Source organism: candidate division WOR-3 bacterium (genome assembly GCA_039802005.1).
In the GTDB taxonomy this organism is placed as follows: Bacteria; Hydrothermota; Tepidihabitantia; order SM23-42; family JAOAFX01; genus JAOAFX01.
Genome location: JBDRVV010000016.1, coordinates 1 through 48318 on the forward strand (window position 1 = coordinate 1; position 48318 = coordinate 48318).

At 37.6% G+C, this 48318-nt stretch carries 29 protein-coding genes and 1 tRNA gene; 15 read left to right on the plus strand and 15 right to left on the minus strand.

Annotated features, from left to right (window positions below):
* A partial coding sequence (locus tag ABIL69_06450; protein ID MEO0123626.1) for a radical SAM protein occupies positions 1-1127 on the plus strand: 1127 nt, incomplete at its 5' end.
* A 120-nt stretch (positions 1128-1247) separates the two neighbouring features.
* The gene (locus tag ABIL69_06455) at positions 1248-2273 is read left to right on the plus strand and encodes a ketoacyl-ACP synthase III (protein MEO0123627.1); all 1026 of its coding nucleotides are present in this window, start codon (positions 1248-1250) and stop codon (positions 2271-2273) included.
* A gap of 2 nt (positions 2274-2275) precedes the next feature.
* Here the strand turns inward: ABIL69_06455 and ABIL69_06460 are convergent, their stop codons facing one another.
* Entirely contained in the window at positions 2276-3628 is a 1353-nt protein-coding gene (locus tag ABIL69_06460) for a radical SAM protein (GenBank protein ID MEO0123628.1), read from the minus strand.
* A 118-nt stretch (positions 3629-3746) separates the two neighbouring features.
* On the opposite strand from ABIL69_06460, the gene ABIL69_06465 reads away from it, so the two are divergent.
* The 5 genes from ABIL69_06465 to ABIL69_06485 all read left to right on the plus strand — a co-directional run bounded on the left by ABIL69_06465 (position 3747) and on the right by ABIL69_06485 (position 10744).
* Positions 3747-3819, plus strand: a tRNA-Met gene (locus tag ABIL69_06465).
* Positions 3820-3827: 8 nt separating this feature from the next.
* Positions 3828-6974 (plus strand): ABC transporter substrate-binding protein, encoded by a 3147-nt coding sequence (locus tag ABIL69_06470; protein MEO0123629.1) that lies wholly within the window; start codon positions 3828-3830, stop codon positions 6972-6974.
* A gap of 10 nt (positions 6975-6984) precedes the next feature.
* Positions 6985-9165, plus strand: a complete 2181-nt coding sequence (locus ABIL69_06475) for a hypothetical protein (GenBank protein MEO0123630.1) — start codon at positions 6985-6987, stop codon at positions 9163-9165.
* Positions 9166-9186: 21 nt separating this feature from the next.
* On the plus strand, positions 9187-10017 hold the full coding sequence (locus ABIL69_06480) for a YitT family protein (protein MEO0123631.1): 831 nt from the start codon (positions 9187-9189) through the stop codon (positions 10015-10017).
* Positions 9995-10744: an energy transducer TonB gene (locus ABIL69_06485; GenBank protein MEO0123632.1), complete on the plus strand. Its 750-nt coding sequence runs from the start codon at positions 9995-9997 to the stop codon at positions 10742-10744. The genes ABIL69_06480 and ABIL69_06485 overlap by 23 nt, the downstream gene beginning before the upstream one ends.
* Positions 10745-10776: 32 nt before the next feature.
* On the opposite strand, the gene ileS is transcribed toward ABIL69_06485, so the two are convergent.
* The 6 genes from ileS to cysK form a co-directional block, all read right to left on the minus strand.
* Positions 10777-13995: an isoleucine--tRNA ligase gene (gene ileS / locus ABIL69_06490; GenBank protein ID MEO0123633.1), complete on the minus strand. Its 3219-nt coding sequence runs from the start codon at positions 13993-13995 to the stop codon at positions 10777-10779.
* A 55-nt stretch (positions 13996-14050) separates the two neighbouring features.
* Positions 14051-15553, minus strand: coding sequence for a tetratricopeptide repeat protein (locus ABIL69_06495; GenBank protein MEO0123634.1), 1503 nt, complete (start codon positions 15551-15553; stop codon positions 14051-14053).
* A gap of 93 nt (positions 15554-15646) precedes the next feature.
* Positions 15647-15937: an RNA-binding protein gene (locus ABIL69_06500; protein MEO0123635.1), complete on the minus strand. Its 291-nt coding sequence runs from the start codon at positions 15935-15937 to the stop codon at positions 15647-15649.
* A gap of 86 nt (positions 15938-16023) precedes the next feature.
* Positions 16024-16587 (minus strand): riboflavin synthase, encoded by a 564-nt coding sequence (locus ABIL69_06505; protein MEO0123636.1) that lies wholly within the window; start codon positions 16585-16587, stop codon positions 16024-16026.
* Positions 16568-17626, minus strand: coding sequence for a bifunctional diaminohydroxyphosphoribosylaminopyrimidine deaminase/5-amino-6-(5-phosphoribosylamino)uracil reductase RibD (gene ribD / locus ABIL69_06510; protein ID MEO0123637.1), 1059 nt, complete (start codon positions 17624-17626; stop codon positions 16568-16570). The genes ABIL69_06505 and ribD overlap by 20 nt, the downstream gene beginning before the upstream one ends.
* A 64-nt stretch (positions 17627-17690) precedes the next feature.
* Positions 17691-18614 (minus strand): cysteine synthase A, encoded by a 924-nt coding sequence (gene cysK, locus ABIL69_06515; protein MEO0123638.1) that lies wholly within the window; start codon positions 18612-18614, stop codon positions 17691-17693.
* 186 nt (positions 18615-18800) lie between these two features.
* On the opposite strand from cysK, the gene ABIL69_06520 reads away from it, so the two are divergent.
* A complete protein-coding gene (locus ABIL69_06520; GenBank protein ID MEO0123639.1) occupies positions 18801-20444 on the plus strand; it encodes a prolipoprotein diacylglyceryl transferase family protein in 1644 nt (547 codons plus the stop codon).
* A 57-nt stretch (positions 20445-20501) separates the two neighbouring features.
* Here ABIL69_06520 and ABIL69_06525 read toward each other — a convergent pair whose 3' ends face one another.
* The 8 genes from ABIL69_06525 to ABIL69_06560 all read right to left on the minus strand — a co-directional run bounded on the left by ABIL69_06525 (position 20502) and on the right by ABIL69_06560 (position 37957).
* The gene (locus ABIL69_06525; GenBank protein ID MEO0123640.1) at positions 20502-21368 is read right to left on the minus strand and encodes a T9SS type A sorting domain-containing protein; all 867 of its coding nucleotides are present in this window, start codon (positions 21366-21368) and stop codon (positions 20502-20504) included.
* Between the two features lie 156 nt (positions 21369-21524).
* Positions 21525-22751 carry a hypothetical protein gene (locus ABIL69_06530; protein ID MEO0123641.1) on the minus strand — a complete coding sequence of 409 codons (1227 nt, stop codon included), beginning with the start codon at positions 22749-22751 and terminating at the stop codon, positions 21525-21527.
* Between the two features lie 221 nt (positions 22752-22972).
* Positions 22973-25168: a T9SS type A sorting domain-containing protein gene (locus ABIL69_06535; protein ID MEO0123642.1), complete on the minus strand. Its 2196-nt coding sequence runs from the start codon at positions 25166-25168 to the stop codon at positions 22973-22975.
* 249 nt (positions 25169-25417) lie between these two features.
* Positions 25418-25990, minus strand: coding sequence for a DNRLRE domain-containing protein (locus ABIL69_06540; protein MEO0123643.1), 573 nt, complete (start codon positions 25988-25990; stop codon positions 25418-25420).
* A gap of 140 nt (positions 25991-26130) precedes the next feature.
* Positions 26131-30111, minus strand: coding sequence for an FG-GAP-like repeat-containing protein (locus tag ABIL69_06545; protein ID MEO0123644.1), 3981 nt, complete (start codon positions 30109-30111; stop codon positions 26131-26133).
* Between the two features lie 413 nt (positions 30112-30524).
* Positions 30525-33470, minus strand: coding sequence for an Ig-like domain-containing protein (locus tag ABIL69_06550; protein ID MEO0123645.1), 2946 nt, complete (start codon positions 33468-33470; stop codon positions 30525-30527).
* Between the two features lie 445 nt (positions 33471-33915).
* Entirely contained in the window at positions 33916-36060 is a 2145-nt protein-coding gene (locus ABIL69_06555; protein MEO0123646.1) for a tetratricopeptide repeat protein, read from the minus strand.
* Positions 36038-37957 carry an oligopeptide transporter, OPT family gene (locus ABIL69_06560; protein ID MEO0123647.1) on the minus strand — a complete coding sequence of 640 codons (1920 nt, stop codon included), beginning with the start codon at positions 37955-37957 and terminating at the stop codon, positions 36038-36040. Before ABIL69_06560 ends, ABIL69_06555 begins: the two co-directional genes overlap by 23 nt.
* A gap of 126 nt (positions 37958-38083) precedes the next feature.
* On the opposite strand from ABIL69_06560, the gene ABIL69_06565 reads away from it, so the two are divergent.
* The 7 genes from ABIL69_06565 to ABIL69_06595 form a co-directional block, all read left to right on the plus strand.
* The gene (locus ABIL69_06565) at positions 38084-42913 is read left to right on the plus strand and encodes a sigma 54-interacting transcriptional regulator (protein ID MEO0123648.1); all 4830 of its coding nucleotides are present in this window, start codon (positions 38084-38086) and stop codon (positions 42911-42913) included.
* A gap of 243 nt (positions 42914-43156) precedes the next feature.
* The gene (locus tag ABIL69_06570; GenBank protein ID MEO0123649.1) at positions 43157-43345 is read left to right on the plus strand and encodes a hypothetical protein; all 189 of its coding nucleotides are present in this window, start codon (positions 43157-43159) and stop codon (positions 43343-43345) included.
* A gap of 20 nt (positions 43346-43365) precedes the next feature.
* Complete coding sequence (locus tag ABIL69_06575) at positions 43366-43581, plus strand: hypothetical protein (protein ID MEO0123650.1); 216 nt, start codon at positions 43366-43368, stop codon at positions 43579-43581.
* A gap of 56 nt (positions 43582-43637) precedes the next feature.
* The gene (locus ABIL69_06580; GenBank protein ID MEO0123651.1) at positions 43638-44978 is read left to right on the plus strand and encodes an HD domain-containing phosphohydrolase; all 1341 of its coding nucleotides are present in this window, start codon (positions 43638-43640) and stop codon (positions 44976-44978) included.
* A gap of 89 nt (positions 44979-45067) precedes the next feature.
* On the plus strand, positions 45068-46315 hold the full coding sequence (locus ABIL69_06585; GenBank protein MEO0123652.1) for a nodulation protein NfeD: 1248 nt from the start codon (positions 45068-45070) through the stop codon (positions 46313-46315).
* Positions 46312-47025, plus strand: a complete 714-nt coding sequence (locus ABIL69_06590) for a hypothetical protein (GenBank protein MEO0123653.1) — start codon at positions 46312-46314, stop codon at positions 47023-47025. The genes ABIL69_06585 and ABIL69_06590 overlap by 4 nt, the downstream gene beginning before the upstream one ends.
* Positions 47025-48318 (plus strand): helix-hairpin-helix domain-containing protein (locus ABIL69_06595; GenBank protein ID MEO0123654.1); only part of this gene is annotated, 1294 nt, incomplete at its 3' end. The genes ABIL69_06590 and ABIL69_06595, both read left to right, overlap by 1 nt.

Here is a 48318-nt window from a genome sequence, read left to right on the forward strand (position 1 = left end):
ATAAGGGTGGGATAAAATCTACTATTTCTTGTCTGCGACTATTCAAGACCGCATTAAATAACGAAAAGATAAATAAATTTAACGATAAAGCAGTCCTTTTCTTTCTCATTCCACCTATCCCGTCAGAGAGTTTTAGACGCCATTTAAGGCATTATTCAAACAAATTTATTTTGCGAAACGGAAATAGTTTCTTTGGACAGGCATTCATCGCGGTCAATCGCAAATGTCCGTTCAATTGCTGGTATTGTAGTGCAGGCAACACGCAGGATAATGAATTGAGTTTAGAAGAACTGGATGGAGTTATTTCGCTGTTTAAAGACTGGGGTGCAAGCACAATTGTCTTTACCGGTGGTGAACCACTTTTTAGGGATGATATAGATATTTTGATCTCAAAATATCATGAAGATCTGTCATTTGTTATATTGACTTCTGGTTATGGATTGAGTGTAAAAAGGGCAAAAAGACTGAAAGATAACGGTTTGTTTTCAATTTCTATCAGCCTCGATCACTTTGACCCTAAAATCAATGACCGGTCAAGGGGTAGGGAAGGGGCATTTGACATTGCCCTAGATGCCATAAAGAATGCCAAGAGTGCTGGATTGTATACAGTCGTCCAGACCGTAGCAACAAGCGAATTGTTAAGGGATGGAGAGACAGAAAGATTCATAGACTTTGTAAAAAATTTAGATGTTGATGAATTATTCCTCCTTGAACCGCTCTGCACTGGAAGATTGTTTAGTAAAGAAAAAAATATCTATGTGAACAGCGAGGAGATAGAAAGATTAAAATCATTACATATTAAATCAGCAAGAGAGAAAGATGGTTTAAAGGTTATCACATCTCCATTTATTGAAGACACAGAAAAATTTGGTTGTGGTGCTGGCACCCAGCATATCTATGTTGATACTACTGGTGAACTCTGGCCCTGCAATTTTCTTCCAGTATCATTGGGGAATGTATTAAGAGAACCTGAGACGGTGAAGGAAAGACTGAAGAAATATTTCAGTAAACCGTGTGGTTTTTGTCTTCTAAAAAAATATCATAAAAAATTATTGAGATACTATAACAATAGCCTCCCAGTTAAATTTGAATATGCTGATAAAATATTAAAAGAAATGGCTGATTAATTTTAAGAGTTTGTAGGAAGAGCAGTTGTCGTTCTACCTTTGGTAGATAATAATGCGCCGTATTGTAATGATAAAAAATTTGGATATAATTCACGAGTTAATGAATGCTAAGGAGGTTGTTTGATAAATAGAACAAAGATTTTGTCAATAAGTTATTATGTGCCGGAACAGGTTATAAAGACAATTGATATTGAAAAGAAATTGCAATTTAAAGAACGATTTGGTCTCCCTTATGGCCTTTTGACAAAGATGACAGGCTGTAAAGAACACCATGAGGCAAGGGGTAAATTAGATGCATCAGATCTGGCGGTACGTGCGGCGCAGAAGGCAATAAATCAGGCAAAGATTAACCCAGAAGAGATTGACCTGGTTTTATTCTGTGCCTGTGACCATGATATTGATGAGCCTGCTACCGTTAATATCGTGGCGGAGAAATTAGGGTTGAAAAAAGTTTCCGCATTTGATATAAAGAATGCCTGCAATTCTTTTTTAAACGGTCTGGATATTGCGGATGCAATGATAAAGAGCGATAAAGCAAGAACAGTTCTCGTTACCACCGGCGAGGTCATAACAAACTGGGTCTGTTATAACATAAGGTCAAGGGATGAACTTAAATACAAGGCTGCTGGATTGACCCTTGGTGATGGTGGTGCCGCAGCGATAGTGATGCCGAGTGAAACAGAAAACGGTATTCTAATGAGCCATTTTGAAACTTATGGAGAACACTGGCGGATTGCGACGGTTATGGCCGGTGGAACGATGTATCCAAGATGCCCTGCAGATTCGGATTTGGATGTTACCTATTTTCTTTCAGATAGTGAGAAAATTCTTGAACTTGCCTTAGAAAAAATCCCACCGTTGATGGAAAAGGTGATGGCAAAAGTAGGGTGGAAACCCGGAGATGTTGATCTGGTAATTGGGCATCAAGTGACGATTAAGATAATGCGCGATATATTGAATCGGGTGAACATTCCATTTGAGAAGACTGTAGTAACGGTTGACCGCTATGGCAATACCGGTGCCGCAAGTATCCCGATTGCTATATGTACTGCACTGGAACAGAGGAGATTAAAACCCGGAATGACGGTCTTACTCGTTGGTGGTGCAAGTGGATTTTCTGCAGGTGTTATGGCACTTATCTGGTGATGTTATCTTGGACCCAAACGATGACTCCTTATCGTTGCCTGGCGCAAAAATAAATGGAAGGCAATTGCCCAAAGTGTTGTGATTAAGTTTTTGGTTGACCGAAGTGTTTTTATAAATCTTTTAAATATCGCACCCAAGTTATAAATTTTTTTCACAACATAATTCCGTGCATTTTCAAGTTCACTAACAGTCATTCCCAATGGGTGATAAGTTACCTCAGCAAATGTATAATGTTCCCAATCTTCTGGATATCTCGTGTAGATTATCCTTCCTTGATTGTATAATTCTTCATATAATCTTGTGCCGGGCAAAGGTGTAAGATAGGTTATCTGGATTGCATTGGCATTACTTTTTATTATATAATCTGTTCTTTCTTTAATTGTTTTCATTGTGTCGGTATCCATTCCAAACATAAACGCCCCGATGACACCGATGCCATATTCATTGATTCTGCGGAAGATGATTTCCATTTTTTGATTACCTGTTTTAAGATTCAATTTTTTGTTTATATTCATCAATGCTGGTGTATCTTGTGCTTCAATCCCAATGAAAAGGAGTTTACAACCACTCTTTGCCGCAAGATAAAGCAGATCTTCATCTTCACCAAAAGAGAATGTTGTCTGACACCACCAGTCTTTTTTTATATTTTTTTCAATCATTATCCGACACAAATCCTTGAGTCTCTCTTTTGATGAAGGTGTGAAGCCTATAATGTTATCGTCAACAAAGAAAATTTTTTTCTGGGGAATTGTCTTTAGCTCATTGAGAACATCTTCAACTGGTCTGAATCTTTGATTCCTGCCATAAAATGCACTCACCGAACAGAATTTGCAATCCATTGGGCAGCCCCGGCTTGTTTCAATTGAACCGAAGATATATTCGTTTGAAAAAATGTTGCGTCTGGGCAAAGGTAAATTGTTTAAATCTGCAGGTATTCCGCTATATACTTTCTTTAAATTGCCAAATTCAAAATCTTTAATTAATGAATGCCATACATTTTCTGCCTCTCCAAGCACCAGACTATCAGCAAACTGGAGTGCCTCATCAGGATACATTGTGATATGGAAACCACCCATCACCACCGGAATATTTTTCTTGCGAAAGATTTGGGCAATCTCATAGGCACGTGGTGCAGTAGCGGTAAACGTAGTTATACCTACGAGGTCTGCTTCCTGATAATGAAAAGATACAAAATTTTCATCGATCATGGTTATTTCCCAGTTATCAGGGGTCAGGGAGGCAATAATACCTAATCCGAGAGGTTGAAATCTTGTTGTGCGGTTTGCCGTAAGACCAACACGATTTTCGTAAAATCGCTGATTTATCGGATTAATCAGGAGTAACCGTCTTTTCACTAATAAATTATAGTAATATAAAAAACAAAGTCAAGGCAGAATTCTACTTCATTATAGATGTTATTGCGGACTTGCTTGACAAATCCGCTATTTCGGTTATAATAAAGTATATTTATAAGGCGGCGTAGCTCAGTTGGCAGAGCAGGAGAATCATAATCTCTGTGTCGGGGGTTCGACTCCCTCCGCCGCTATAAAAATTATGGTATCAATAAAAGAATATCTGAATGAAGCAACTAATTTTTACAGGCGCGTAGAAGTAATCACCGAATTTTTGAATAATTCCGGTATGCAGTTGAAAGAATTGATAAACCTGTTTGAAAAAATATTTGATGCTTTAAAACGCAGTAATAATTTGATAAATTTTTTGAAAAATTATTCACAGACCTTTGAGTCACAGATGGTAAAGTTGGGAGATGAATTAACAGGAATTAAAGAGAAGGTTGTTTCATATCAAATACAACTTTCCAATATTGAACAGATTATACAACAAACACGAACATTAACCGATTCTATAGAGGAGAATGCTCATATATTTATAAAATTTGCGCGGATGATTACTTATCTCGCAGAAAATATTGAGGTGAAAGCCTATCAGGCGAGACAAGAGGGTGTAGGGCTGGCAGTAATTGCCCGTGAGACATATAAAATCGCAAAATCTTCAGAATTATTGTTTCAACATTTTGACGAATTGCTTGAAGTTATCAGAAAAAATGTTGAGCCGTTCTCAGCTGAGATTGATATGACAATCAAGGATGCAAATGCTTCATCAAAGGATTTAATAGATTTTTTATCATCTCTTAAGACAGTAAGTGAATCAATAGAATTACTTAAGAAATTTATCCGTTCCATTGAAACCGGAAGTGAGATTTTTTCGGACCTCGAATTAAAAATAAACGAGAGGGTAAACAGTATTCAGAAACAGCTGACCGATGCTTTATATACAGTCGATGAAATATCAATAAGGGGTTCTGAAATTATTAGCCTTTCTCAAATTCTTTATGAAATGTATAATATTGTTAATGCTCAACATTACCGTAATAAAAACCCTTATGTGTTAAAGCAATTCAAATATCTGATTGGTGAGAATTTAAGGATTTTGAAAAAAATAAATATTGGAATCTGTCCTTCTTTGTTGCCCTCAGAACTTTTAGAAGAAATACACTATATTATTAATCAAATCACTAAATTATATGAACTTATTGTTAATAATGTGGGTGAAGTTGAAAACTTAAATTCTATAATGGACAAGATTGCAGGTATTAAAATGGATATTAATCAAATTTTCTCTAATCGCAATATGATTGCTGATAAAATTTCTGATTTTAAAAAAATACTTCAAGAACAATTACTGATCATTGAAAATTTAACTGTAATCGGTTCAAAAATTATAACAAAACTAAAAACTCTTGCTATATTTTCCCGATTGGAAAAAAGCCATAGCACCCAATATCACGAATTGATTACGCCTATTATCGAAGAATACAATAAATTGTTAACACAGATGACTTCTTCTTTTAATGCCCTGGAATCAGGTGTTACATCGTTGAAAACTTTATTAAACAAACTTGATACCATTTATTTACAGAAAGACTTTTCCCATATGGAACTTCCTGATTTCTCACGAATAAAAATATTTTATGATGATACACTCAGGGTATTTGAAAAGTGTTCTATAGACATTAAGAATTTAAAGGACTTGATAGATAAATTAGATAGGGATAATTTTTTGTTAAAACACCACTGGAATGTATATGAAGAAGCAGCGCTCGGTGTTTTAAACTTTCAGTCTTACCTAAAAAGTCTTTTATCAGAAAAAGAACCTGTGCCCAGCTTTATAAAATCACAAAATGTTTTTGCAATAAACTTATTCAATGATCCTGTAACACTGAAACCTGATTTAAAAACAGATGCGACATCGCAGCAGGTAATTGTGAACTACTCAACTGGATTATTCCAGTTTGGTTTTGGGACGAGTATAATCCCCGGACTTTGTGATGAGTATAATGTATCCGAAGATGGCAAAGATTATATTTTTCACTTGCGCGATGATTTAAAATTTGCGAATGGGAAGAAACTCAATATTGAGGATGTTAAAGCGGGGATATTAAGAGGTTTGAATGGTCCGAATCATAATCTTCTGGAAATGATCGCCGGTGCTAGGGAATATTTGCAATCTAAAGATGAAAATCTGCTCTGGGTTAAAATTGTTGATCAACATAGAGTAAAGATAAGACTTGAATATCCATATCTTGCATTTTTATCAAGTTTTGCAACGAATATTGCGGATCCGTATATAGATTTAGAATTACCTGTAGGGATGGGACCATTCAAGGTTTCTGCCTGGGATAGAGGTAAAGAATTGATTCTTGAGGCAAATGATTTCTATTTTGAAGAAAGGCCCTCGATAGATGTGCTGAAATTCATTATCACAGTTGATGATGATATGGGATATGAACTATTCAAAAGGGGAGAATTATCAATTTATCAACCGGGGCATAGATTATTAAAGAAAGTAAAACAAGAATTTCCGGAATTGTTGATAACCATGCCAGAATTATCAGTTCAGTTTTTGTGTTTCAATTGTCAGAAGCCACCATTTAATAATAAATTTGTTAGACAGGCAATATGTTATGGAATAAATGTAGAAAAATTTGTTAATGATTTGCTCTCCGATGTAGCAATTCCAGCAAAAGGTATATTTCCTCCATCGATGCCATCTTATAATAAAAAACTTGGTGGTTATAAATATGACCCTTCAAGAAGCAGAGAATTACTAAGTCAGGCTGGGTTTCCTGGTGGATTGCCGGATAAATATCCCCTGCTGGTTAGCGACACGATAAATTCAATAAGAAGGGCGGAATTTATCAAAGCAAATCTGAATGAGATTGGAATAGGGATTGAGATAAATCCCCTACCCTGGCATGATTTCTTAGAGAATTGCTATAAAGGCAATTTTTTACTCTGCCTCCAGGGTTGGATAAGTGATACCGGAGATCCGGATAATTTTCTTTACCCTCTGTTTCATTCAAATTCCTTTGGTTATACAGGAAACACATTCTTTTTTTCAAATCCTGAAGTTGATAAGATGATTGATAATGCAAGACAGATAAGAAATATAAAACAGCGTATAAAATACTATCAGGAAATTGAAGAGAAAATAATTGACGAGGCACCGGGTGTCTTTCTATTCCATTCTTTGAAAAGTCTTGTAGTCCGAAAGGGTGTACGCGGTTTTAAACCACATCCGTTGAGCATTATAAGGGCAAAATATATTCAGCCTATTATGCTTATGGGTAACAAAGAAATTTTATCGGAAAGATTAAGTCCCCGATTTGTAAAGGTATAGAGGGGGTGTTATGGCAAAAAAAGAAGATATTGATATTCTTGCTGACCTGGAAGAAAAACTCGGTCAGCTTGAGAAGGTTGAAAAAGAACTCGCAGCAAAAAATAAAGAATTGAAATCTGCTGAAGAAAAACTTGCGGAAACATATTCTACACAAATGGAATTAACTGGCGAAGTTGAAGAATTGAAAAAAACAATTCAGGAATTAAAAAGAGAAGAAAAATCATTGAAGGAAGCAGTAAAGACAGCAGAAAAAGATGGTCAAAAATTAGGTACACTTCAGCGTGAACTCAGCGAACTTATTTCAGAAAAAGAAAAAAATGAAACAAGACTCAAAGAATTAAAGATTGAATATGAAAAATTGAATAATGAGAAGAACAAGCTTGAAGATATAATTGAGAAATTAAAAACAAAACAAAGTGAATTGACCAAGAAATGTGATGAATTGGAGTCAAGATATAATGAACAGGAAAAGAATTATAAAAACCAGGAAAAAACATATAATGATATTAAACTAAAAACCGAAGAACTAAAGAATGAATATCAGAGCGTGGAACAGACATTGAGGGCGGCACTTTCAGATTTACGGGCCACAGAAAAAGACCTGAAGGTAATGAATGAGGAAAGGAACGCGCTTAATAAAGAACTTGGTGCTTTGAAGAAATCACTGGAGAAGGACGAGGCACGACATCAAAAGATATTAAGTGAAGTCCAGTCATTAACCGAAGAAAGAGATAGATTAAATAAAACAATTGAAGAATTTAAGAGGGAAGAGAAAGAGTTGAGCGAGCAGTTGAAAGAAATAAGAAATACATTTGAAGTTGAGAGTGCGGAGCTTGAAAAATTACAGAAGGAGGTATCGGAATTACGGGACACCAGAGATAAATTATACAAAGAAAATGAAGAACTCGCAAATTTGAAAAAAGAACATGATGCACTCATTCAGAAAATTGCCGAATTAAAAAAGGAAGAAGGAGAACTTGTATCCAACATTTCTAATTACCAATTAGAATACAGCACACTTGAGGCATCATTTAACGAACTGGATAAAAAATATAAAAAAGAAGAAAAAGAAGAAAGTGAATTGCAGAAAAATATTGAAAAGATGAAAAAGGAGCAGGAAGAGTTACAGAGGATTGTTGATAAACTACGGAAGGAACACAAAGAACTTGAACCGGTTGTTGCAGAACTTAAAGAGAAAGAAAAAGAATTACGCAAAATTGAACCTGAATACAAAAAGATAAAGGAGGAACATACACGCCTTAAAGAAGAGGCACAGGAATTGGGTAAGTCTATTGAGCTTGCCAAGAAGCGGATTGAGGAACTTGAACCTCAGGTTGCTAAATACGAAGAAATGGATAAAGAATACAAAAAGAAAAAAGAGGAACTCGAAAAAGTCGAAGCACAATTGCATAAGAGTGAAGACAAGATAAAACATATTGAAGAAGAATATGAGAGGATAACATCTGAATTACCAAAACTTCGTGATGAACACGAAGAATTGCAACTGGCGATTGAGGAGAATGAGAAGATTAAACAATTATTAGAGACGAGAAAGAAAGAATTATCAATGGTTGAAGATAAGATTGGAGACCAGCGAAAAGAACTTGCAACACTTAATGAAAAACTTGAGATTTTAAAGAAAGAAGAGGCAAAGGCGGTTGAGGAGTTGAATAAAGAAACAAAAGAATTGCTCAGAGAAAGGGATAAATATAAAGATGAGATTGAGAAACTTGCGGGACATAGAAAAGAAATTGAAGAAAAGATAAATGATTTAAAGATTCTTCTTTCGGAAACTGAAGGAAAGGTTGAAAAAGCAAAGGCAGTTGAGGCAAATATGCTTGCCAAGATTGATAAAAGACGTGAAGAACTGGTAAAAATCAATGATGAGATTGAGAAAAATAAAGCAAAGATTAAGAAAGAATGTGAAGAGGAACTGAAGAAATTAGAATTGGCAAGGGATGAAATTAAAGAACTTGAAACCAAGAAAAAAGAAGCAGCAATAATTATTGCCCGGGCTGAAGAGTTCAAAAAATCAATTGTTAAATTGAAGGAAGAAAAAGACGAACTTGAGAAAACGATTGCTGAGAAAAATAAAGAGTTGGAAAAAATAAAGATATTTATTGCCCGTCTTAAGGAGGCACAAGCCCCTAAGCCTAAAGAAGGGGATAAAAAGCAGGAAATATCCTTTTAAAAAACCCGGTCAAATAAAATAATGAGTATCATTTTTTTAATCATTGGCACGATATTTTATAGTTTGAGTTATGCGATTTTTCTTATTCCTCATAACATTGTCCCCGGGGGTATTTCAGGGCTGGCAATGGTGTTGCACATTCTTTTCAAAACGCCAGTTGGAATTATGGTAATTTTGCTCAACATTCCTTTATTCATACTTGCAATCAGAATTTTAGGCTTTTCTCTTGGTGCTAAATCCGTCATTACGATAATTGTTACTAATTTATTGATAGATTTTTTAACTTACACAATCAAGGTTCCTACACCAACGGGTAATGTCATTCTTGCTTCAATATATGGCGGAGTGATGTTGGGTATTGGTTTGGGTTTGATATTTCGAGGTGGGGCAAATACAGGTGGTACTGATATTATCGGGCAGATATTGAATCGTTTTACAAGTTTCTCGGTTGGAATATGGATATTGATTGTGGATACAATAATAATAACACTGGCGGGTTTCGTCACTAATTCAATAGAACTTGCTTTGCTGGGTTATCTTGCACTTTTTCTTTCTACCAGAGTCATTGATTTAATACTTGAAGGCATAGACTATGCACGTGCTGCATTTGTTATTAGTGAACATACAGAAAAAATCATAGAAGGAATTTATCAGAAGTTAGGCAGGGGTATTACAATACTTGATGGTTTCTCACCATATACAAAGGCGAAAAGGCCGGTTATTATGTGTGTAATTACGAAAAGAGAAACCGAAAATTTTAAAAAATTGGTAAAGAGTATTGATGAAAAAGCATTTGTTATATTGACTGATGTATTTGAAGTTCTCGGGCATGGTTTTAGACCTCGGGTATAGGAAGTCATTAATTATACTCTGGATATTAAGTTTAATATTATCCTGTTCAGCAAAAAGGAAATTTTTTGCACCGGTTTTGCTGGAGTATAGAATTATTTATCCTGATATGGCAAGAGAGATGGGACTGGAGGGCAAAGTAGTCCTTGGCGTGTTGATAAACGAAGTTGGTAGTGTTGAAAAGGTTCGCATTTTGAAATCTTCTACCAGTGTTCTGCTCGATTCGGCAGCGCTTGAGACTGCTTATACTTTCAAATTTTCACCCGCAATGATAGGGCACAGACCGGTAAAAACCTGGGTCAATCTGCCGGTGGAATTTAAGTTTGAAGAAGTTAAACCTGAAGAATGGCTCTTAGAAGTTAAAGCATTGCAGAAAAACATTTCTCAGGATTATAGAGAAAGTCTGATAATGGATTTATATAAACTATATAAAAAACTTATTTTTTCGCCCAAAAAGTCCATTGAAATAAAAGTAAACGATTTTATAAAACTTGCAGTATTAGATAGAACTGCAAAATTATGGGATGGATACTGGAAATTGTATCCTGCAACACCTATTTTGTTTTTTGATATTATATATCGCTACCCGGATTCCTATGCACGATTCGAGGCGGAAGAAGAATTTAAAAAATTCTTTGAACGAGAAGCAATCACAATACGCTCCACACTTCCACAGGTCGCTGCTGATACATTGATTATGCGTCTGAAAAACGCTATAGAAAAACTTTGAAGATAAATAGGATCTATTGTTGATATAAAATGCTATTTATTTATTCTTGATAAGCCCACTTTAACAGGAATGCCGTTAATTTCAAGTTCTCTATGGATTTCGCCAGCTTCTTCTCTCTCTATAACTTCCACCGCAAGTGTTTCACCTTTTAAATAATCTAAATTTTTATTTATTGCACTTTTTAATTTATCCGGACACTGGTAATAAATTTTTATTCTGTCGGTAAGATTGAAATCTGCTTCTTTACGCATTAACTGGATTTTATGAATAAATTCTCTCACTAATCCTTCGGCTTCCAGATCTTCAGTTATTGCAGTATTTATTGCTACAACAATGTTATCTTCCTCAATGATTACCCAATTCGGTACTTCCTGTTTCTTGATTTCCACATCTTCCTTTGTGATTTCAATTAGTCTACCATCAAAATTATTATTTAATAAACCTGTTTTTACAAATTCTTTTGCTTCTTTTTCTCCTAACCCTTTTATCCATTCGCCAACTTTTCTTGACAGTGCACCATATTTAGGTCCAAGCCGGTCAAACTTTGGATTTAAGCCGTAGATATATAACTCATCAGCATTTGACACGGACTGCGCTTTTTTAATATTTAATTCCTCAAGGATTGTATTTATTGCCGATTCATCAAGTTTTTGTTCTCCAACCGGCAAACAGATACGGATTTCTCCAAGTGGTTGGCGCACTTTAATATTTACTTTGTTTCTTGCTGACCTACCCATTGAAACAATCTTCCGAATCAGTGCGATTTCATTTTCTAATTCCTGGTTAATCATTGATTCGTCAACTACAGGGAAATCACAAAGGTGAATACTCAAAGGGGCATTAGGGTCAACACTTCTTACTAGATTTTGATACATATCTTCGGTCCAGAAAGGGATTATTGGAGAAATGATTTTGAGTAAGTTTAAAAGACAGTTATATAGAACAAGATACGCTGTTTCCTTGTCAAGGTCATTTTCTGATTTCCAAAAACGTCTGCGATTTCTGCGTAAATACCAATTTGAAAGTTCATCAAAGTAATATTCAACTTCTTTTACTACTGCAGCAACATCGTATTTATCATAATAAGAATCACAATTTTTAATAAGCGAATATGTCCGTGAGAGTATCCAACGGTCGAGTTTTGTTAAATTTTCTTTTGCTAATTTCTTACCTATTGGATTGAAATTATCAATATTGGCATAAGTAATAAAGAAAGAATAGACATTCCACAGGGTTAAAAGATTACGTTTAATTTCTTCAGCGGGTCCGTATCCAAAATTAAGATTTTGAACAGGATTGTGCTTGGCAAACATCCAGCGCATTACATCCGCGCCCATTTTTTCTGCGGCATCATCAAACCAGATTGCATTACCCTTGCTTTTATGCATTTCTTCACCATGTTCATCGCGCACAAGTGCATGTCCAAGCAGGACTTTAAATGGTGGCTTATTTTCAAGGACTGTGCTCATTGTTAAAATTGCGTAAAACCAGTTCCGGAATTGACCAGGGAAACACTCGGTGATAAAATCTGCAGGGAACCATTGTTCCCAATATGATTTATCATTTGGATAGCCATTATAGAGATTATGCATATCTTCAGGTGGCCTCATAGTTGAGTATGGAACTATGCCAGCATCAAGCCATGGATTACCTACATCCGGAATCCGGGACATCAATTTGCCACACTTTTCACATTTAATTCTTATTTTGTCAATCCACGGTCTATGGGGCGTATGCCCTTCAAATTCTTTCCAACCTTCAACTGCCTTTAGTTTTAACTCATCTTTTGAACCAATAACAGTAAAATGCCCACAGGAACACTCCCAGATGGGTAGGGCAAGTCCCCAATATCTTTTCTTTGAGATACACCAGTCAGCCATATTCCTGAGCCAGTCAAGTTCTCTATCAAGACCCCATTCTGGAATCCAACGTTCAACTTTTTTTGCAACTTCAGCAATTTCGTATCGTAAGGTATCCATTGAAATATACCATTCATCTACAAGCCTGAATATCAATTCACTGTCACAACGCCAGCATACTGGGTAACGATGTGTATAATCCTCTACGTTGTATAAAATACCTCTTTTTTGCAGATCTTCAATAATTGCCTCAGTTACTTCGTTTACATTTCTGCCACTGAGCCAATCAAAGCCTTCAATATAATATCCAAGTTCATCAAGAGGTGCAATTGTTTTAAGCCCAAATTCTTTGCCAAGGGCAAAATCCTCTTTACCACATCCTGGCGCAATATGAACAAGTCCTGTTCCTTCACTTTCGCTGATTTCTTCCCAGGGGATTACTTTGTGAATTACTTCTTTCTGGGCAGGAAGATGATCAAAAGGTCCGTCGTATACCAGATTTAATAAATCCTTCCCCGGCATCTCTGCCATTATTTCATAATTCCCCTTCAATACTCTGACAAGATTTTTTGCCAGATAATATATTGCACCATTATTTTTCACTTTGACATATATAAAATCTGGGTGGACTGCAACTCCAGTATTTGAAGTCAATGTCCAGGGCGTGGTGGTCCAGACCAGGAGATATTCATCTTTTCTGTCTTTTAACGGAAAGCGCACGAAGATTGCCTTGTGAGTTAACTCTTGATATCCTTCGGTTGCAATCTCCATATCGCTTATAGCGGTTCCGCACCTCGCACACCAGGGCATTACATCTGTTCCTTTATAAATCAAACCACGTTCATAGCATTTTTTTAGAAAATACCATATAGTATAGTTATTAACTTCGCTCATTGTATAATATGAATGGCTCTTCTTTAACCAATCTCTATCATCCAGACTTGTTTTCCATTCTCCCCAATCCATCCACATCCCAAGTCGGATTGACTGTTCGGTTTGGACCATAGAATACTTATGGACCCGTTCCTGGCATTTAAGGACAAATTTATCTATTCCATATTTTTCAATATCCCGTTTAGAAGTGAAACCAAGTTCTTTTTCAACTTCAACCTCTACCCATAATCCCTGGCAGTCAAAACCGTTCTGATATCTTTGTTCAAATCCCTTCATTGTTTTATACCTTTGGAAAATATCTTTATAAGTTCTACCCCAGGCATGATGCACGCCCATTGGATTATTTGCAGTAATAGGTCCGTCCTGAAAAGACCATTTTTTTCTGCCCTTGTTTTTATTCTTATATAAAGAAAAAATATTGGTCTTTTCCCAAAATTCTAATATCCGGTGTTCAAGTTCTGGAAAATTCAATTCCTTATTAACAGGCTTAAAATTCATAGTCTATATTATATTCAAAAATTGCGGTTTTGTAAAGTATTAAATGTTATTTATGCTATTCTTCTGGTTTACTAGACGAGAGTCGTTCAATCTCTCCAATCCTTGCGATTACTGCATTTCGGTTTGTTGCATTTGGTGATAATTTTAAGTAAATTTTGTATTCAGTGATTGCTTCTTTATATTTTCCAATTCGGCTATATAGATCTCCAAGGGAAGCATGTGGTGCAGGGAAATAAGGGTTGATTGAAATTGCTTTTTTATAATACTGCTCGGCTTTGTGCCATATACCTTGCCGGTAATAGAAATGTCCAAGGTTATGATATCCAAGGGGTGCGTCAGGATTTTGCATTATCATTGTTATAAAGAATTTCTCTTCGTTACTCCAAATTGGGATTCGTAATAATGTAAAAATTATATTAGATATAAAAATAAAAAGAAAAATCAACGACGCTAAAACATTCTTTAAATTAGAGAAGAAACATGATATTTTATCCGGTATAAGCCCAGCGATTAGTATAGCAATACCAATTGATGGGAAATAAAGAAATCTTTCAGCTACCGGCATACCTGATAAAGGAAAGATATTCAAAACTGGTATTAGTCCAATTATAAACCAGAGACTTCCTAAAAGAATTTGGTGATTTTTCTTAACTCGCAATAATAAAAAGATCAAGACCATCAGGATTATAAAGTTTATCATAAATTTATCTAAATGAACATTGTTGGATAGAAAGTGATAATGTCGGGCATTCAAATTGAAAGGGAATAAAAGAATTTGTAAATAAAAAACAATGATTTGTGGGATCATAATAATTCTCTGAAGAAATGTAAATCCAGATTGGGGGGGAGATAATATATTTTTGATAAGGAGAGTTTTTAATAAAAAATAGAAAATAAATATGACAATAATTATTGAACCGCCAAATCTAAAATGAGTAATACGGATAGTCTTTGGATATTTAAATAAAACCAGAAGTATAAATATAAAAGGAAATATGTATGCAATTTCCTTTGAGAGTAGTGCAAAAAATAAAGAGATTGAAAATACAGACATTTTCAGGAATAATGGTGTATTACTTGCAAAATAGATGTTGAGGGCAATCAACATAAACAGGGTAGCGAGAGAATCCATGCGGCCGCTTATGAATACAACATTTTCAATATGCACTGCAAATGTAGTGAATATTAAAGAGGCAAAGAACCCTTTTTGGAGATTGAAGAGCCAACTTATTAAATAAAAAATATTTATCACAACAAGTATATGGATAATAATATTTGATAAGTGAAATCCGAATGGTTTTTTGTCCCATATCAGGTTATCAATTGTATATGTAATGATTGTTATTGGTCTATAAAATCCATAGTCTTCACCAAACACCTTAATGCTTGTTTTAAATGCATCCATAATTTTTGATGGATTCTGAACACTTCGATTCTGTAAAATTAAAGAACGATCATCCCAGATAAAATCAAAATGCAAGCTCTGTATATAAAGGATTACATTTAATATAATTAAAATTACTACATATTGTAATTTCAAAGATATTGCTTTTTTCATTACTGAAATTATATTCAGTAATTTATTACAGTCAATCTATATGTTTCGTGGGAACTTGAATTTTGTTATCTTCTGTATTTTAGATTACTTATATCAATATCTTCTCTCTCTTTTCCTTCTAATAAATTTCTTCCTTTTGTCAGCCCTTGGGCGGGCTTCGTTTATGTTCATAGGCCTACCTTTAAGGATGGTATTGTTGAGTGATTGCATTGCATTCTTTGCTTCATTATTATCAGACATTTCTACAAAGCCAAATCCTCTTGACTCGCCTGTGAACTTATCCTTTATAACTATTGCAGATAATACCTTACCGTATGTTTCAAATACCTTGCGCAGGTCATCATTAGTAACATCCCGCGACAGGTTGCCCACATAGATATTCATAAAGCCTCCTTAATCTTTTTACAGAGTATAACAATAAATAACAGAAAGTCAATACATTTATTATCTTGAATATATAAAAGTAACTTTTATTGTTGATTTATTTTTCTAATGATTTTTGCAAGGTAATCGTATTCAATATTAACAAAGTCTCCGACCTTTCGGTTGCCGAGTGTGGTATTATTTAGGGTGTGGGTAATTAGGAATACTGAGAAGGTGTTACGGCAAATATCGCCAATGGTCAGACTTACACCATCAATTGCAATACAGCCTCTGGAAATCAGATATTTCGTATTCTCCGGAGAAATTTGAAAATAATATTCATTTTCTTTGATCTTTATTATGCGTGCGATCTCATCAATATGCCCAAGAACGATGTGCCCGCCGATGTGCCCATCAAAAGTAAGTGCCCGTTCCAGATTTACATATTCTCCTGCTTTCCAGTAGTGCAATGTTGTCCTGCCTTTTGTTTGTTCCATTACCTCTACAGAAAACCCATTTTTTATAGTCTTGGTAACGGTCAAACATATACCCTGGATAGCAATGCTGTCACCGGGTTCTACTTCCAAATTTGACTGAATATCAATCTTTTGCAATCTACCTTTGGTTATATTTAAAATTTTGCCCTTTTCCTCAACTATTCCTGTGAACATATAATTTATCCTCCCCGATTTTGAATTCTTCCATTTCTTTCAATTCAATGTTATTTTCCAAGAGAAAATTTATATTTTCTGTTCCAACCGTCTCTGGTGAAACAAATATATATAATTCATCATAGAATTTTTTATTCAAAATTTGTGAAAAAAGAATACCGCCACCTTCTACCATAACTGATGCTATATTATGTTCGGCAATGATCCCAAAGATATTTTTTATGGGGTAATAGTCCCCATTTAAGAATATGATTTCAACCCCGGCATCTTGAAGGCATTTGATTTTTTTTACATTTTCCTTTTCACTTGTGATAATTATGCGTCTGGCATCTTCCTTCAAAAAATTTGCTGTCATTGGTATTTTTAAATGTGGATCAATAACAATCCGTGTCGGATTATTTCTTCCGATAAAACGGTCATTCAAAAATGGGTTATCATTTATAATTGTATTTATTCCTACCAAAATTGCATCCACCTGACTTCTTAACGAATGGACATATCTTCTTGATGTTTCAGATGTAATATATTTTTGAGGAAATCCTGAAATTTTTCCGTCCTGTGAGACAGCAATTTTTAATATTATATAAGGCATTTTCGTTGTAATATATTTTGTATAAAATCTATTCAGTTCTTGTGCCTCTTTTTCTAATATCCCTACAATGGTATTGATGTTATTTTCTATTAGAGTCTTTACACCCGTTCCGTTCACCAGGGGATTCGGATCCTTCATTCCGATAACTACTCTTTTTATCTTTGACTTTATGATTTGTTCAACACAGGGTGGGGTTCTTCCTTTACAGGTACAGGGTTCAAGGTTCACATATAAAGTTGCGCCTTCAGCCTTTGAACCTGCTTCAAGGAGGGCAACTGTTTCAGCATGCGCTTCGCCAATCTTACGATGGAAACCCCTTCCTAAGATTTTATTATCTTTAACAACCACAGCCCCAACAAGAGGATTTATAGATGTTTTTCCCCAACCCCTTTTTGCCAGTGAAAGCGCTTCATACATAAATCGTATATCAAGGTCATTCTGAGTCATAATCTAAAGATTATAGATATCATATTAAGTAAGTCAAGAGAAAAGTAACCTGTGATTATTGTAATTATTCTTCAAACAATTCAGTGGATAAATAACGCTCACCTGTATCAGGTAAAATTACCACAATCATTTTATTTTTATTTTCACTCCTTTTTGCTATTTCAATTCCTGCCCACATTGCCGCACCTGAAGAAATTCCACAAAAGATTCCTTCTTCCTTCGCAAGTCTGCGTGTCATTTTTATTGCATCTTGTTCTTTTACTTTGATTATTTCATCTATCAAATCAATGCTTAAAATATCGGGTATAAATCCAGCACCTATACCTTGAATTTTGTGTTGCCCAGGTTGACCACCTGAAAGAACCGCTGATTTTTCAGGTTCCACACCGACTATTTTTACCTGTGATTTCTTGGCTTTCAGAAATTTACCAATTCCAGTGATTGTTCCGCCGGTTCCAATACCCGCAACAGCAAAATCAACCATTCCATCTGTATCATCCCAGATTTCTTGGGCGGTTGTTTTATAATGAATTGCAGGATTTGCTGGATTTTTAAACTGGTCAGGAATGAATGCGTTTGGTGTTTTTTTAGCAATTTCTTTCGCTTTTTCTACTGCGCCATTCATTCCTTTCTCGGCAGGGGTTAAGACTATCTCTGCACCGAGCATTTTGAGTAATTTTCTCCTTTCAATACTCATTGATTCAGGCATTGTTAGAATCAAGCGATAACCCTTTATTGCACAGACAAATGCAAGTCCAATACCCGTATTACCTGAAGTTGGTTCAATGATAACCGTATCCTTGTTTATTAATCCTTTCTCTTCAGCATCTCTTATCATTGCATAACCTATGCGGTCTTTTACGCTATGGAGTGGATTAAAATACTCGAGTTTTGCAATAACGGTTGCTACGCAATCTTTGGTAATCTTATTGATTTTAACCAAAGGTGTTTTGCCGATCAATTCGGTTATATCGTTTGCTATTTTCATTTTATCCCATCTTTAATCCAGTTCAAAGATTTTCTCCATTTTAACATATACTGCACCAAATCAATATCATAAACAATGATACATAATTTTGTCATTTTGTCAATTGCAGAAACGAGAGAATGAGAGATTAATTGCAACTAATACTTGACAAATGGAGAGATATACTTATAATTTTCACAGGTGGGTATGAATTATTTGGCAACGATTGACACTGCAACAATGGCTGGCATATATCCCAGATTTTATTTACTTGCTGTATATACTGGTTTTGCAATTGTTATTTATGAAGTATATCGTAGAAAATTGCCTTTGTTACCTATGCTCATTACGATGGTCTGGGGCTTGATATTTGCCATCATTGGCTCTAAACTACTTACCCTTGCTCCCGGAGAATTTTTTGCCCGCATTAAGGCAGGTTCAATATTGTCGGTCCATGAGAGGGTCTACATTGGATGGCTCATTGGGGGAATGATCGGTATAAAAATTTTTAGAAAAATCCTTGGCTTCAAATTTGACCTATTTGATATCTTTGCATTTGCATTGCCTGCTGGTTTTGCCCTGATGCGTATCGGTTGTCTGTTCGGTGGTTGTTGTTTTGGGAAACCGGCAGATCTTCCCTGGACGATTGTCTATGCACGGCATTCACCATGTTATAACTATCATCTTTATAATGATATGCTTAACCCAAATGCTCCAATATCACTGCCAGTCCATCCTGCCCAGATCTATGAAATCATTGCAATGATTATCATAATCTTCTTGCTTCTATATTTAAGACCCCATTTAAAAAAACAAGGCAGTCTTGGTTATTCATATCTTGTGCTCCATTCAATATTTAGATTTTTTATTGATTTTACAAAAGAAGGGGGGAGTTATATATTGGGATTGAAATCAATGCAATGGCTTTTGCTATTTGTAATACCAACCGGTATTCTCTTTATATTGTGGCGCGAAAGGAATTGCAGATTGAAGGATATTTGTATTTTTGAGGAGAAACCGTTTTTATTGAATTTTATATTATATCTCCCTGCCCCTATATTTCTATTATTCCCGAAAAACTGGCTCACACCTGCTGAATTTAAAGTTCTTTTGATTTTCAATCTTTTTGTCACAGGAGTTTTCATATATAGTGCCGTAAAATATTTATTTCACCGCTATAAAATTTTTATACGGATTCCGGTCGCCATTGCGAGTATCGCAATCCTTGAATCAAGCCTTGATACAACGATAGCAAAAGATTCATTGAAGGATATCTTTTATATTGACCTTGATGGTGGATATATGAAGGGTACCTATGCGGAAATCTGTGGAGGATTTATTCCATATCAAGCAGGTGGGGTAGGATCGGGTGTATATTTAAAAGATAGATTTCATACAATCTATGGAATAAATGTCAAAGGATATTTATATGATGAAAAATATTCCAACCTTCGGTTTGGCTGTGCTGGAAATTTTATATTTAATCACCGATATATTGGTTTTGACCTTGGGGCAGGAAAAGTTTTTAATTGTGATATCGCCTATCCAAGCATTGGCTTGAGATTGGGACCGCGCGATAAGGCATTCGTTGAAGGAGAATTTTTAAAGCACAAGCCCTCTGATTTGCCGATACCGCCGCTAAAATTAGGAATCGGCATCGGTTCCGGTAATTTAAAGAATGACACTCATTTCCGCTTTGGAATTTCTTTACTTGAAGGTTTCTATGCAAGTCCGGTTATATATCTTTTCAATAATCGGTTGAAGATTAATCCATATTTTGCAGGAGGGATGCAAGGCGATATTTATCAAATCAATTTGGACATCGGCTATCGGTATTATTTTAAAGATTAGGTTTGGCACAATCTTGCATTAGAAAATAATTTGTTTCTCAGTTCTTCTTAAGATTTCCTATCTTACTAAAATAAACCGTTTCCACATCTTATAATCTTCAGTTTGTAAACGACAGAAGTATATACCAGCAGGGATTTCTGTATTCAGATCGGTGCAATTCCAGATTAAGGAATATGTTCCTGCAGGACGGTCTCTGTTTTCTAATAACTTTATTAATCTTCCTTGAATATCATAAATACCCATAGATACTTTTCCCGGTTTATCTAACTGATATGTGATTTTTAGTATACCGGTTGTAGGATTGGGTTTAATGATCAATCTGTTTTCTTGGGATATTATATCATTTCCTGTTTCTTCATTTCCGACCTGTATTGACCACCGATAGATTCCCTTGGTTTGGGTTCCGGCATAGATATACATTGATTGACTTTTGCCGAGACAATTTATTTGCAGGTTCTGTAAGCCTTGATTTATCTGTGTCCAAGATGTGCCCCAATCGGTGCTTAGATATACACCGTTGGTATGGGTACCAACATAGACACCATCGTAAGCCGATGATCCCCGATTAACAACAATCGCATTCACACGGCCGCCAGTAAAGTTAGTGGTGAACCAGGTGTTTCCTCCGTTTGTGGATTTGTAACAACTTCTATTCGTCCCGACATATATTTCGTTTGGATAATAGGGGTCAATTGCCAGCGCATATACCACGGAGTCTGGTAATCCTGGCGTCGTAAGTTTGGTCCAGTTATTTCCGGCGTTGGTAGTTTTGTATATAGTCGCGACATTATTTTCTTTACCACCGACATATACCACATTAGAATTTCCTGGTTCCAGGACAAGGGCGTAAGCCATACCAGTGAGAGTGCCAAGGTTATATCTGGTCCACGATGTTCCGTTGTCGGTTGTTTTCGATGCTGCCATTACATATATGGAGCTGACATAACCATCACCGCAACTCCAGAAAACATTGGTATTGACCGGGTCAGCTACTACTGCTCCCCCTGTATTATAATAACCAGGATCGGCTAATGACCAGACGGACCCGCCGTCTGTGCTTTTATAAGCTTGGGCAGTCCCTCAACCAAGACCTTCAATTGCCATTACATAATTGGGGTCGTTGTATTTAACCGCAATAGAGGCCATATCGCCGCAACTGGAAAAAGAAGGGCAGAGAATCCATGAATTCCCACAATTTGTCGTTTTATAGACGCCCACATCTTCAACCTGGATATAAACAGTCGTAGGTGTTGATGGCGCAGCAGTAGCGGCAACCACAGGTAAACCAAGATTTATGCCGTCATTAGATGCAATCCAGTTTGTGCCGCCGTTGGTTGTTTTGAAGGCACCAGCCCGATTACCAACCAGAACTTCTAAATGATTCGTTCGGCTGACCGCGAGTCCATAATGATAATTTGCTGGGAGACTTGCAGTCAGGTCGGTCCAGGTTTCACCAGCGTCAGTACTTCTGTAAAAATAATAAATCCCTGAACAATAAACATAATTTGGGTTTGCGGGTGAAACCCCAAGGCGATAATTGTAGTATGCTGAAGAGACCTTTGTCCAGTTTTGGCCTGCATCAGTGGAACGATAAATACCATCATAATAAGTACAGGCATAAACGATGTTAGAATTGGCAGGATTCACTGCTACATCATAGACATAATAACCGGCGGTGGAAGAATATACCTGGGTAAAGGTGTTACCGCCGTTCGTTGACTTAAATATCCTTGGTTCGTAGGTGGTTGAATAGACACTGCCACCAACATAAATTACATTGGGATTATTACGGTCAACACTGATACCGTAGCCATAAGAATATCCGCCAACATAGACATCGACCGTTGACCAGTTATTTCCGGCATTCGTTGTTTTGATAAAGACTATTGCATAATCACTGCCGCTGACATATCGGTAGCCACAGCCGTAAATGGTGTTGGGATCGGTAGGATGTGCTTCAAGGTCATAGAAACCAACATTGCCGACTGAAGATGGTATCCAGGTTGCTCCGTTATCGGTTGATTTGTAGATGGAACCATAGTATCCGGCGTATATGACGCCCGATTGGCTGACAGTCATCGTATAACAATAACTTCCGAATGAACCAACCTCGGTCCAGGTTATACCTTTGTTGGTAGACCTGAAGATTTTTGTCGGGGAGGAATATGAACCTGCATAAACCATGTTCTCATTGACCGGTGAGATAGCCATAGTATATAACTGACCACCCGGTGGACCGATGTACTGCCAATTGGCATAAAGTAACCCCGCAATGCCTAGGCTCATGAGGAGCGATATAAGTCTCATCAAACCCCCTTTCAGATTGGAGATTATATTTAAGACATAAGTCTTGTCAAGACTTATGTTGACTGAAAGTCCTATCTTGATGAATATCATATCTTTTGTATACTATGAACGATGGAAAAAATAACCTTATCTATCCCCAGCTTGTAAGTGAAGAATGAAAATCATGAGGATTTATTGTTTTTTGTTAATCCGTGTAAATCCGTTTTTCAGGGTCTTCTACTTTAATAAATAATAATCTTCCGCACTTTCTGTTGTCCATCGGATTTCAGAATTAAGAAATAAGTACCGCTGTTTAGTCCTTTAGTGCTGAATTCAAGATTATGGATTCCGGGATCAAAATCTGCCTCATAGATATTTTTAACCAGACGTCCGGTTGCATCATATAATTTTATTAAACAAGTGCGCGACTGGTCTATCATGAAGGAAAGCCTCGCCAGCGAATTTTTCTTGGCGAGTGTAGGAACAAAGAAAGACAGATTGTTTTCTCTTATTTTGTTTTCAGTAATTCCGTGTGTAATGTCGGTACTCACCCAGAATCTCCTGCCACCTTCGTAATAGAATAATGCATCATTACAGGCAAGTAAACCACCAAAGAAATGGGGGATAGGAAACGGCTCCTGTTCAATCGTGTTGCCGGTATTAAACGAGCGGGCAATATAGGTTGTATCCGTACCATAATATAGAAAGTAAAGACTACCATTGGGTGCGACAGTGGTAGAAAAGTTGGCATAACCATTAATCGGGACGCTATCAAGAGTATTGGTTAATAGATGGTATCGGTAAAGTGGAATATCCGTGAGATAGAGGATTTTTTGATTGTTATCATAAGATATTTCATCTGTCTCCTGTCCCGGGTCAATCGTCAAGAATTGCCAGGTTGCACCACGGTCATAACTGACAAAAACCGAATTGTTTGTTTCTACAAAGATTGTATCAATCCCCGCAAGATTGGATAGAGAAGCAGGTTGTGCAAATACCGGGGTAAAATTGACCCCGCCGTTTGTTGAACGAATCAAAAATGTATCACAGAGTCCAATGATGACATTGGGGTCACTGGTAATGAGAAAGTCTGTGGGCAGATAAGTAGAATCAACCTTTGTCCAATTTTGACCGCCATCCGAAGAGGTAAATATCGTCCCCAGGGAAAATGTAGTTCCGACAATCTGGGCATCAGCACAGGAGGCGATAATAAAATTGGGATTGGTTGGTGCGGATTCAACTGCGGAGCCCATTAAGAGAAAGTTCTTCAATGTATCATAAGAAGCACCATAATTTTTAATTCGATAAACAGTTCCACCAAGACCGATGCTATAAAAAACTGTATCCACCGAAGGATAACTTGCAGCGCCAGAACTGATAATGGTATGGGCATAAAGATTATTACGCTGGACGCTCCATGATAAGCCATTATTCGTCGTTTTGAATACTCCTTTGCCAAGGCTGCCTGCATAGAATGTTCCTGAGCCTGCAGGGCTCATAAAGGTTGCAATCTCCCTTGATTCTACCTGAGAGAAGAGCCAGAATCCATATTGTCTTACACCCCGGAATATTCCCGGATTGATGACACTTGAGACAATAATTGTGTCATTGCCGGTAAATTCAATATCCGCTGCCTGGAATAAACCGAATGCATAGGGTTCATTTATCCTTGTCCAGGGTCCCTGGGCTGATGTTGACTGGTATATTCCGTTGTCAGTGGTAATGAGCACAAGATTGGGATTATATGGATTGGGCTGGATATCAGCGACTTCGCCAGTAACGATTGTATCAACGAATCCTGAAGAAGGAGAGAAGTAGATATAGGTCAATGTATCATCTGGAGTGGTGTGGCCAGTAAACCAGAACACACCGGGATTGCTCTTGAGATGTGCGATGCAGTCAATACTATAAAGGTTATTGAATGTAGCAATTATCTGCCAGGATAAACCCGCATTTGTGCTGCGCCAGAGCCTTGGGGGAATGCTGTCAATCAGATAGATTACCGTATCCGCAACATCAAAACTTGCGGTCTGAAAATTGTTGGTGTATAAGACCTCTGCCCAGTCATTTCCACCATTCAAGGTTATCCAGACGACACCACCGCCGTCAACAACAATTCCCCTTGAAGTTGTTGATAATATACCGCCTCGGGGCATACAGTTTTCTAATGATAAACTCCAGTTTGCACCACCATCAGTCGTGCGCCAGATATCACGAAAGGAAATCGCAAAGGCAAGGTTTGGGGAATTAGGATTGCTGAATGTGCCGAGGATTTCGCCACCGGGTAGATTAACCAGATTCCAGGTCCAGGGATTAAAAGTTCCTGTTTCTTTGTTTACATATTGGGGATTATAATATTCTTTCTGCATATCCCAAATCTTTTTTAGAGGATTGGGCATAAGCGCACTGATTATTAAAAATAAATTGATGAAGTTCACATTACCCCCTTGATGGTAAAATTATAATAAAAAATATTTTTATGTCAATGATTTTATGTCCGACGGGCTCAGTTAATGTAGGGCAAGGCTTTAGCCTTTCAATCGACAGGTACAATGTAGGGCAAGGTTTCCTTCATAAAGCGATGGTTCTTTCAGAACCCGAGTTCAGCCTTGCGAAGATATTGCAGACCAAGGTCTGCCACTACAATTTTTCTATTAATAAAAGATTTTATACTTCACATAATTTCATCAGTATTCTACTTCCAAAGTCGGAACAAAGTTTGACTTTTCTTTATACTCTCTGCAGACAAATTCGCGTTCCACACCATATTCGCCAACCGGGTCAAGGGCAATGCCGTAGTTGGGCTCACCCGCGAGCCATTTTTCCAAAATCTGTGTCACATCCCATTCGTACCATATCCCACCTTCACGCTCAGAGCGGGCACCCTTGATTGTAATGACTGATACTACATTATCGGATAATTTCGGAGCAGTCTTCCATGTAACCGCCATTTCTTCCCATGTAGAGAGAATCTGTTTCGCTGCAACCTGGGTCGGTGCATCAGAACCTGAATAATCGTTGTATAATTTTACCACAGCGCGCTTTGGCTTCTTGTCTTTAGGTAAATTGGTAATATCAAATTGGAGCAGAACGATTTCCTTATCGGTTCCGGAAAAACCCAAAAACAATTTGGGAATGGTGACTGGGTTGTATGGGTCGGTGATATCCTTCCAGCCACCACCATCCCCATAATTTTTATTAGGCTGTGCCTTGTATATCCAGGTATCTTTTACAACCTGGCATTTTATTTTGTTTTGCATAACTAACCTCCGGTCTTTCTGACCGCAAGAGAAACACAACAAAGAGATTATGGCCAACAGAATCAAATTTTTGTGTTGTATCTTTTGTTTTTTATCAAACATAAATACCTCTGACTTCTACTTCACAAACAGAATTTGATTTATTGTAAAAATATGAATTTGACGCTGTTCGATGCAGAATCAAGGGATATTATCCGAGCAAAATAGACACCAGAACCGCATGTATTCCCATTTTTATCTTTGCCATGCCATTCGTATTCTGTGCCCGAAACCTGGAATCTATTTACTTCCGAACCTAAAATGTTGTAGATCACCAGAGTTCCATTGCCATGTTTTAATCCGCTGTATTTGAATCTTACTTTTCCGGGTGAGTTATTAGCCATTAAATTTATTTCATAGAGTGTTGGGTCAGTATTATCTTCATTAGTACCAACCTGTATGCCCGTTCGGAAATCAGTTTCATTAAGCCCATTTGATTGAATATAATACCATCTTGAGTGTATCGGTGAACCATATTTTGGATGGTATTTTATCCTTGCACGCCATTTATAACAGGTATTGACCGATAACCCGGTTATTACACGGCTTATTTGCTGCCCTGTTGTCCCAAGATTTATCCAGTTTGACTCCACAAGATCTATGCCATTGAATGGCGCACCAAAAGGTTTTACTTCAAACTGCGCCTTGGCAATAACCCGTCCATAGGACGACCGTCCGAATAACCTTGAACCGAATGAATTATTTGAATAAGTGAATAATGGTGGAACAATCTGCCGGGAAAAATCTGGTCTCATTTGCTCGGGTTTTACATTAACACCCATTACTTCATTGCCATAATAGACAAAAGCCCTTCCTTCATTCATTTCACCATTATCATAAAAATATGCACCTACTATCACATCTGAATATCCATCGCCATTGACATCGCCGGCAGTGGAGACTGAGATACCGTAATTTGCAGATGTTTGGTTTGATTCGCCGGTCCATTTGGGCGTGCTGGATAGTCCGGTTGCCGATCCGTGATAGACAAAAGCCATACCCTCATCTGTCTGTCCATTATCATAATATGGGGCACCGATGATTATATCTGAATATCCATCGCCATTGACATCACCCGCAGCAGAGACCGATATACCGTAATTTGCAGATGCTTGGTTTGATTCGCCGGTCCAGTTTGGGTTTGAGGACAATCCCGAAGCCGAACCATGGAAGACATAAGCACGGCCTTCATCCGTCTGTCCGTTATCATAATTGGGAGCTCCAACGATTACATCCGAATAACCATCACCATTCACATCGCCAGCATAGGCAACAGAAGTGCCGAAATATGCATTGGCCTGGAGTGAAGCTCCTAACCAACTTGGATTCACAGAAAGACCTGATACTGAACCATTATATACAAATGCCAATCCTTCACGATTTTGAAATAGCCAACTTTGAGGTGCTCCGATTATTACATCAGAGTAGCCATCACCATTGATATCACCAGCCGTAGAGACCGAATACCCAAACCATGCATTTGTAAGATTAACTTCACCAATCCAGCTGGGGGTGTTGGATAGTCCAGATACCGAGCCATGGTAGACAAAGGCTGCACCTTCGTCAGTGTCTCCATCGTCATATAATGGGGCACCGACGATTATATCTGAATATCCATCGCCATTGACATCGCCGGCAGTGGCGACCGAGGTTCCGTACCGTGCATTATTCTGGTTTGATTCACCGGTCCAGTTTGGGGTTGTAGATAATCCGGTAGCCGAACCATGATATACATACGCCCTTCCTTCGTCAGTTTCACCATTATCATAATAATGCGCGCCTACTATTACATCTGAATATCCATCACCATTGACATCACCTGCCGTAGATACTGAGACACCGTAATATGCAGATGGTTGGTTTGATTCGCCGGTCCAGTTGGGGGTTGTGGATAATCCGGCTGCCGAGCCATGGTAGACGAAAGCCCGTCCTTCGTCAGTTTCACCATTATCATAATAATGCGCGCCTATGATTACATCAGCATATCCATCGCCATTGACATCACCTGCAGTAGAGACAGAAAAGCCAAAATATGCATTGTTCTGATTTGCTTCATTGGTCCACATTGGTGCTGTTGATAATCCGGATGCTGAACCATGATAGACAAATGCAGCACCTTCGTAATCCTGTCCGTTGGTGTAGAATGGGGCACCAACAATCACATCTGCGTATCCATCACCATTAACATCGCCCGCCGTAGAGACAGAAAAGCCAAAATATGCACCATTTTGATTCCCCTCATCCATCCAGATTGCTGTATTGGATAATCCTGAGGCGGAGCCACAATAAACAAATGCAGCACCTTCGTCACCCTGTCCGTTGGTATATAATGGGGCACCAACAATCACATCCGCGTATCCATCACCATTTATATCGCCTGCAGTAGCGACTGATCGCCCAAATGAGGCATTTGAAACATTCGGTTCGGCAGACCAGGTCGGGAGTGTTGACAATCCAGATGCGGAACCATGATAGACATAAGCCCGTCCTTCATCGGTTTCGTTATTGTCAAATTCAGGTATCCCAATTATCACATCTGAATATCCATCACCATTGACATCACCAGCGCAGGCAACCGAAGTACCATAATGTGCATTTGCCTGATTTGATTGACCGGTCCAGTTTGGCGAAGTTGCTAAACCAGATGCGGAACCGTGGTAGACATAAACCCTACCTTCATTAGTCTGTCCACCGTCATAATAGTGAGCACCAATTATTACATCTGAATATCCATCGCCATTGACATCACCTGCAGTAGATACTGAGATACCGTAATATGCAGATGCCTGGTTTGATTCGCCGGTCCAGTTTGGTGAAGTAGGTAAACCATAAGGCGAGCCATAATAGACAAATGCCATGCCTTCATCTGTTTGCCCATTATCATAATCTGGAGCACCGACAATCACATCTGAATATCCATCACCATTGACATCTCCAGCACAGGATAATGAATTACCGTAATGGGCATTTGCCTGATTTGATTGCCCAATCCAGTATGCTGTATTGGATAAGCCAGAAGCAGAACCATAATACAGGTATGCGGCACCCACATCTTGGAATCCGGCGTCATAACCGGGTGCCCCAATTAGAACATCCTGATATCCATCGCCATTAATATCACCAGCACAGGAAACTGCATATCCATAATGAGCATATGCCTGATTTGGTTCATTAGTCCAGTTTGGTGAAGTTGGTAATCCGGTTGCTGAACCGTGATAAACAAAAGCCATACCCTCATCTGTCTGTCCATTATCAAACCACATGGCACCGACTATTACATCCGAGTATCCATCACCATTGACATCACCGGCTGAGGCTACTGCAATTCCATAAAACGACAATATTTGATTACCTTCACTTGTCCAGTTGGGAGTTTGAGATAATGGGTCGACAGTTATGGGATAAACTGCATTAGCATCTTCTATGACAATTTTGAATCCATTTTCGGATTTTTCAAAATGGGCGGGAATTATTTTACCATTTGCATCCGATACCTTCATATCCAGATAGTTCATAACACAAGAACCACCCGGCACCGCACGGATAAAGGTTATTTTATCATCAATGACATTCATCTCAACACCCAATAATTCTACAGTGAGATTCAAATTCAGATTGCCTTTTCCTTTCAACTTTTTGGATACCACAAAGTTTTGCCTCATTCCACTTTCCATATTTTCAAAATCAATTTTCAACAGATTTCCTATTACTTCGGCTTTGTTCTTATCAACTTTTAATATATCTCCTTGATATATACCTTCTTTTTTGTCTCTTCCAACAGAAATCAATTTAATTATCACAGACCAGAAATTATCTTTTTCATAAACCCTCGGTTCTGCTTTGAAACCGTCAACATAATATGAAAAACGGAGATTTTGAGCACGGTTAGGAGATTGATAACAACCTGCTTTATCCTGCCACCTTATTTCATATTCAGATTCTTTTATTTTCTGCTGGATGGTTGTCAACCAGTCGCTATCCATTTTTGCAGGTACGGGAATATTTGTATTCCCCAAAAGAAAGATGGGTAGGGTAATGCATAAAAAGACCATCCAACAATGAGACTTAGTAAAAGTTTTCATAATACCTCCTTTCAATCAATTGACCAATCACGGATTTCATAATCCTTATATATTCTTAAAAGCCATAATTTTTTATATTTATTATTTAGTTTTTTCCTCTTCTGGGCAGAAATCGTCTTTCTTTTTTTAAGCGATTTAGCCCTGGAACAGGAATTATATAGCCTTCTAATCACAATTTATTATATTAATTCACACTTACCAAACACTTACCAGTTTGTTGTGAAGGTGATTAAGATATTGTTTTAGGACGTGGCAGATTGTAGTGGCAGACCTTGGTCTGCAAATTTATAAGAGCCAAGTAAACTCGGAGATATTAATGAATTGCAGTCTCAGGTAAGGCTTTAGGTTTGCTTATTAAGTTAATAAAAAAGGGGGAGTGTTGCCACTCCCCCTTTGATTAATTTTTGCTTATGTTAGCGTCTTATTTTGCCACCACTACGAATTTCAAATGTCTGGCTCAAACCATAGGCATTGGTATTCTGGGTATTGGCAATTCTAATCCGGCAGTTCGTGCCTGAGACATTGGGAACGGTCCAGAGGTAATAACCATCATTGGCGGCATTCTGAGCGATTTGATTCCAGGTTGTCCCACCATCAGTAGAGTAGTCTAATCGGGCATTAGAAAAGTCGCCGGTCCAGTCCCAGGTGATATAATAACTCCTTCCTGCATACCAGATATCGCCATTGAGTGGTGAAGTTACTTTTATGGTCTGGGGTGCGATTGTAAATGTATTACTGACGCCATAATTTGTAGTATTGGCAACCCCAACCCGGATTTTGCAGTTGTTTCCATTTATCCCATCAGGCAAATGCCACAGATAATAACCATCGTTTGAAGTGGCGGTAGTTAGCTGATTCCAGGTTGAACCACCATCGGTTGAATAGTCTATTCGGGCAGTAGAAAATTCACCATTCCAGTACCAGGTGATATAATAATCCCTGCCGCTCAGCCATATATCACTTGTCTTCGGTGATGTGATTGTGATGGTCTGGAGATTTATGGTGAATATATCACTTTCATCATAGTTACTGGGATTGGAGGTGCTGGTAACTTTTATCTTGCAGTTATTACTTGAAAAGTTTCCGCTGATTGACCATAGATAATAACCACCACTTGTGCTTGATGTTATTTGATTCCATGAAGAACCACCATCGGTTGAATAATCTATACGCACGCTTCCGGTATATGTGCCGGTCCAGGTAATGTAATAATCTCCACCCTGTATCCAGGTATCGTTGAGCATGGGAGAGGTGACCTGAATTGAATCAGAAACCTGGGTCGTGGTTATTGTGAAATTGTTATCACTGATGTCATAGGCATTTGCATCCTGAGAACTCACCACTCGGATACGGCAATTGGTTGAATTCAGGTTCGGCACGGTCCAGTTATAAGAACCGTCATTGGTTGCACCGGTAACGATATTTGTCCAGATCGTCCCACCATCTGTTGAATACTGGATATTAACCGTGCTGACGCCGCCGACCCATTCCCAGTGTATTGGATAGTGTTTACCACTCCGATAAGTTTCACCACCATTCGGCCTTTTAACTGTAAATACGGGTCTGGCAATCGTAAAGACTGAATTGCTTACATCATTGAGATTGGCATCACTCTGATTTTTAACTCGAACAAGGGCAGTGGTAGAAGGTGCATTTGCTACATTCCAGGCATAACATCCATCGTTCGTAGTAGATGAAATTACTGATGTCCAGGAAGTTCCATTATCAGTTGAATAATCAATACTTGCGGTGGAGAAGTTTCCGGTCCAATCCCAGTGGACTGGATAGTAGTTACCAACATAGTAATTTTCTCCACCATTAGGCATAACGACCGTGATAGTATCCCTGGCAATTGTGAAGTTCGCATCGCTGAGGTCATAGATATTTGGATTTGTCGCATGGCTCACCCTTATCCGGCAGTTAGGATATGTCGTGCTCTTATATGGAACACTCCAGTGATAACAACCATCATTGCTTGTATTGGAGACGATAGTAGTCCAGGAAGTTCCGCCATCAGTTGAGTAGTCAATTGTTACTCCTGAAAAACTTCCATACCAGTTCCAGTGGATTGGGTGGTATTCACCAGATAGATAGGTTTCACCGCCATTCGGCCTGGTAATTATAATTCCTTCGGTTATGTTTATAGAATGGGGACTTGACCAACCAGATGTTGCCCCTTGAATATCCCTTGCCTGGGCACGGACTGAATATGTGCCAGTTGAGGTATAGGTATGGGTATCCTGGACTGTGCCACCGCTTGGAACAAAAGAACTCCAGCTTGAGGTATCCCCATCACCCCAGGCAAATCGGATTGAGATATTCTGACCATCAGGGTCGGTAGTGGTTGCAGAGAATGTCTGTGCAATTGTTACATATCCGCTCGTCGGACCGGTTAGGGTTGGTGTATTTGGTGGATTATTGGCACCGCCGGTATATATCAAAATCTGGTGTGGGGAAGACCAGGACGACCTTAGACCATGGATATCCCTTGCCTGTGCAGTGATATTGTATAAACCAGTGTTTGCATAAGAATGGGACATTGTTACTGTTGAACCACTTGATACATAACCGCTCCAGTTTGAGGTATCTCCATCACCCCAGGCAAAGCGGATTGAGATTAAGTCATTATTGGGATCGGTTGTTGTGGCATTAAAATCATAGGACACATTTGGATTTCCGCTCGTTGGTCCGGTGACGGTAGGGGCATTCGGTGCCTGGCTGGAGCCGGTAGTAATTGTAATCTGATGTGCACCTGACCATTCTGAGGTTGCTCCATTTACATCCTTTGCCTGGGCAGTGACATTGAATGTGCCAGTTGATAAATATGAGTGCGTCATTGCGATTGTATCACCGCTCACCTGATACGAACTCCATGCTGAGGTATCTCCATCACCCCAGGAAAATCTTACTGCCACACCCTGACCAGCCGGGTCACTGGCACAAGTATAGAATTCATAAGAATATTGAGAGCCCTGATAACCACTTGAAGGACCCCAGGGTGTTGCTGGTGTGTTTGGTGGATTGATGACCACTACGGTTATTACTTCTGAAGTTCCTTCGTTATTTGCCTTGTCATAAGCCTTGGCATAGATATTGTGCTGAGAATTATCCTGTAAGGCGGAGGTATTCCAGGAATGGGAATAGGGTGAAGATTGGTCAGTGGAAACGAGGATGTTATCTATGTAAAACTCTACTTCAGTTACTCCTTTATTATCAGTTGCATTCGCATTAACGATAATGGTTCCACCAACGGTGTCTCCATTTGCGGGTTGGGTGATTGAAACCTCGGGTGGTTCTTTATCACCGCAACCAACGAAAAACAATCCTACTGCAATGCCAAGTGCTAATAGCTTTTTCATTGAACCTCCTTGTTGTCCATTTTGATTTTTGGGCATTTGCCAAAAAGATTGTGGCTAATTATATAGATATTTGAAGCAAAGTCAAGCATAGCTATAAATTTATTCATTATTTTATAAAAATTCCACTTACCAAACACTTACCAGTTTGTTGTGAAGGTGATTAAGATATTGTTTTAGGACATGGCAGATTGTAGTGGCAGACCTTGGTCTGCATCAAATCCTGTAGTGGCAGAGTTTACTCTGCAATAATCAATGTTGAGCAAGTTCAACCACTACTGGGAAAAAAATGATTGACTCGTAGTGGCAGACCTTGGTCTGCAAATTTATAAGAGCCAAGTAAACTCGGACACTACATCAATTTTAATGAATCGGCAGTCTCAGGTAAATCTTTAGGTTTGTGTTTTTATGCAAGGCTAAAGCCTTGCCCTGCTAATTATAAAAAAACCTACGAGAGGAGATGATTTTTCAAATCCTCTGTTTCCCTACTCAGTTCCAGACCTAATTCATCTTTTATGATATTTTTAATTCTTTCATATTGTTTTAATACCAGGTCCTTTCTACCTATCTGTGCATAACATTCCATCAGAACCCGATGGCATTCCTCTGATAGTTCATCTTTTGATAATGCCAACTTGCAGGTGCTGATAGCACTTTCAATATTATTATATTTGAGGTTTATGCGTGAGGCGGTAATGGCTGCACTAATGAAAATCTCGCGTGTCTGCTCACGCACCATTATAATATCTACTAAATCAATTCCCGACAAAAAGTCACCCTTATACAAGTCAAAGATTTTTTGGTAGAATTTTAATGCCTCTTTATTTTTTCCTGATATTTCTAATTGCCGTGCCTGGCGATAAAATTTCAAAAAATCTTCTAAGTCGGTGTGGATACTATCCAACCTCATCCGGTAAGAGTGATTTTCATATTCTATTATTTGTGATTTTTTACCTTCTTTCAAATTCGGTTCTAACCTTTTGCGAAGTTCGTTTATTGCGACCTGTAGGTTCATTGTTGCCAGCGCCTGTGGTTTTTCGGGCCAGAGCGCAAGTAGAAGTGTATCACTGGGGACAAATTTATCTTCGAATATGAGTTCCCCACCCCTGTTTATTATTTGTTTTGTAAAGAGTAGGCTGAATACCAATCGTGCCGAATTCCGGCGCCATTTTTCTATTTTTACACCATTTACAAATATTTCAAATCCACCGAAGGTAAGAAATTTTATCTCTGGGAGTTTTGATCCAATTGCTGTAAGCGGTTTATATTTTAAATTCAGTTTTTTGATATAAAGGCGCGGACTCTGGGGATTCAATTTTTCAATAAGATGCCAGTAATTATTAAAAATTGCAGGGTCAAATAAAAAATCATAGCCGTACTTCTGACAGATATTAAGTGCCTTTGAAAATGTCTTAACGGCAGATGCCTTTTTTTCTTGATTTAATAAATCATCTGTAAGTTCTAAATAACCAGTCGCGGTATGATATGCCATTTTCATTTTTTTATAATAGTTGAGCGATTTTTTCAATAATTTGAGACCCTCTGTGTATTTGCCGGTTGCAAAGTATAACTGTGCCATATTGAATTCAGCACCGGCCCTTTCAATTGGTGTATCTGCTGGGCAAGATTCCAATGCCTTTAGCGCATATTTTTTGCTTAAATCAATCTTATTTTGTAAGCGATATAATCTGCTTAACGCAATACAACAGTTGGTCAAAAACGATGAAGTCTGGGCATCATCGGTCTTTTTCATTGCCTGAAGAAGGGTATCTTCTGACTGTTTAAATTTTTTCTGGAACATTAATATCTCACCTAAATTAACCATTGCCGGACCAATTGCTAAGCCCAGACCAATCTTCATAGCCTCGGTGATTGCCGATGTGGAGAGCGATTCAGCACGGTCAAGTTCTCTCATCAAAAGATACAATCCAGCAAGATTCAAAGCCGCAAGACAATAACTCCTTCTGTTATCTGAATTTTCATAGAACCTGAGTACTTCTTCTTTTTCTTTTCTTGCTTTTTGAAAATTTCCCAATTTCACATCTATTGCTGAAGCATTGGCAAGCGTGCGCATTTCCCCTTCTTTATCACCAATTGCAATATAAATATCCATTACTTTTTTATAAAATTGTATGGCTTCTTTGTATTTTAAAAGTCTCCAGTAACTCCCTGCTATTGTAGATAATAGTCCTGCTCTTCCTCGAAAGTCGTCTGGGGGAAGAAGTTTCAAGCCAAGTTTTGAAACTTCAATTGCCTTTTTATTTTCTCCCATATCCTGATAGATATAAGATAGATAACGATATGCCGCAGTGAGCCCTGATTTATCACCCTGTTTTTTCAAGATTGGAATTGCGGTTTGAATCTTTCTTTCGGCACTGAGCAGTTCGCCACTTAAATAATCGGTGTTGGCACGAACGAGTAAGAGTTTTGGATTCTTTGCAGACTCATCTTCAGGGATTGCGTTAAGGAATTCTTTTAATATATTGATTTTTCCCTGCTGGAGCAAATCACGGCTGTGCGCTACGACCAATCGGGCTGCAGAAGCAAAGTCTTGTTTTGTTATTGCTTCTTTAATCTGGTCTTCTACCGACATTTCTTTCACCTCTACTATGCAAATGGAAGAAAAGGACTAATGCAAGAATAAAAAAGATAATTATAGAACCGATATTAGCATAATTGCCAAGCCAGGCACCCACTGGTAAACTCTCATAGATTTTATTGAGGGCAGGGATTCCAATCAAAAATGCAATTAGCACACCAACGAGGGCGTCACCGGCAACAAGACCTGAGGAGAATAGAATGCCTTTCTCTTCTTTGAATTTTAAAATTTCACCCGTAGATGTTTTCTGTATAAAATAGTAGATTGACGCACCAGCCATAATCGGCATTGATAGTGATAATGGAAGATAGAGTCCGATTGCAAATGGTAATGCAGATATTCCCAGCAATTCCACAGCAATTGCAAGAATTGCTCCCAGACCAACAAAGGTCCAGGGTAAGGTTCCACTGAGCACACCCTTTACTACAAATGACATGAGCGTTGCCTGGGGTGCGGGAAGTTTATCAGAACCTATCACCATTGTTTTGTGTAAAAGCATCAATACACCACCCATAAATAATGCGGGGATAATAACACCGATAAATTCAGCAATCTGCTGGTAGAAAGGAGTTGAGCCAACTAAAAATCCAGTCTTTAAATCCTGGGATGCATCACCAGCCATACATATTGCAATACAAACGACACTACCAATGGACATTGCACCGATCATTCCCGGCATTCCCCGCCAGCCAAAAGCGACAAATATCAAACAGGTTATAAGCAGTGTAGCAATTGTCATCCCTGAGACCGGGCTTGATGAACTACCAACGATTCCCACAATCCTTGATGCAACAGTAACAAAGAAGAAACTGAATATAACAACGATCAACATTCCAATAATGCCAATATGGGTCTGGGGAATGAGTAACATTAAGATTGCAATTATTATTGCACCAGCAATTACCACACTCATTGGGATATCCTGCTCGGTCCTTGGGGCATTCTTATCGGGTAAAAATTTAAATCCTTTGAACATTTCAACGAATCCGAGTTTGAAGCATTTAAATACGATCGGACAGACGCGTAGAAGGCTTATCAATCCACCGACCGCAACCGCACCCGCACCGATATATCTAATATAATAACTGCGAATTTCCGAAGGAGAGAGGAGTGCAACGATATTATCCGCGGGAGGAATTGGTGTATTTAAATTTGCACCAATAAACGCAATCAAAGGGCTTATCACGAGATAACCAAGGATTGCACCGGAGAGCATATAGGAAGCGATTCTTGGACCAATGATAAATCCAACACCTAATAAAGCAGGTGTTAAGTCAATGCCGATTTCCATTCCTTTTACACCGCTCACCAGCCAGGTTGCAGTCTCTTTCCACAATTTCAGACCACTCATCAAAAATTTGTATAAAGCACCGATTCCCACACCTGAAAATACAATCTTTGCCTTTGCACCCCCCTTATCACCTGCCTTTAAGATCTCAGCACAGGCGGTTCCCTCGGGATAGGGAAGGGTCTTATGTTCCTGAACGATTAAATACCTTCTTAAAGGAATCATAAATAAAATGCCCAAAAATCCACCCAAAAAAGAAATCAAAATAATTGTCCAGGCATCAGGAAAGTAATCCCACATAAAGAATGCGGGGATTGTAAAGATAATCCCTGCTGCCAATGATTCACCAGAAGAGCCAATGGTCTGGGAAATATTATTTTCTAATATTGTTCCTTTTCTTAGTGCACCCTTCAAAATTGCCATTGATATTACTGCAGCGGGGATTGATGCGGATACCGTCATTCCAACTTTTAATCCGAGATATGCGTTCGCCAGACCAAAGACAATCGCCAGGATTGAACCGAGAACAACTGCCCTTACAGTGAATTCACCAATTCTCTCATCCGATTTTATATAAGGTTGAAAATCTGAATTTGATTTCATCTCTTCTCCTTGATAAATTAGGAAAAATGTCCTTCAATCTCAAAAATATATTCAAAAATTTTCTTTTTTCAAGACAAAAAATCTTGTCCATTGACAATTATAGGAAATAGAATAAACTAAAATATAATGCAGAAAATAGGCAGGTATAGAATCATTGAAGAGATTGAAAAAGGAAATTATACATCAGTCTACAGGGTTAGTGATAGTAAAACCGAACTTGTCTTAAAGATCGCGCGTGAGAGTTATCCTGAATTTAATGAGATAATCCGCAGAGAGTTCCAGATTCTTTCTCAATTCAGACATCCCAATATTGTCCCTGTATATGAATATAATATTACCGAAGATAACAGGGCATTTTTTACTCTTGAATATATGCGGGGAAAACCGATAACCCATTCTTTCAATAAATTTTCTGAGGAATTTATTGAGTCAATAATACAGATTATCAATGCACTTGGTGCATTCCATAATAAAGGTTTTATACATGGAGATATTAAACCAGAACACATAATTTATAATGAAAAAGAAAAAAAAGCCGTTCTCATTGATTTTGGATTTGCCGGCATTTCAACCCATCAGATTAAAGAGTATGGCACCATTGGTTATGTCGCACCCGAAGTTATAAAAGGGATTGGTATGGACCAGCGTAGTGATTTATACTCACTCGGTGTTATTATCTATGAGATATTATCAGGGTCAGGTATAAAACAGCCGATTAAACCAATAAAAAATATCCCGGAAGTTTTAAATAATACAATCCTTCGACTCTTATCGGAAGAACCCGCCCTGAGGCCGACTGCATTAGAATTATTTGAGGTATTCAGCAGTCTTGTCCCTGAAAAAAAATTTGTATTTCCTAATTATAAAGTTCAATTACCACCAACTGGATTTGTTGAAATCCCTGAGATTATGGAAAGATTATTGAAATTGAAGGGTGATACGGTGGTTCTCAATGGCGAGGTTGGTTCAGGAAAGACGAGGTTTTTAAGAGAGTTGCGTTATAAATACCTTTTCAAAGGCTATGATGTCTTCTCTTTCAATGGCAGGGAACATGGTTATTTCCACGAGTTTGTCTGTGATTCCATTAATTTTAAAGATTTAGATTTTTCTAAGAAAGAAGACCAGTTTCAGGTATATGATGAGATTACTGAGCGATTGATTGAATATGCAAAAGATAGAAATGTCGTTTTACTCGTTGATGACCTTGATAAATTGAATGATTATGAACTCGGGCTGTTCAGATTCATCGGGCATAGCCTTGAGAATACAAATATTACGATGATTGGCACAGCAAATTATGACCAAAGGGTAAAGGACTTAAATTTCTTTGAACTTAACTTAAAGCCATTTTCTATTGATGAGATGAGAACATTGATTAATAAGACATTTTTTGAGATTGAAACAAAAGATGGGACTGAAATTTCTCATTTTATAGAATGGTTTCGTAAGTATACCGGCGGCAATCCATTATTCATTGTTGAAACCTTGAAGGCGCTCCATAGTCAGAATATTTTAGATTACCAGATAAATAAATGGCAGATTGATATGAGTGCACTAAAAGAATTTAGAATTTCTGAAGATGTTGAAGGAATATTATCAATGAAACTACAGGGTTTGAATGAGGACGAAATCAATATCTTGAAGGTTCTTTGTATTGCTGATTATCCATTAGAATCTTCTATTTTCTGGTCAATCTTCCCTATGTTGAATAATACCAGTATTGAGGTTTTGAAATTATTGGGGCTTATTAAAGACGAATATATACATGGTAAGAGATTTTTCGTTCTTACAAATCAGATAGTAAAAAATCTGGTTGAAAAACAAATGGCAAAAGAAGATACTGTCCTGATTGTTAAAAGAATTGCTCAGACGATAGAAGAAATAGAATCTTACGAAATTTACTACCCACTGCTTGGCAGGCTATATAAGCAAATCGGTGAAACGAAAATGGCGTTTCACTATTTTCGTCTTTCCGCAGAGAGCGCTGAAAAGATAAATGATAGAAATAATGCTATAGAATATTATACAAATGCCCTTGAATGTGCAGGAAGTGAAAAATCACAAGAATACGCCTCAATTCTCATAAAATTAGGTAATCTATATCTCCTTTCCGGGGATAACCATAAGGCGATTGAACACTTCAATAAGTCCGTTAGATATATTCAGTTTAGATGTGATGCATTATTCGGTATAGGAAAGGCATATTCAAATCTGGGAGACTATGATAAGGCGATTGAATATCTAAGAAAAGCGCTTGAAGGAAATGTAGAAGAAAAGAGGCAGGTAGAGGTCTTAAACCGCCTTGCCTATTGTTATATAAGTTTAAGGGATTTTGATGAAGGGGGAAGGATAATCAATGAAGCGATAAAGATATCCCGAAGGATAAATGACCCTGGACTTGAGGCAGAGTCATTATACTACGATGCTACACGCTGGTGGTTTACGGGTGAGTATGGAAAAGGCGAGAATGTATGTAAAGAATTATTAGAATTCTGCGAAAAGAACAGTCTAAACAAGCAATATGCCTATGTAGCAAATCTATTGAGTTCTTTTTATCTCCAGACCGGTAATATTGAAAATGGAATGAGATATATTGAGATTGCAATAAAAGGATTTGAGCATATTAAAGACTTTAATGCCCTTTTGTCAGGGATGATTAACAAGGCAATATTATTTCGCAATAACGGTGATATAAATAATGCCAGGAAGATTTTTGAACATACCCTGAATAGTGCCTTGAAGATTGGTAATAAGATCCATCAGCATATATGTTTTACACAGCTTGCTGGTATTCTTGAAGAAACGAGCAAATTTGAAAAGGCACTTAAATTCTACAAAAATGCCCTGGGAATTGAACCGGATTCTGAATATGCAAATTATATGCTTGCAATGATTTATTACAAGTTGTCAGAGATTGATAAGGCGAAGTCAATACTTGAGCAAAGATCAGCAAGGAAAGAAGGCGTCTTATATCTTATAGGGCTCGGTCTGGTATATTCTGTGTTGGGAAGCATTGAAAAGGCAAGGGAGAATATAGAAAAGGGTATTGATATACTTAAACAGGAAGGTCTGGAGGTCTCCATTCAACAGGAGGCATATCTCAAATCAAGCCAGTTCTATTATGAGATAGAAGATTTTGAACGCTCATTGAATCTTGCAGAGAGTTTAAAGAAGATTGCGATAAAGGATAGCAGGGAGTATATAATGGCAGATGCCCTGATAAAGATAAATAAGTTCAGAATGAAATTGATAGATAGATTAGATGTAGATTCAGAACTAAAATATCTGAAAAATAAGGGATTCTTATACGACTATGGATATATTAAAAAATTAAAGATTGAATCCCTTATTGATAAGGGCCTTGAGCGAGAGAAGATAAAAGAGATTGCAGAAGAACTTGAGTCAGTGGAACAGGTATTTAAAACAATCGGTGCAGAACTTGAATTGAACAGGGTTCAGAAACTGAAATTATATATCTACCCGGATATCATCCGTGATTATTCACGGAGGATAATATCGGTCCAATACCTTGATACATTCTCTAAACTCGCTGAACTTATAAATTCTAATCTCGGTGATGAAGATTTTGTGTTAAATGTCCTTGACCTGGTGATAGAGGCTACTGGTGCAGAGAGGGGAGCGATATTTATTAAAGGTGAAAAGGGGATGGATTTTGTTGCCGGCAGGAATATAGATAAAAAGACGATAAAGGATGCGGGTGAACTTTCAAAGTCCACAATTGAGGAGATTGATAAAAATAGAATAGTCTTTATCCCGGATGCGGTTGATGACCCTAAATTCAATATAAAGAAGAGTGTTTTATTGAACCAAATCCGTTCAATACTCTGTATCCCCCTTGTGGTTAGTGATAATATTGTCGGTGCTATATACCTTGACTCAAGGATGGCAGGCTCAATATTCAATGAACAGGACCGGGATTTTTTAAACACAATATCAAAGATACTTGCCTCGGTCATTGAAAAGTCCATTATATTTAAAAATTTAAAGAGCGAAAATATTTTATTAAAGGCAAATGTGATTGGCGAGATTGGTGCTGGTTATCTAATAAGTAGATCAAGAAAAATGAAAAAGATTTATGAAGATATAGAGGCGATTGCCCAGTCAGATGCGCCGGTTTTAATCACCGGTGAGACCGGAACCGGAAAGGGTATGCTTGCCCGATTGATTCATTTGAAAAGCAAACGCAGGGATAAAAAATTTATCTCCATAAATTGTGGTGCCATACCCGAGACCCTGCTTGAATCAGAACTATTCGGGCATAAAAAAGGTGCATTCACAGGTGCCTTAAACGACAAAAAAGGTCTATTAGAAGAGGGCGAAGGCGGGACAATATTCCTTGATGAGATTTCAAATACATCTGCGGGATTCCAGGCGAAGATGCTTGAGGCAGTAGAGGATAAGATAATCCGCAGGCTTGGTGAGACCACAACGAGAAAGATAGATGTAAGATTCATTCTTGCTTCAAATAAAGAACTTGAGATAGAGGTTGAAGAAGGTAGGTTCAGGCAGGATTTATACTTCAGGATAAATGTCTTCAGGATAAGGGTGCCACCACTAAGGGAGCGAACTATTGATATTCCGGAACTTGCGAAATTCTTTCTTGAAAAATATTCTAAACAAATGAATAAAAATATTTTAGGCTTTGGAACTGGAGTGATTGAACGATTGAAAGAATACCACTGGACTGGGAATGTAAGGGAATTGATGAATGTGATTGAAAGGGCGGTGACTTTGTGTAAAGGCAATATAATCACGATAAATGACATAGGTCTGGGGAAAGAGAAGAAAGAGATAGTTTCCTTAAAAGATATAAAAAAAGAGGTGATAATTGAGGCATTGAATGCAACAAACTATGATAAGAAAAAGACTGCAAAATTGTTAGGTATTGCGAGGGCGACACTTTATAACTATTTAAATAAGTACGATATTAAATAGTTTTTATAATACGATCTTAAAAATCTGACTGGGTATTTTCTATAAATGCGACAGATTTTGAAAGTGTCCAAAATTTTGACACGAATGTCATAAAAACCAACGAAATTCCATATACTTTTAAGAAATCCAAGATATGTCCAAATTTTAGACACATTTATTAATGACCGAGTCCATTTTCTCTTGAAATTTCAAGACTTTGTTCGGGCACGAAATTTGCTATATAAATAGGCAAAAGGAGTCAAAATGAAGAGGGCAATAACATATATCATAATCCTTCTGGTGCTCGGTGGAATTTTTGGTCTCAGTATGCACCAGAATAGTAATCCTGTTATTGGGTCAGGTCTTGATATAATAACCCCGGCAGTGGCGTTTGCAGATTCGGATACGGTGAAGGCACCTGCTCCACCGCCACCGCCACCGCCGATTAATTAATTTAAATAAAGGGGTGTTTTATGGCGCCTGTCCATTTATATGAGATAAAGATGATTGATGGTTCAAAATACCGTGGGGAGATTGCATACCGGGATGATAAGATGATTGTATTGAAACTGGCAAATTATGATCGTTCCGAATTTGGCTCAAAGATAAAATTATTCTATAATGGGATAATGAGCATCCAGGAACTCGGTTGGTGCAAGATAATGCTGAAGCCGGTCCGGGTAGATTGATAATGTTTTCAAGGGGACTGCCCTTTCGGGCAGTCCCTTAAACAATAAAAATTTATATGAATGAGATAATAACCATATCGGCGCTATTTTTTCAAATAACTGCAATAGGTATTTCTTTATATTATTATAAAAGGATGCCGAATCCTGCATGGATATTGGTTTCAATCGCCTTATTCGTTATGGCAATAAGAGGGTTATTAAACCTGTTCGGATTCAGACTTGAGGCACTTGAGGTTTTGATATTAATTATTAGCATATTAATTTTTTTAGGATTTATCTTTGCAAAAAAAATCTTCAAAGAAGTTGATAAAATACTTAAGTATTTAAAAGGTTTATGGGAGATTGACCGGGTTATAATTTCGGGACTTACACCAAAGAGCATAATCAATGGTGTAAAAAAGGTGATTGCAGACCTATTTAATTGCGATGCCCTTGGCATTTATATTTTGCATAAACCTGATATGAAATTAATCCCTTATGCAAATCAAAACTTGAATGAAGAATTTCATAAAGAAATGATTGAAAATAAAGACGGTCTTCTCTGGAAGGTTGTTAAAGAGAAAAAGAGTATTTTTATTGAAAAATCCAATAAAGACTTTGATTTTCCTAATGTTTTAAAAAAGGAGAATTGTTCAACCTTCATCGGTGTGCCTCTAATATTGAAGGGAGATCTATTAGGTGCTATAATTTTGCTATCAAATAATAAAACTTATCAGACGGGCGAGGTAAAAAAATATATTGAGGGTATAAGTCGTCAACTGGTAATAGCAATTGATAAAATACAGACGATAGAAAAGATTAAAGAGATAAATATTGAATCAGTATTTGCCCTGGTGCAGGCAATTGAGATGCGCGACCCTTATACCAAAGGACACTCATTGCAGGTTTCAAATCTTGCAGTTGAATTGGCAAAAAAATTTGAATGTTCTGAGAGAGAATTAGAACTTATAAAATTCGCTGGTTTATTACACGATGTTGGAAAGATTGCGGTTCCAGAAAATATTTTGAATAAGCCATCAAGTTTGAGTGAATATGAATGGATAATTATGAAAAAGCACCCTATATTTAGTTATGAAATAATTAAACCTATAAAAGGACTGCTGGAGATTGAGAAATGGATATTATACCACCATGAAAAATGGGATGGAAGCGGTTATCCAGAAGGATTGAAGGGCAGTGAAATTCCATTCTTTTCACGGATCCTTGCGGTTTGTGATACTTATTCAGCAATGCTGAGCAACCGTCCATATAGAAAAAAGCTCACTGACGAGGAGGCAAGGGAAGAAATAAAAAGGTATGCGGGAAAACAATTTGACCCGGAAATAGTTGAGGTATTTTTAACCCTTCCCAAAGAGTCTTTGATAAAACTTATTGAAAAAACAGTTGACCCTTCATAGACACTCCCACTTTGGGGCTGGGTTTAGGGGTCCTGTTTCCCCAGCCCCTGTTCATCTTGACTTATTCTTTAAAATGAATATCATTAATTATGGCAATTTTATTTTCGTTGGTTATACTACAGACGAATACAATCTATCTTGGTGAATTGAGTGGGGTCATAAGTCCGGCAAGCAGTGCCTATATACTCCGTGCCATTACGATTGCTGAGGAAAAAAATGCAGAGTGTCTCATTATAAAACTTGATACACCGGGTGGACTTGATGAATCAATGAGGGAAATAACAAAGAGAATTTTAAATGCGAAAATTCCTGTCGTTATATATGTTGCACCCAAGGGGGCAAGGGCTGCATCTGCGGGCGTATTTATTTTATACTCAAGCCATATTGCCGCAATGGCACCGGGAACAAATGTTGGTGCTGCCCATCCCGTGGGAATGGGAGGAGAAAAAGTTGATAGTGTTATGTCAAATAAGGTGACAAACGATGCTGTGGCATATCTACAATCTCTGGCAAAGGCAAGAAATCGCAATGTCCAGTGGGCTGAAAAGGCAGTGCGCGAAAGTGCCTCAATTGATGATGAGACCGCATTGAAGATTGGTGTCTGTGAAATCATTGCAGAAAACGAAGAAGAATTGATTAAGAAACTTGATGGCAGAGAGATTAAAATCCATGAACAAACAAAAAAATTGGATACAAAATCTTCCCCGTCCAAAAAACTTTCCATGACCTTAAGAGAAAAATTGCTTTTGATACTGACAAATCCAAATATTGCATATATTTTATTATTGCTTGGAATATACGGTTTATTTTTTGAACTTCAGAACCCGGGAATGATTTTTCCAGGCGTTGTTGGTGGCATATGTTTAATCCTCGGATTCTACGCCTTACATCTTTTGCCCGTTAATTATGCAGGTCTGGCATTGATTATATTGAGTGCAATCTTTTTCATCCTTGAAATTTATGTAACATCACATGGATTATTGAGCGTTGGTGGTGTTGTATCACTGATAATTGGTTCTTTGATTCTTTTTGAAAGTGACCTGCCGTTTTTAAGGGTATCCTGGGAGGTGATAATGGTCGTTGTCATTATTATTGTCATTTTTGTAGGTATTTTGTTGTTTATGGGAATTAAAGCTCAATTCAGAAGACCATCCGCCGGCAAAGAAGGACTTGTTGGTGAAATAGGTATTGCCAGAACTGATATTGATGAAAAAGGAGGAACTGCATTTGTCCATGGTGAATGGTGGAATGCAGTGAGCGATAAACCAATAAAAAGGGGAGCAAAAATAAGAGTTCTAAACTCTGAGGGGATGGTGTTAAAGGTTGAAGAGATTTGATAATTTTCTGTCTTTTAAATATCTTTGAAAATTTTCTCTTTCCGGATTGTGCCCTGAATAACCCAAAATTCAATCCTGCGGATTTTATTGAACCGAAAGTATTTATATCATTTGGTGGTGATGAAAAATTTGGAATCAATGAGTTACACACCTGGAATGCTGACCTGCAAATCAGACCATTCAGGTTGAGGCTGAAAACATTAGGTAATGAACTATATCGAGAGAATGCATTAGAACTTTCGGGTGGATTCCTTATCTATAAAACATTGACGGGCGGTATCTCCATCGGTCTTTTAAACAACTGGATAAAAGAATATACAAATCGTTTTACATATACAATAAAATTGGGCAGCGTTTATTATCTTTCTAATTTTAAATTTGATTTTTGTCTTAATAATATAAATTATCCAAAATTTTCTGAAGTTGATTATTTGCCGGTGACTTATGTTTTTGGCTCAAATTACTTTTTAAATAAAGAATTTAAACCGTATTTTTACATAATGGGCAAAGAGAAAGAAAAACCATTTTTAAAACCCGGATTATTTATAATGCCAGTAAAGAATTTTGAATGTTTCACTGGATTGAGTACGGAAAATTTTCTTTTTGAATTCGGTTTAAGAATTCATCTTGGTAGAATCATTCTTGATTATGCGGGAACGAGCCATCGCCAGTTGGGTCTGTCCCATTCTTTTTTTGTTAATTTTTTTTGATGTTCGCCTTAATTTTTTTGTTATTTCACACTTTAAATCAGGACTTATTTGAAACCGAACAGGAAAAAGATTTTGAAACGATATTATTCGAATTAGAAAATTTAAAAAATAATCCAGTTGACCTTAATACGGCAGACTTAAGGGAATTATCAAAAATTCCATTTTTAAAACCTGCTGATTGTTTAAAGATTATTGGATACAGGGAGAAATTCGGAAGTTTTGAGACAGTTGATGGTCTGCTCAAGATAAAAGGGTTTGATAGAGAATTTGTTGAGTTGATAAGACCCTATCTAACAGTAAAGACTAAACCTTTTAAATGGCAGGCTGTGCAGAATAGATTGAGGCTCCAAAAGGAATTAGATAAAGTTGGTAGCGAAGAGTATTATACAAAAAACATATTTGCTATGCAGGATTACAAGATTTTTATTGTCACAGAAAAAGACCCTTATGAATCTTCTTTTCTTGATTACTACAGCGCGGGCGTTCTGATTGATGAAGGCAAAAGAAAATTTGCCCTGGGGAATTACAACCTTGATTTTGGTTCAGGTATCATTCTTTCTTCAACCGGCACATTCTTTCAGGGGACTGACTTTAGATTACTAACCCGGGAGCGGGGTATAACACCCTATACTTCAACAATGGAAAATGGTGGATTTTTTGGTGCTGCGCTGACTGATACTCTATTCATTAATTATGCGCTTTTCTATTCAAATCAAAAACTTGATGGCAGGATTGATACTTCAGGATATGCAAGGTCTTTTGATCCCTCAGGAAACCACACTGATTCAGCATCAAATGCACACAAGGACCGCATCCGCGAAGAGATATTTGGCTATAATATACGCTATATAAAAGATAAAATTCTGTTAGGACAGACCACATACTGGTCTGATTATGAACCGTCATTTGTATGTTCTGATTCCACAATTGGTTTTTATGGTAAAAATTATTTTATGACTGGTTTTAATCTGAATTATTATGCAGATAGATTTATTCTTTTCGCGGAATTTGCAAGGTCGTTCCAGAATCGCCTGGGCAGTATTTTTGGCTGGGTAGGACTTTTACCCTATAATTTTGAATTCAATATTGCGGGCAAATATTTCAATCCTGGATACTATGCACCAAAGGGTGCTGAGGCAGATAAAGATTACATTGGCTTATATTTCGATTTAAATAATAATTCGCCCATAGTTCATGCAGGAACGACCGTTAATATTTATACCAACAACCAGGCAGATACAAATAGATATGATTTGAAATTTAATCTTGGTAAAAAAATAGGCTTTACCGATA

Bases quoted from the DNA above. Each gene is read 5' to 3' on its own strand.
- ABIL69_06470 (MEO0123629.1), top strand. From the start codon at position 3,828: ATGGTATCAATAAAAGAATATCTGAATGAAGCAACTAATTTTTACAGG.
- ABIL69_06475 (MEO0123630.1), top strand. From the start codon at position 6,985: ATGGCAAAAAAAGAAGATATTGATATTCTTGCTGACCTGGAAGAAAAA.
- ABIL69_06480 (MEO0123631.1), top strand. From the start codon at position 9,187: ATGAGTATCATTTTTTTAATCATTGGCACGATATTTTATAGTTTGAGT.
- ABIL69_06485 (MEO0123632.1), top strand. From the start codon at position 9,995: ATGGTTTTAGACCTCGGGTATAGGAAGTCATTAATTATACTCTGGATA.
- ileS (MEO0123633.1), bottom strand. From the start codon at position 13,995: ATGAATTTTAAGCCTGTTAATAAGGAATTGAATTTTCCAGAACTTGAA.
- ABIL69_06495 (MEO0123634.1), bottom strand. From the start codon at position 15,553: ATGAAAAAAGCAATATCTTTGAAATTACAATATGTAGTAATTTTAATT.
- ABIL69_06500 (MEO0123635.1), bottom strand. From the start codon at position 15,937: ATGAATATCTATGTGGGCAACCTGTCGCGGGATGTTACTAATGATGAC.
- ABIL69_06505 (MEO0123636.1), bottom strand. From the start codon at position 16,587: ATGTTCACAGGAATAGTTGAGGAAAAGGGCAAAATTTTAAATATAACC.
- ribD (MEO0123637.1), bottom strand. From the start codon at position 17,626: ATGACTCAGAATGACCTTGATATACGATTTATGTATGAAGCGCTTTCA.
- cysK (MEO0123638.1), bottom strand. From the start codon at position 18,614: ATGAAAATAGCAAACGATATAACCGAATTGATCGGCAAAACACCTTTG.
- ABIL69_06520 (MEO0123639.1), top strand. From the start codon at position 18,801: ATGAATTATTTGGCAACGATTGACACTGCAACAATGGCTGGCATATAT.
- ABIL69_06525 (MEO0123640.1), bottom strand. From the start codon at position 21,368: ATGGCAGCATCGAAAACAACCGACAACGGAACATCGTGGACCAGATAT.
- ABIL69_06530 (MEO0123641.1), bottom strand. From the start codon at position 22,751: ATGAGACTTATATCGCTCCTCATGAGCCTAGGCATTGCGGGGTTACTT.
- ABIL69_06540 (MEO0123643.1), bottom strand. From the start codon at position 25,990: ATGCAAAACAAAATAAAATGCCAGGTTGTAAAAGATACCTGGATATAC.
- ABIL69_06545 (MEO0123644.1), bottom strand. From the start codon at position 30,111: ATGAAAACTTTTACTAAGTCTCATTGTTGGATGGTCTTTTTATGCATT.
- ABIL69_06550 (MEO0123645.1), bottom strand. From the start codon at position 33,470: ATGAAAAAGCTATTAGCACTTGGCATTGCAGTAGGATTGTTTTTCGTT.
- ABIL69_06555 (MEO0123646.1), bottom strand. From the start codon at position 36,060: ATGTCGGTAGAAGACCAGATTAAAGAAGCAATAACAAAACAAGACTTT.
- ABIL69_06560 (MEO0123647.1), bottom strand. From the start codon at position 37,957: ATGAAATCAAATTCAGATTTTCAACCTTATATAAAATCGGATGAGAGA.
- ABIL69_06565 (MEO0123648.1), top strand. From the start codon at position 38,084: ATGCAGAAAATAGGCAGGTATAGAATCATTGAAGAGATTGAAAAAGGA.
- ABIL69_06570 (MEO0123649.1), top strand. From the start codon at position 43,157: ATGAAGAGGGCAATAACATATATCATAATCCTTCTGGTGCTCGGTGGA.
- ABIL69_06575 (MEO0123650.1), top strand. From the start codon at position 43,366: ATGGCGCCTGTCCATTTATATGAGATAAAGATGATTGATGGTTCAAAA.
- ABIL69_06580 (MEO0123651.1), top strand. From the start codon at position 43,638: ATGAATGAGATAATAACCATATCGGCGCTATTTTTTCAAATAACTGCA.
- ABIL69_06585 (MEO0123652.1), top strand. From the start codon at position 45,068: ATGGCAATTTTATTTTCGTTGGTTATACTACAGACGAATACAATCTAT.